Source organism: Novosphingobium sp. KN65.2, from assembly GCF_001368935.1.
GTDB lineage: Bacteria > Pseudomonadota > Alphaproteobacteria > Sphingomonadales > Sphingomonadaceae > Novosphingobium > Novosphingobium mathurense.
In genome coordinates this window covers 1-56706 of sequence record NZ_CCBH010000167.1, presented here as the reverse complement: position 1 = coordinate 56706, position 56706 = coordinate 1, and the positions used below count along the sequence as shown (strand labels likewise).

The 56706-nt window shown below is 65.5% G+C and carries 47 protein-coding genes and 2 tRNA genes (1 of these 49 only partly in view); 28 read left to right on the top strand and 21 right to left on the bottom strand.

What is annotated here, in order from left to right:
* From SPHV1_RS15550 to ddmA, 3 genes are all read left to right on the top strand, one after another.
* Window positions 1–311, top strand: partial view of a tetratricopeptide repeat protein gene (locus tag SPHV1_RS15550; protein WP_054946946.1) — the end only. 565 nt of this gene lie to the left of the window's left edge; the window shows 311 of its 876 coding nt (coding positions 566–876); the start codon falls outside the window, past its left edge; the stop codon is at window positions 309–311.
* On the top strand, window positions 308–1300 hold the full coding sequence (locus tag SPHV1_RS15545) for an LLM class flavin-dependent oxidoreductase (protein ID WP_054946945.1): 993 nt from the start codon (window positions 308–310) through the stop codon (window positions 1298–1300). The genes SPHV1_RS15550 and SPHV1_RS15545 overlap by 4 nt, the downstream gene beginning before the upstream one ends.
* Before the next feature lie 148 nt (window positions 1301–1448).
* Window positions 1449–2675, top strand: a complete 1227-nt coding sequence (gene ddmA / locus SPHV1_RS15540) for a dicamba O-demethylase ferredoxin reductase subunit DdmA (protein WP_054946944.1) — start codon at window positions 1449–1451, stop codon at window positions 2673–2675.
* 49 nt (window positions 2676–2724) lie between these two features.
* On the opposite strand, the gene queG is transcribed toward ddmA, so the two are convergent.
* Window positions 2725–3810, bottom strand: coding sequence for a tRNA epoxyqueuosine(34) reductase QueG (gene queG, locus SPHV1_RS15535; protein ID WP_054946943.1), 1086 nt, complete (start codon window positions 3808–3810; stop codon window positions 2725–2727).
* A 75-nt stretch (window positions 3811–3885) separates the two neighbouring features.
* On the opposite strand from queG, the gene SPHV1_RS15530 reads away from it, so the two are divergent.
* The 3 genes from SPHV1_RS15530 (at window position 3886) to msrB (ending at window position 6750) form a co-directional block, all read left to right on the top strand.
* Window positions 3886–4896: an ABC transporter ATP-binding protein gene (locus SPHV1_RS15530; RefSeq protein WP_054946942.1), complete on the top strand. Its 1011-nt coding sequence runs from the start codon at window positions 3886–3888 to the stop codon at window positions 4894–4896.
* Window positions 4893–6149, top strand: coding sequence for an ABC transporter permease (locus SPHV1_RS15525; protein WP_054946941.1), 1257 nt, complete (start codon window positions 4893–4895; stop codon window positions 6147–6149). Before SPHV1_RS15530 ends, SPHV1_RS15525 begins: the two co-directional genes overlap by 4 nt.
* Before the next feature lie 109 nt (window positions 6150–6258).
* On the top strand, window positions 6259–6750 hold the full coding sequence (gene msrB / locus SPHV1_RS15520) for a peptide-methionine (R)-S-oxide reductase MsrB (RefSeq protein ID WP_054946940.1): 492 nt from the start codon (window positions 6259–6261) through the stop codon (window positions 6748–6750).
* Between the two features lie 19 nt (window positions 6751–6769).
* Here msrB and SPHV1_RS15515 read toward each other — a convergent pair whose 3' ends face one another.
* Complete coding sequence (locus tag SPHV1_RS15515; RefSeq protein WP_054946939.1) at window positions 6770–7399, bottom strand: PilZ domain-containing protein; 630 nt, start codon at window positions 7397–7399, stop codon at window positions 6770–6772.
* Between the two features lie 148 nt (window positions 7400–7547).
* A tRNA-Leu gene (locus SPHV1_RS15510) sits at window positions 7548–7632 on the bottom strand.
* A 219-nt stretch (window positions 7633–7851) separates the two neighbouring features.
* Between SPHV1_RS15510 and SPHV1_RS15505 the strand changes: the two genes are divergently transcribed.
* Entirely contained in the window at window positions 7852–8913 is a 1062-nt protein-coding gene (locus tag SPHV1_RS15505) for a hypothetical protein (protein ID WP_054946938.1), read from the top strand.
* Between the two features lie 127 nt (window positions 8914–9040).
* On the opposite strand, the gene SPHV1_RS15500 is transcribed toward SPHV1_RS15505, so the two are convergent.
* A complete protein-coding gene (locus SPHV1_RS15500) occupies window positions 9041–9322 on the bottom strand; it encodes an integration host factor subunit beta (RefSeq protein ID WP_013831643.1) in 282 nt (93 codons plus the stop codon).
* A 258-nt stretch (window positions 9323–9580) separates the two neighbouring features.
* Here SPHV1_RS15500 and SPHV1_RS15495 point away from each other — a divergent pair, with 258 nt between their 5' ends.
* The 3 genes from SPHV1_RS15495 to SPHV1_RS15485 all read left to right on the top strand — a co-directional run bounded on the left by SPHV1_RS15495 (window position 9581) and on the right by SPHV1_RS15485 (window position 14009).
* Window positions 9581–11236 (top strand): peptide MFS transporter, encoded by a 1656-nt coding sequence (locus SPHV1_RS15495; RefSeq protein ID WP_054946937.1) that lies wholly within the window; start codon window positions 9581–9583, stop codon window positions 11234–11236.
* 68 nt (window positions 11237–11304) lie between these two features.
* A complete protein-coding gene (locus tag SPHV1_RS15490) occupies window positions 11305–12684 on the top strand; it encodes an amidohydrolase (RefSeq protein WP_054946969.1) in 1380 nt (459 codons plus the stop codon).
* Window positions 12681–14009, top strand: coding sequence for an amidohydrolase family protein (locus SPHV1_RS15485; protein WP_054946936.1), 1329 nt, complete (start codon window positions 12681–12683; stop codon window positions 14007–14009). Before SPHV1_RS15490 ends, SPHV1_RS15485 begins: the two co-directional genes overlap by 4 nt.
* Before the next feature lie 106 nt (window positions 14010–14115).
* Here the strand turns inward: SPHV1_RS15485 and dxs are convergent, their stop codons facing one another.
* The 6 genes from dxs to SPHV1_RS15455 form a co-directional block, all read right to left on the bottom strand.
* Window positions 14116–16038: a 1-deoxy-D-xylulose-5-phosphate synthase gene (dxs, locus tag SPHV1_RS15480; protein WP_054946935.1), complete on the bottom strand. Its 1923-nt coding sequence runs from the start codon at window positions 16036–16038 to the stop codon at window positions 14116–14118.
* 113 nt (window positions 16039–16151) lie between these two features.
* Window positions 16152–16613 carry a Fur family transcriptional regulator gene (locus SPHV1_RS15475; protein WP_013831647.1) on the bottom strand — a complete coding sequence of 154 codons (462 nt, stop codon included), beginning with the start codon at window positions 16611–16613 and terminating at the stop codon, window positions 16152–16154.
* Window positions 16614–16693: 80 nt separating this feature from the next.
* Window positions 16694–16885, bottom strand: coding sequence for a hypothetical protein (locus SPHV1_RS15470; RefSeq protein ID WP_054946934.1), 192 nt, complete (start codon window positions 16883–16885; stop codon window positions 16694–16696).
* A 176-nt stretch (window positions 16886–17061) separates the two neighbouring features.
* A complete protein-coding gene (locus tag SPHV1_RS15465; protein ID WP_054946933.1) occupies window positions 17062–17247 on the bottom strand; it encodes a hypothetical protein in 186 nt (61 codons plus the stop codon).
* Window positions 17248–17266: 19 nt separating this feature from the next.
* Complete coding sequence (gene purH / locus SPHV1_RS15460) at window positions 17267–18859, bottom strand: bifunctional phosphoribosylaminoimidazolecarboxamide formyltransferase/IMP cyclohydrolase (RefSeq protein ID WP_054946932.1); 1593 nt, start codon at window positions 18857–18859, stop codon at window positions 17267–17269.
* Between the two features lie 100 nt (window positions 18860–18959).
* On the bottom strand, window positions 18960–20195 hold the full coding sequence (locus tag SPHV1_RS15455; RefSeq protein ID WP_054946931.1) for a dicarboxylate/amino acid:cation symporter: 1236 nt from the start codon (window positions 20193–20195) through the stop codon (window positions 18960–18962).
* 150 nt (window positions 20196–20345) lie between these two features.
* Between SPHV1_RS15455 and glmM the strand changes: the two genes are divergently transcribed.
* The 3 genes from glmM to thiD all read left to right on the top strand — a co-directional run bounded on the left by glmM (window position 20346) and on the right by thiD (window position 22775).
* Entirely contained in the window at window positions 20346–21686 is a 1341-nt protein-coding gene (gene glmM, locus SPHV1_RS15450; protein WP_054946930.1) for a phosphoglucosamine mutase, read from the top strand.
* A complete protein-coding gene (locus SPHV1_RS15445) occupies window positions 21686–21913 on the top strand; it encodes a DUF1272 domain-containing protein (RefSeq protein WP_054946929.1) in 228 nt (75 codons plus the stop codon). The genes glmM and SPHV1_RS15445 overlap by 1 nt, the downstream gene beginning before the upstream one ends.
* Window positions 21914–22028: 115 nt before the next feature.
* Window positions 22029–22775, top strand: coding sequence for a bifunctional hydroxymethylpyrimidine kinase/phosphomethylpyrimidine kinase (gene thiD / locus SPHV1_RS15440; RefSeq protein WP_054946928.1), 747 nt, complete (start codon window positions 22029–22031; stop codon window positions 22773–22775).
* Between the two features lie 24 nt (window positions 22776–22799).
* On the opposite strand, the gene SPHV1_RS15435 is transcribed toward thiD, so the two are convergent.
* Window positions 22800–23675, bottom strand: a complete 876-nt coding sequence (locus SPHV1_RS15435; RefSeq protein WP_054946927.1) for an LOG family protein — start codon at window positions 23673–23675, stop codon at window positions 22800–22802.
* A gap of 114 nt (window positions 23676–23789) precedes the next feature.
* Between SPHV1_RS15435 and SPHV1_RS15430 the strand changes: the two genes are divergently transcribed.
* Window positions 23790–24845, top strand: coding sequence for an LD-carboxypeptidase (locus tag SPHV1_RS15430; RefSeq protein WP_079731716.1), 1056 nt, complete (start codon window positions 23790–23792; stop codon window positions 24843–24845).
* A gap of 37 nt (window positions 24846–24882) precedes the next feature.
* Here SPHV1_RS15430 and SPHV1_RS15425 read toward each other — a convergent pair whose 3' ends face one another.
* Complete coding sequence (locus SPHV1_RS15425; RefSeq protein ID WP_054946926.1) at window positions 24883–25224, bottom strand: hypothetical protein; 342 nt, start codon at window positions 25222–25224, stop codon at window positions 24883–24885.
* Window positions 25225–25568: 344 nt separating this feature from the next.
* On the opposite strand from SPHV1_RS15425, the gene SPHV1_RS15420 reads away from it, so the two are divergent.
* Window positions 25569–27317, top strand: a complete 1749-nt coding sequence (locus tag SPHV1_RS15420; protein WP_231634698.1) for a diguanylate cyclase — start codon at window positions 25569–25571, stop codon at window positions 27315–27317.
* Window positions 27318–27917: 600 nt separating this feature from the next.
* Here the strand turns inward: SPHV1_RS15420 and SPHV1_RS15415 are convergent.
* The 4 genes from SPHV1_RS15415 to SPHV1_RS15400 form a co-directional block, all read right to left on the bottom strand.
* Entirely contained in the window at window positions 27918–29213 is a 1296-nt protein-coding gene (locus SPHV1_RS15415; protein ID WP_231634697.1) for a lipopolysaccharide biosynthesis protein, read from the bottom strand.
* Window positions 29214–29270: 57 nt separating this feature from the next.
* Complete coding sequence (locus SPHV1_RS15410) at window positions 29271–30464, bottom strand: glycosyl transferase (protein ID WP_231634701.1); 1194 nt, start codon at window positions 30462–30464, stop codon at window positions 29271–29273.
* A 438-nt stretch (window positions 30465–30902) separates the two neighbouring features.
* Window positions 30903–30976, bottom strand: a tRNA-Gln gene (locus SPHV1_RS15405).
* A gap of 71 nt (window positions 30977–31047) precedes the next feature.
* Window positions 31048–31851: a crotonase/enoyl-CoA hydratase family protein gene (locus SPHV1_RS15400; RefSeq protein ID WP_054946923.1), complete on the bottom strand. Its 804-nt coding sequence runs from the start codon at window positions 31849–31851 to the stop codon at window positions 31048–31050.
* A 273-nt stretch (window positions 31852–32124) separates the two neighbouring features.
* Here SPHV1_RS15400 and SPHV1_RS15395 point away from each other — a divergent pair, with 273 nt between their 5' ends.
* Both SPHV1_RS15395 and SPHV1_RS15390 read left to right on the top strand, forming a co-directional pair.
* On the top strand, window positions 32125–33438 hold the full coding sequence (locus SPHV1_RS15395; RefSeq protein WP_054946922.1) for a Ppx/GppA phosphatase family protein: 1314 nt from the start codon (window positions 32125–32127) through the stop codon (window positions 33436–33438).
* A complete protein-coding gene (locus SPHV1_RS15390; RefSeq protein ID WP_054946921.1) occupies window positions 33435–34094 on the top strand; it encodes an RlmE family RNA methyltransferase in 660 nt (219 codons plus the stop codon). Before SPHV1_RS15395 ends, SPHV1_RS15390 begins: the two co-directional genes overlap by 4 nt.
* 273 nt (window positions 34095–34367) lie before the next feature.
* Here the strand turns inward: SPHV1_RS15390 and SPHV1_RS15385 are convergent, their stop codons facing one another.
* Window positions 34368–35000: a cytochrome c family protein gene (locus SPHV1_RS15385; RefSeq protein ID WP_054946920.1), complete on the bottom strand. Its 633-nt coding sequence runs from the start codon at window positions 34998–35000 to the stop codon at window positions 34368–34370.
* A 119-nt stretch (window positions 35001–35119) separates the two neighbouring features.
* On the opposite strand from SPHV1_RS15385, the gene SPHV1_RS15380 reads away from it, so the two are divergent.
* From SPHV1_RS15380 to SPHV1_RS15345, 8 genes are all read left to right on the top strand, one after another.
* On the top strand, window positions 35120–36013 hold the full coding sequence (locus SPHV1_RS15380) for a prephenate dehydratase (RefSeq protein WP_054946919.1): 894 nt from the start codon (window positions 35120–35122) through the stop codon (window positions 36011–36013).
* A gap of 99 nt (window positions 36014–36112) precedes the next feature.
* Complete coding sequence (locus tag SPHV1_RS15375) at window positions 36113–36817, top strand: hypothetical protein (protein WP_079731351.1); 705 nt, start codon at window positions 36113–36115, stop codon at window positions 36815–36817.
* On the top strand, window positions 36814–38151 hold the full coding sequence (locus SPHV1_RS15370; RefSeq protein WP_054946918.1) for a hypothetical protein: 1338 nt from the start codon (window positions 36814–36816) through the stop codon (window positions 38149–38151). Before SPHV1_RS15375 ends, SPHV1_RS15370 begins: the two co-directional genes overlap by 4 nt.
* The gene (locus SPHV1_RS15365; protein ID WP_054946917.1) at window positions 38148–39122 is read left to right on the top strand and encodes a MoxR family ATPase; all 975 of its coding nucleotides are present in this window, start codon (window positions 38148–38150) and stop codon (window positions 39120–39122) included. Before SPHV1_RS15370 ends, SPHV1_RS15365 begins: the two co-directional genes overlap by 4 nt.
* A 4-nt stretch (window positions 39123–39126) precedes the next feature.
* Window positions 39127–40455: a DUF58 domain-containing protein gene (locus SPHV1_RS15360; RefSeq protein WP_054946916.1), complete on the top strand. Its 1329-nt coding sequence runs from the start codon at window positions 39127–39129 to the stop codon at window positions 40453–40455.
* Window positions 40452–41492, top strand: coding sequence for a stage II sporulation protein M (locus tag SPHV1_RS15355; RefSeq protein ID WP_054946915.1), 1041 nt, complete (start codon window positions 40452–40454; stop codon window positions 41490–41492). The genes SPHV1_RS15360 and SPHV1_RS15355 overlap by 4 nt, the downstream gene beginning before the upstream one ends.
* Entirely contained in the window at window positions 41489–42412 is a 924-nt protein-coding gene (locus SPHV1_RS15350) for an RDD family protein (protein WP_054946914.1), read from the top strand. The genes SPHV1_RS15355 and SPHV1_RS15350 overlap by 4 nt, the downstream gene beginning before the upstream one ends.
* 193 nt (window positions 42413–42605) lie before the next feature.
* Window positions 42606–43124, top strand: a complete 519-nt coding sequence (locus SPHV1_RS15345) for a GNAT family N-acetyltransferase (RefSeq protein ID WP_054946966.1) — start codon at window positions 42606–42608, stop codon at window positions 43122–43124.
* A 14-nt stretch (window positions 43125–43138) separates the two neighbouring features.
* Here SPHV1_RS15345 and SPHV1_RS15340 read toward each other — a convergent pair whose 3' ends face one another.
* Window positions 43139–44149: a zinc transporter ZntB gene (locus tag SPHV1_RS15340; protein ID WP_054946913.1), complete on the bottom strand. Its 1011-nt coding sequence runs from the start codon at window positions 44147–44149 to the stop codon at window positions 43139–43141.
* A 117-nt stretch (window positions 44150–44266) separates the two neighbouring features.
* On the opposite strand from SPHV1_RS15340, the gene ispG reads away from it, so the two are divergent.
* Both ispG and SPHV1_RS15330 read left to right on the top strand, forming a co-directional pair.
* Window positions 44267–45391: a flavodoxin-dependent (E)-4-hydroxy-3-methylbut-2-enyl-diphosphate synthase gene (ispG, locus tag SPHV1_RS15335; protein WP_054946912.1), complete on the top strand. Its 1125-nt coding sequence runs from the start codon at window positions 44267–44269 to the stop codon at window positions 45389–45391.
* Window positions 45392–45458: 67 nt separating this feature from the next.
* Window positions 45459–45995, top strand: coding sequence for a TIGR02281 family clan AA aspartic protease (locus tag SPHV1_RS15330; protein ID WP_054946911.1), 537 nt, complete (start codon window positions 45459–45461; stop codon window positions 45993–45995).
* 12 nt (window positions 45996–46007) lie between these two features.
* Here SPHV1_RS15330 and SPHV1_RS25995 read toward each other — a convergent pair whose 3' ends face one another.
* From SPHV1_RS25995 to rpoB, 3 genes are all read right to left on the bottom strand, one after another.
* Window positions 46008–46142, bottom strand: a complete 135-nt coding sequence (locus tag SPHV1_RS25995) for a hypothetical protein (RefSeq protein ID WP_255352301.1) — start codon at window positions 46140–46142, stop codon at window positions 46008–46010.
* A 240-nt stretch (window positions 46143–46382) separates the two neighbouring features.
* Window positions 46383–50675 (bottom strand): DNA-directed RNA polymerase subunit beta', encoded by a 4293-nt coding sequence (rpoC, locus tag SPHV1_RS15325; protein ID WP_054946910.1) that lies wholly within the window; start codon window positions 50673–50675, stop codon window positions 46383–46385.
* Between the two features lie 78 nt (window positions 50676–50753).
* Window positions 50754–54908, bottom strand: coding sequence for a DNA-directed RNA polymerase subunit beta (rpoB, locus tag SPHV1_RS15320; protein WP_054946909.1), 4155 nt, complete (start codon window positions 54906–54908; stop codon window positions 50754–50756).
* Between the two features lie 568 nt (window positions 54909–55476).
* Between rpoB and SPHV1_RS15315 the strand changes: the two genes are divergently transcribed.
* Window positions 55477–56640 (top strand): hypothetical protein, encoded by a 1164-nt coding sequence (locus SPHV1_RS15315; protein WP_054946908.1) that lies wholly within the window; start codon window positions 55477–55479, stop codon window positions 56638–56640.
* Window positions 56641–56706: the final 66 nt, after the last annotated feature.

The window sequence follows — 56706 nt, the reverse complement described above, 5'->3', positions numbered from 1 at the left end:
CCGACGCCCTGACCCGGGCGCGCGAAGCCGAGCCCGACAATGCCCAGGCCTGGCTGCTATCGGCCACGCTTTCGCGGCGGCAGAACAAGCTGATCGAGGCACAGACCCAGATCGAGCAGGCCGCCGGGCTGGCCCCGCGCGATGCCGAAATCGGGCTCGAGGCCGGCGTGATCGCCGCGCTTTCGGGCAACGACGGCGCCGCGCGCCGCAGCTTCAACTCCGTCCTTGCGCTGGCCCCCGGCAGCGATCTGGCCACCAAGGCGCAAGGCTATCTCGACCAGCTCGGCCCCGAAGGAGCCAGGACCCCATGATTCCCCTTTCCGTCCTCGATCTCGTCACCGTGCGCGAAGGCAGCACCGTTGCCCAGTCGCTGGCGATCAGCGCCGACTATGCCCGGGCCGCCGAAGCGGCGGGCTACAAGCGTTTCTGGGTGGCCGAGCATCACGGGATGGACGGGATCGCCGGAGGCGCGACTTCGGTGGTGCTCGCCCACATCGGCCAGGCGACCTCGAAGATCCGGATCGGTGCGGGCGGGATCATGTTGCCCAATCACACGCCTTTCGTGATCGCCGAACAGTTCGGTACGCTTGCCGCGCTGTTCCCGGGCCGCGTCGACCTCGGTCTCGGCCGCGCACCGGGCGCGGACGGGCGCCTCGGCAATGCCCTGCGCAAGAACATCATGGCCGCGGCCGAGCAGTTCCCGCAGGACGTGGTCGAACTGCGGGCGCGTTTTGCCGGACAGGCGGTGGGCGGCGTCACCGCGCCGCAGGCCGACGGGGCCGACGTGGAGATGTGGATCCTCGGATCGAGCCTGTTCGGTGCCCAGCTCGCCGCCATGCTCGGCCTGCCCTATGCCTTCGCATCGCACTTCGCGCCTGCGCAGCTCGACGATGCCGCCCGCGTCTATCGCGAACGGTTCCAGCCTTCCGAAGTGCTCGACAAGCCGCATTTCATGGCGGCGATCAACGTGATCGCGGCCGACAGCGACGAGGAGGCCGCCTATCTCGCCTCGTCGACCGACCAGAGCTTCGTCGCCTTGCGCACCGGCAACCCGGGACGTCTCAAGCCGCCCGTTCGCGATTATCGCGCCAGCCTGCCGGGATCGGCGCTGGCCATGCTCGAGCAGGTCCGCTCGGTCAGCGCGATCGGCACGCCGCAGAAAGTGCGCGAAGGCATAGAGGCCTTTATCGCGCGCACCGGGGCGGACGAACTGATCGTGTCGGGCGCCACTTTCGATCCGCAGGCGCAATGCCGGTCGCTGGCCCTGACGATGGAAGCGATGGAACGGGTCACGGGTTGAGGGGATGGCTGCGCTTGGGTTGATGATTGCGTAACCCCAAGGCGGGAAAGGATCTTTCGCCGCTGGGGTGAAATCGGCAAGTATCTAGGCATTGACCCCGCCAGGGAAATTCCTCAAGCGAACGGCGAGTCAGGGAAACAGGAATACCATGAGCAAGGCAGACGTCGTAATCGTGGGAGCCGGGCATGGCGGCGCACAGTGCGCGATCGCCCTTCGCCAGAACGGCTTCGAAGGAACCATCACCGTCATCGGTCGTGAGCCGGAATATCCCTATGAGCGTCCGCCGCTCTCGAAGGAATATTTCGCGCGCGAGAAGACCTTCGACCGCCTCTACATCCGTCCGCCGACGTTCTGGGCCGAGAAGAACATCGAGTTCAAGCTTGGCACCGAAGTCACCAAGGTCGATCCCAAGGCGCACGAACTGACGCTCTCCAACGGCGAGAGCTACGGTTATGGCAAGCTCGTCTGGGCCACCGGCGGCGATCCGCGTCGCCTTTCTTGCCAGGGGGCCGACCTCACCGGCATCCACGCCGTGCGCACCCGCGAGGACTGCGACACGCTGATGGCCGAAGTCGATGCGGGCACGAAGAACATCGTCGTCATCGGCGGCGGCTACATCGGTCTGGAAGCCGCTGCGGTGCTGTCCAAGATGGGCCTCAAGGTCACCCTGCTCGAAGCGCTTCCGCGCGTGCTGGCGCGCGTTGCGGGTGAAGACCTCTCGACCTTCTACCAGAAGGAACATGTCGATCACGGCGTCGACCTGCGCACCGAAGTCATGGTCGACAGCCTCGTCGGCGAAAACGGCAAGGTCACCGGCGTGCAGCTTGCCGGCGGCGAAGTGATCCCGGCCGAAGGCGTCATCGTCGGCATCGGCATCGTGCCTGCCGTCGGTCCGCTGATCGCGGCCGGCGCGGCCGGTGCCAACGGCGTCGACGTGGACGAGTACTGCCGCACCTCGCTGCCCGACATCTATGCGATCGGCGACTGTGCGGCTTTCGCCTGCGACTACGCCGGCGGCAACGTGATGCGCGTGGAATCGGTCCAGAACGCCAACGACATGGGCACCAGCGTGGCCAAGGCGATCTGCGGCGACGAGAAGCCCTACAAGGCGTTCCCGTGGTTCTGGTCCAACCAGTACGACCTCAAGCTGCAGACCGCCGGCATCAACCTGGGCTTCGACAAGACCGTGATCCGCGGCAATCCGGAGGAGCGCAGCTTCTCGGTCGTCTATCTCAAGGACGGCCGCGTCGTCGCGCTGGACTGCGTGAACATGGTCAAGGATTACGTGCAGGGCCGCAAGCTGGTCGAAGCCGGGGCCACCCCCGACCTCGAAGCGCTGGCCGATGTCGGCAAGCCGCTCAAGGAACTGCTCTAGGAATACCGGTCTCCCTGTCCCCGCGATGGCGGGGCAGGGGGGCAAGCTGTCAAACGACGCCCTGAAGCTTGTCTGCGGCCCATTGTGCCGCGTCGGCGACGGCAGGGTCCGGATCGTCCAGCAAAGGCCCGACCTGTTCCAGCAGGTCGGGCCTTTGGCTGTTTCCGGCTGCGTAGAGGCAATTGCGGACGAACCGGTCGCGGCCGATGCGCTTGATCGGCGAGCCTGAGAAGAGCTTGCGAAAGCCTGCATCGTCGAGGGTGAGCAGGTCCGCCAGCGGCGGCGCGGTCAGTTCGCCGCGCGGCAGGAAAGTGCGGTGGACATGCGCGACTTGCGCGAACTTGTTCCAGGGGCATACCGCCAGGCAGTCGTCGCAGCCGTAGATCCGATTGCCCAGCGCCTCCCGGAATTCGAGCGGGATCTCGCCCTTGTGCTCGATCGTCAGGTAGCTGATGCAGCGCCGCGCATCGAGCCGGTAGGGCGCGGGAAAGGCCTGCGTAGGGCAGGCGTCCTGACAGGCGCTGCACGATCCGCAGCGGTCGCGGCCCGGGGATGAGGGGGCAAGGTCCAGCGTCGTGTAGATCTCGCCGAGGAACAGCCAGGAGCCGTGCTCGCGGCTGACCATGTTGGTGTGCTTGCCCTGCCAGCCCAGTCCGGCGGCGGCGCCCAGCGGCTTTTCCATGACCGGCGCGGTATCGGTGAACACTTTCACGCCGACCGAGCCGTCTTCGCCGCCAAGCCCGCGCTTCTCGCCCTCCGAGACGATCCAGCGCGCAAGGTGCTTGAGCGCCTTCTTCACCGTGTCGTGGTAGTCGGCCCCTTGTGCATAGACCGATATGCGCGCAATTTCAGGACGATCCGCATGTGCCAGCGGGTCGGCAGCGGGAGCATAGCTCATACCCAAGGCAATCACGCTGCGCGCTTGCGGCCAGAGCCCCTGCGGCGAGCGCCGGTGGTGGGCCCGTTCCTTCATCCACGCCATCGAGCCGTGCATGCCTTCGTCCAGCCACGTCTCCAGCCGCTGCGCGCGCACCGGGTCTTCGCTTGCCGAAGCGACGCCGAAGGCGCAGAACCCGAGCGATCGGGCCTGGGCCAGCAGGTCCTCAATGAATGTGTCCGGCGCGACGTCGACCAATGCGGAGTTAACCAAGCTTGCGGATGTTCCCGTTTATGGCTCTCCCTCGACGGTATCTACCGCAGGAGAGCGCGCATGAATGTCGCACTAGGAGATTGGCGAGTGGCGGGCAATGACCAGGCTGCCTGTGCCGATGGGCCTGACTTCGGGCCGCTCGCCATCGAGGCGCGGGGACTGGTCAAGCGCTTCGACGGGGTAACGGCCGTCGACGGCGTCGATCTCACCGTGCCGCGCGGCGCGGTCTACGGGATTCTCGGTCCGAACGGTGCCGGCAAGACGACGACGCTGCGCATGCTGCTGGGCATCATCGATCCCGACCAGGGCTATCGCCGCATTCTGGGCGCGGATCGTCCGCATGACGTTGCCCATGCCATCGGCTACCTGCCCGAGGAGCGCGGTCTCTATCCCGCGATGAAGGCGGTGGATGCAATCGCCTTCGTCGGCGCCTTGCGCGGCTTGCCGCTGAAGGAGGGCCGCCGGCGCGGGCGCGAACTGCTCGAACAGCATGGTCTGGGCTATGCTGCCGACCGGCAGATCCGGCAGCTTTCCAAGGGCATGGCGCAGCAGGTGCAGATCCTCGGCACGCTCGTCCACAAGCCGCGGCTGGTGATCTTCGACGAACCGTTTTCCGGGCTCGATGCCCTCAACCAGGGCAAGCTCGAGAGCATGATGCGCGGTCTTGCGCAGGACGGGACGACGGTGATCTTCTCCACCCATGTCATCGCCCATGCAGAGCGACTGTGCGACGAAGTGGCGATCATCGCCGCGGGCAAGGTGCCTTTCGCCGGGCCGGTCGACGTCGCGCGTGATCGCATTCCCGCGCAGGTCCGGCTGGAGACGCGCGCGCAGGACGGGGCGTGGCGCGGGGCACTGCCTGCCGATGCGCGCCATGAAGGCAGCTTCTGGTTCTTCTCGCTGCCCGATACCGGGATCGAGCCGCTGCTGCGCGCCCTGATCGAAGGGGAAGCGGGCATTCACTCTCTTTCGATCGAGCGGGCGGGCCTGCACGATGCCTTCGTGGCGATTGCCGGCGAGGCTGCGGCGCGGGCGCTGGAACAGGAAAAGCCGGAGGAACTGAACCGATGACCCGCCCCCGCGGCAGACTGTCGATCGCCCGCGCCGCATGGGTCGTTGCCCGGCGCGATTTCGTGGCGATCCTGATGAGCCGGACCTTCTTCTTCTTCCTGCTGGGGCCATTGTTCCCGCTGGTCGTCGGCGGACTGGCCGGCAGCGTCGGTCAGCGCGTGCAGCAGACGGCGGACAATCCCCATGTCGCCATCGTCATGCAGGGCGACGATGCAGAGGCGATGCGGGCGGCCCGGGATCGGCTGGCGGCCAATATCGGCGGCCTTCTGCCCGATTTCCTGATCCTGCGGCGACTGGAGCCGGGCGAGCGGTTCGATCCGCGCGCCATCGTCGACGGTGGCAGGGCCAATGTCGCGGCGGTGCTTTCGGGGACGCCGCAGGCGCCGGTTCTCACCGGCCCGGAAGACCAGATCGAACGCTGGCGCGGCCCGGTGGCGCTCATCGCTTCGGAAGCGCTGGCGCCGCGCGAACGGGCGCTGCCCGAAGTGCGGCTGGACCGAACCGTGACGAGCAACGCCAATGAGCGCAAGGGCCAGCTCAGGACCGCGCAATCCGCGCAGATGCTGCTGTTCCTGTTGACGATGATGCTGGCGGGCATGGTCCTGTCCAACCTCGTCGAGGAAAAGGGCAACAAGATCATCGAGGTTCTTGCCGCGGCGATTCCGATGGAAGCGGTGTTCTTCGGCAAGCTTTTCGCGATGCTCGGCGTGTCCTTCGTCGGCATCTCCGTCTGGGGCGCGGTCGGGGCGGCGCTCTATGTCGCGGCGGGATCGGCGGTGCCGCAATTGCCCGATCCGGCGGTCGGCTGGCCGATGCTCCTGGCGCTTGGCGTCGTCTATTTCGCCATGGCCTACCTGCTGCTCGGCTCGGTCTTCCTCGCGATCGGTTCGATGGCCACGACGGTGCGCGAGGTCCAGACCCTGTCGATGCCGGTCACGATGCTGCAGCTTCTGGTCTTCTTCTTCGCCAGCTTTGCGATGACCCAGCCCGGTTCGTTCATGGAGATCGCCGCAGTGTTCTTCCCGTTCAGTTCGCCTTTCGCGATGCTGGCGCGTGCCGCGCAGGACCCGGCGCTGTCGCCGCACCTGTTCGCGGTCATCTGGCAGGTGATCTGGGTCGGTCTGCTGGTACGCTTCGGTTCGGCGCTGTTCAGGCGCAGGGTGATGAAATCGGGGCCGGGTTCATCGGCCGGGCGCGGCGGGCTCACGGCGTTGCTGCGCCGGGCTTCGGGAAAGGCGGCGCAAGGCGCCTGAGCGCGGGCCATTAAGGCTAGGTATTGAATTCGCGAGGTATGTTCCGATCTCGTGCCAGTCTGCGCATAGCCCGCAGGCGCCCTGCCGTGCCCGTAACAGGAGAACCCGGATGCCTCTTGCCACCTCGCGCCGCGAATTGCTTGCCTGGCTGGGAATAGGGGCGGCCCTGCCGGTGCTGACCGCGTGCGGCAGCGGCGAGGCCGAAGCGAAGACCTATCCTGTCAGCTACAGCGAGGCGGAATGGCGCAAGCGCCTGACGCGCGAGCAATTCCAGATCCTTCGCGAAGCGGGCACCGAGCGACCCTATTCCTCACCGCTCAACAAGGAGCACCGCAAGGGTATTTTCGTCTGCGCGGCGGACGGTAACCCGCTGTTCTCCTCAGCGACGAAATTCGACAGCGGGACCGGCTGGCCCAGCTTCTGGAAGCCGTTGTCCGGCGCGGTGGGGACCTCGACCGACTACAAGCTCGGTTATCCACGCACCGAAGTGCATTGCGCCAAGTGCGGTGGGCACCTGGGCCATGTTTTCGACGATGGACCCAAGCCGACCGGCAAGCGCTATTGCATGAACGGGGCGGCGATGAAGTTCCGGCCCGCGTGATTACGCCTGTCTTGCCGGCTCAGGCCGTGCCCGGACCCTGCAACTGCATGCGGTAGACGCGCTGGGCCAGTTCTTCCATGCTCATGAGCTGCCGGAAGACCAGACCATAGGCCGGGTGCTTGCGCCAGCATACGGTGGCTTCGAATTCGGGAAGATGATCCCCGCCGATCCGGATCGTCTGGCCGATCGCCAGATGCTGCGACGTTTCGATGCGCGCGCCCTGGCGCGACAGGTCGCAGACCGTTGCGGAAGCCGTCGTACCGGCGAAGGACAGGGTGACTCCGTGGTTGACCCTGATCCGGACCGGCCGCTTGGGGAACGGACCCGCTTCGGCGATGAAACGCATGATATCGACCGAATCGAGGAACCTGACACCGGCTTCGCCGTCCTTTTCCCAGACCTTCTCGATCCCGAACTGTTCGCCGGTCGCGATTTCGAGCGCCAATGGCTCGTCGTTGACGACCGGATGGAAGATCTTCAGCTTCGCGCCGCTTTCGGAAACGTCCCTGACGATGCAGAGAAATTCGCCACTGGGGCCGACAAGCTTGGCGCTGCGCAGCATGAGCGCAAAGCGCGGCTGAATGCGCTTTTCGTTGTGGTCGTCGATTTGACCTGCCTCGGGCTCGGACAGAATTCCCGGGTATTTCATTGCGAGCGTACCCCCCATGGTACTCGCGCTCTGGCGACACCTGTTGCTACGATCTGCATTGCCGAAGACAACTGCAGTACGGTTTTATCACCTTTGCATGGTTTCGATCCGGTAAACACCCGGATCAGCGCAGGTCCGGGGTGTTTTTTGGTGCGGACGGCGGGACTCGAACCCGCACTGGGATACCCAAGCGGATTTTAAGTCCGCAGCGTCTACCATTCCGCCACGTCCGCACGTCGCAGGAAAACGGCTCCTAGCTGGCTGCGTGCCGCTGCGCAATCCGCATACAGTGCCCGGGCGCGCGGTGTTGCATCTGCAGGGCTATCGCCCGAAGTCCTATGGTTAAATCAGGCTTAAGGTCCAAACTTAAAGAAATATCAATGCGCTGGCCGCAGTCCTGCGGCAACCCCCCGCCCTCTCGTCGACCTGCCGTAACGAAAGGATGGAACTGCATGACTGGACTGCTCACGCGCCGTGGACTCATCGGGACAGCCGCCGCCGGAATAGTGCTGAGGCCATCGCTGATCTGGGCGCAGAATGCCTACCAGACGATCATCGACGGGCGCACGTTCCGGGGCACGCGTTCGCCCGGCGGGTCGGGTACCGATGGCGGCACGGCGATCAAGGCCGAGAGCAACACCCTTATTCGCAACTGCTATTTTCTCGACCTGGGCAATGGCGCGATCCGCTTTTTCCATACGACGACCGAGAATGTCGCCATCGAGGACTGCCAGGTCGCCAACATGTACCGCTTCATCGAGAACTGGTCCTGGAACCATCCCGATGTGCCCGCGCCGGTCAGCGACTTTACCGTCCGGCGCGTCAATGCCGCCCGGCTGGCGCGCAACTTCATGCGGGTCCGCTATGGCTCGACGCGCGGGCTGATCGAGGATGTCGTGGCGCGGGGCAATGGCGAATGCGCGAACTATTGCGTCGGTTTCGCGCTCGACGATGAGGCGCACGACATCGTCTATCGCCGTGTCGAGGCGCACGATTTCTGCGAAACCCAGCGTCCGTCCGACCAGTACTGGAATGGTGACGGCTTCTCCGACGAGCGCGGGAACAGCAAGATTCGCTACTATTCCTGTGTGGCAACCGGATCGAGCGACGGGGGCTTCGACACCAAGTCGCAGGACGTCTACATGGAAAACTGCCTTTCGAGCGGGAACAAGCTCAACTACCGGCTCTGGAATACCGGCACGCTCAAGAACTGCCGCAGCGAAAATCCGGTCAAGCGCGGCGGCACCGGCTGGATCGGGCATTTTTCGTTCTTCGGAGGAAGCGGTCCGAACTACGTGCTCGACAGTCCGGTGGTTCGCGCCGATGCCACCAACAAGGCGCCGGTTCTTTACTTCCAGTCGAGCGTGCCGGCGACGGTCACCATCTACAATGCCGATATCGATGCCCCGGGCGCGGCGCTGATTCAGGTAGACAAGGGGCGACCGGCGCCCACCATCAAGTGGGTTCCCGAACGCAGCCAGCAGAAAATCCGCGTCGCGCGCGATTATGCGTAAGAGTTGATCCCGGCGTGGGCCAGGTCAGGGCATGAGCGGGGAATCTGGCAAAGGGACGCATGCGGGCGCTTCGACGGGCTCGGCCTGCGGGGGATGACAGGCTCGTCGAAGTTTGCCCGCGCGCGGCTTAGCTGACGTTCAGCTTGGCGCGCATTTCCTTGCCGGGCTTGAAATAGGGCACCTTCTTCTCGGGAACTTCCACGGTTTCCCCGGTGCGCGGGTTGCGGCCCTTGCGGCTGTCGCGGTGGCGGGTGGAGAAGGCGCCGAAGCCGCGCAGTTCGACGCGGCCACCATCGGCGAGGCGCTGGGCAATCTCGTCGAAGAAGGTATCGAGCGCACGCTCGACGTCTTCGGTTCGCAGCTCAGGGTTGTCCTTCGCCAGGGCCTGCAGCAGTTCCGATCTGATCATTTCAACGTCCCCCCAAAAAAATCTTCATGGCTTGGGCGAATCACAAAATTTCGTGAACTTTGCCGATTGCGAAAAGAGAAAATGCCATTCCACGGCTTTATGCGCAATGGCTTAGCAGTAATCCCTTAGAATGCACCCTTAAGCACAGGGTGGGGGGGGCCGCGCTGCGGGCCCCCCCCATTTACACCCTCGTTTTGTCCGCTACCTTGCCCCCCTTCATACCTTCTCTGCCGTCAAGGAAAGGCCACAAGAGGTCGCATGAAGGACATAACAAACTGGAACGAGGGTGACTGGATCGCGGCAATCGCTGCGCTTGCCCTGTTCGCTACGCTCGCCATCGGCGGCCTCATCGCCACCCGCAAGAGCGAGGAATTCGTCGGCCACCCCCGGGGCCTGTTCGTGCTGTTCTATGCCGAGATGTGGGAGCGCTTCTCCTACTACGGCATGCGCGCGCTGCTGATCCTTTACCTGACGAAGTTCTGGCTGTTCAACGACGGCGACGCCTCGCTGATCTACGGGGGCTATACCAGCCTCGTCTACATTACCCCGGTGCTGGGCGGCTACCTTGCCGACCGCTGGCTGGGCCAGCGCAAGGCGGTGCTGTTCGGCGGCGTCGTGCTGGCGCTCGGCCACCTGTTCATGGCCTGGGAAGGCATGCAGGGCGTGGCCGATCCGGCCGTCAAGCAGGCGGATCCGGCGATCAACGTGTTCTGGCTGGCGCTCTCGCTGATCATCGTCGGCTCTGGCTTCCTCAAGGCCAATATCTCGGTGATTGTCGGCCAGCTCTACAAGATGACCGATGCCCGCCGCGATTCGGCCTACACGATCTTCTACATGGGCGTGAACGTCGGTGCGGCGCTCGGCACGATCCTCGTCGGTTACCTGGGCGAAACGATCGGCTGGTCCTGGGGCTTCGGCCTCGCCGGCATCGGCATGGTGCTGGGCCTGATCATCTTCGTCGTCGGCAAACCGGCACTGCTGGGGCAGGGCGAGCCGCCCAGGCCGCTGCAGAAGAACAACGAGTTCAAGCTCTACGGCACCGGCATTGCTGCAGTCGCGGTAATCTGGTTCCTGATCCAGTACGTGGACGTGATCCAGAACCTGCTGATCATCACTGGCGTCGCGATGCTCGCCTACACGCTCTACGAAGCCTTCAAGCTTCCCAAGGAGCCGCGTGAACGCATCTTCGCGATCCTCTTCCTGATCGCGCTCAACCCCGTGTTCTGGGGCCTGTTCGAGCAGGCGGGCGGTTCGCTCAGCCTCTACACCGACAAGTACGTCGATCGTGGCGGCGTCCCGACCAGCCTGTTCCAGTCGATCAACCCGATCTACATCGTGCTCTTCGCGCCGCTCTTTGCCGGTCTCTGGCAGATCCTCGCCAAGCGCGGGCTGGAACCTTCGGCGCCGGCCAAGTTCGGCCTTGCGCTGGTCCAGGTCGGCCTTGGCTTCCTCGTCTTCGTCTGGGGCGCGGGCACCGGCGATCCGGCGGTGATGACCTCGGTCGTCTTCGTCTTCCTGATCTACCTGCTGCACACCACCGGTGAACTGTGTCTCTCGCCCGTCGGCCTCTCGGCCATGACGCGGCTGGCCCCGGCGCATCTGGGCAGCTTCATCATGGGCGCTTGGTTCTACATGACCGCGGTGGGCAACTTCGTCGCCGGCAAGATCGGCGAAGCGACCGGCGGTGAAAGCGGCGAGATGTCGAAGGACCTCACGCTGGCAATCTACAGCAAGATCGGCTGGGTCACGATCGGCATTGCCGTCGTCGTCCTGCTGCTCTCGCCGATCGTCAAGCGCTGGATGCATCTCGATTCGCTCGAAGATCGCGATCACGACGATGGCCTGATGGGTCAGGGCGAAGTCGGGCTCGAGGCGCAGGAAGCCGGGATGCACCCGGAAAACCGGCCGACCTGAACGACGCAAATGCGACGGCCCGGGTGGAAACGCCCGGGCCGCTCTTTTTGGTGAACAGGGGTTTTGTCATGAAAGTACCGCCCGCATTGCGGCCATGGACCGGTGTGCTTGCGCTGGGCATCGCCCTCGCGCTGCCGACCGGTGGCGCGCTGGCCAGGAAGAAGGACAAGGAAGCGGCGGTCGAGACGCCCTATCCTTCGACCTATAGGCCCTATCCAGGCAGGCCCACCGCACTGGTCGGCGCGACGGTCTATGACGGTCGCGGCGGGCGCATCGATAACGGCACGGTGCTGTTCGAGAACGGCAGGCTCGTTGCCGTGGGCGGGCCCGACCTTGCGGTGCCCGATGGCTACATCCGCTTCGATGCCGCGGGCAAGTTCGTCACCCCCGGGGTGATCGACGCGCACTCCCACCTGGGCGACTATCCCTCACCCTCCGTCGACGCCCTGGCCGACGGTAACGAGGCGACCAGCCCGACCACGCCTGAAGTCTGGGCCGAGCACTCGGTCTGGCCGCAGGACCCCGGTTTCACCCGCGCCCTTACCAATGGCGGGGTTACCTCGCTGATGGTCCTGCCCGGCTCGGCCAATCTCATGGGCGGACGTTCGGTCACGCTCAAGAACGTGCCGAGCCTGACGGTGCAGGGGATGAAGTTCCCCGGCGCCCCCTATTCGCTGAAGATGGCCTGCGGCGAGAACCCGAAACGCGTCTATGGATCGAAGGGCCAGAAGCCCTCGACCCGCATGGGCAACTTCGCTGTCGACCGGCAGACGTGGCTCGATGCCAAGAAGTACGCCAAGGACGAAGAGCGCGACCGCGACCTCGCGAACGAGACGCTGGTCGGCGTGCTCGACGGCGAGATCCTCGTGCAGAACCACTGCTACCGCGCCGACGAGATGGCGCTGGTGATCGATATGGCCAAGGAGATGGGCTACAAGGTCGCCGCGTTCCACCATGCGGTGGAGGCTTACAAGATCGGCGACCTGCTCAAGCAGAACGACATCTGCGCTGCCGTCTGGGCCGACTGGTACGGCTTCAAGATGGAAGCCTACGATGCCATTCCCGAAAACGCGGCGCTGCTGCAGAAGGAAGGCGTCTGCGTGATCATCCACTCCGATAGCGAAAACGGCATCCAGCGTCTCAACCAGGAAGCGGCCAAGGCGCAGGCGGACGGCCGGCGCATCGGTATCGACATTCCCGACGCACAGGTGGTGAGCTGGTTCACCTATAACCCGGCCAAGGCGATGGGCGTTTCCGATCGGACCGGCAGCCTGGAATCCGGCAAGATGGCTGACGTCGTCCTGTGGAACGGCAATCCGCTCTCGGTCTATACCCGTCCGGAGAAAGTCTGGATCGACGGGGCGCTGATGTATGACGCGCTCGATCCCAAGCGCCGCCCGGTGAGCGACTTCGAATTGGGCCAGCCCGGTGAAGGAGATGTGAAGTGAAGCGCCTCTCCGTCACCATTACCGTCGCGCTTGCCGGTGCCGCGGCGCTCGCAGTGCCCTCGTTCGTCTCCGCGCAGGACTTCGCCATTACCAATGCCACGGTTGCCACCGGCGACGGCAGTGCGCCCATCGAGGGCGGCACTGTCGTCGTTCGCGGCGGCAAGGTCGTTGCCGCCGGGGCGGGTGTGGCCGTGCCTGCAGGCGTCGAGGTGATCGACGGCAGCGGCAAATGGGTCACCCCCGGCATCTTCGCGAACTATACCGACCTGGGCCTCTTCGACGTGCAGGAAGTGAGCGAGAGCGACGACCGCGGATCGGATGGATCGCCGTTCAACGCCGCGCTGGACGTCGCGCCCGCGATCAATCCGGCGAACGAGCACATCGCCATCAGCCGCGAAGGCGGGGTGACGCGTGCCAGCGTGACGCCGTTCAACGGCAATTCGATCTTCGCCGGGCAGGGCGCACTGATCGATCTCGGCGCCGATCCCGACGCGGTGACGAAGGCCCGAGCCTTCCAGGTTGTCGCGCTGGGTGAAGGCGGGGCGAAGCTCGCCGGCGGCAGCCGCGTCGCGGCTTACGTCGCCTTGCGCAATGCCCTGCGCGAGGCAAAGGACGTTGCGGCCATGACACCGGGCGCGGATCGCAAGTCGGACGCGATGCTGACGCGCGCCGATGCCGCTGCGCTGGCACCGGTCATCGCCGGGACGCAGCCGCTCTACGTCGAAGTGGAACGCGCGGCCGACATCCGCTCGGTACTCTCGTTGAAGCGCGATTTTCCCAAGCTCGACCTCGTGCTGGTCGGTGCGAGCGAAGGCTGGCTCGTCGCCGGCGAGATCGCAACGGCAGGCGTGCCGGTGATCGCCATGGCGCTGAATGACCTGCCTGCGCAGTTCGACCGCATCGCTGCCACTCAATCCAATGTCGGCCGGATGAAGCGGGCAGGCGTCAAGGTCGCGATCGGCATGCTCGCGAACGACAACCAACCGCGTTACGCACCGCAGGAGGCCGGCAACCTCGTCGCGCTGAACAGGATCCCCGGCGCGGCAGGCCTGAGCTGGGGAGAGGCACTGGCTGCGATCACCTCGGTCCCTGCCGAGATCAGCGGCATGGACGGTCGCAACGGCCACATGCGCGCCGGCGTCCTGGCGCCCGGCGCGGTGGGCGACGTGGTGGTCTGGGACGGCGATCCGCTGGAACTGTCCTCGGCGCCGCTCCAGGTATGGATCGACGGCGTCAAGCAGCCGCTGGACAATCACCAGAGCCGCCTGAAGGAACGCTACAAGGACCTCGACCGGACCTACCTGCCCAAGGCCTACGACTGGTAACCCGGCTCGCAATCACGAAGAAGCGGCGCGCGACCACCGCGCAAAGTTCACCCTGAATGGGACTTGCGCGCGAGGGGCCGCCGCAGGCGCCCCCTGCGCCTGCCGGTCAGGCGCGCGCTTCGTTCACGCCCGCGCTGTTGTGGCGCAGCGCCTTGAGCACGGTGTCGACGATCTGCGGGGCGTTCAGCCCGGCCTCGTCGTACTGCGCTTCGGGCTTGTCGTGGTCCTGGAACACGTCCGGCAGGCGCATGGTGCGGATCCTGAGGCCGTTGTCGGTCAGGCCTTCGTCGCTCGCCATGGTGAGGACGTGCGCGCCAAGGCCGCCGATCGCGCCTTCCTCGACAGTGACGACCACTTCGTGGCTGAGCATCAGCTTTCGGATCAGTTCGCTGTCGATCGGCTTGGCGAAGCGCAGGTCTGCAACGGTGGTCGAAAGGCCCTTGGCTTCCAGCGCGTCGGCTGCCTTCAGCGCCTCGCCGAGGCGGGTGCCGAGGGAGAGCAGGGCGACCTTGGTGCCTTCCCGAACGATGCGTCCCTTGCCGATTTCCAGCACTTCGGGCTTGTCGGGAAGGGCGACGCCGGTGCCGTTGCCGCGCGGATAGCGAAAGGCGATCGGGCCGCTGTCATGCTGCGTGGCGGTGTGGACCATGTGGACCAGTTCCGCTTCGTCGGCGGCGGCCATGACCACGAAGTTGGGGAGCGTCGCCAGATAGGTCACGTCGAAAGAACCTGCATGGGTTGCCCCGTCGGCACCGACGAGGCCGGCACGGTCGATGGCGAAGCGCACCGGCAGGTTCTGGATCGCGACATCGTGCACGACCTGGTCGAAGGCGCGCTGCAGGAACGTCGAGTAGATTGCGCAGAACGGGCGCATGCCCTGCGCGGCCAGACCGGCAGCGAAGGTCACCGCGTGCTGTTCGGCGATGCCGACGTCGAAGCTGCGGTCCGGGAACTGGCTGGCGAACTTGTCGAGCCCGGTGCCGGACGGCATGGCCGCCGTGATCGCGCAGACCCGCGGATCGTTCTGCGCCTCGGCGATCAGGGCCTTGGCAAATACGCCGGTATAGCTGGGCGGACCGGCAGGGGCCTTGGCCTGCTCGCCGGTGACGACATTAAATTTCTGTACACCGTGATATTTGTCCGCCGCTTCCTCGGCCGGGGCATAGCCCTTGCCCTTCTTGGTCACGACGTGAATCAGGATCGGACCCTCGGCAGCGTCGCGCACGTTCTCGAAAATCGGGATCAACTGGTCGAGGTTGTGGCCGTCGACCGGGCCGACGTAGTAAAAGCCCAGTTCCTCGAACAGGGTGCCGCCCATGGCCATGCCGCGGGCGAATTCGTCGGTCTTCTTCGCCGCGCGGTGCAGCGCTTCGGGCAGGCGGCGCGAAACCTTGCGCGCGAAGTCGCGGATGTTGAGGAACGGGCGTGAGGACACGAGCTGGGCCAGATAGGCGGAAAGCCCGCCTACCGGCGGGGCGATCGACATGTCGTTGTCGTTGAGGATCACGATCAGGCGGTTGCCCGCCTCGCGCGCGTTGTTCATCGCCTCGTAGGCCATGCCCGCGCTCATCGCGCCGTCGCCGATCACGGCGATGCCGCGGCCTGGCTGGCCCTTGATCTTGTTGGCGATGGCAAAGCCCAGCGCTGCCGAGATCGAGGTGGAGCTATGCGCGGTGCCGAAGGGATCGTATTCGCTTTCGCTGCGCTTGGTGAAGCCGGAGAGACCGCCGCCCTGGCGCAGGGTGCGGATGCGATCGCGCCGCCCGGTGAGGATCTTGTGCGGGTAGGCCTGGTGGCCGACGTCCCAGATCAGCCGGTCCTCGGGCGTGTTGAAGACGTAGTGAAGCGCCACTGTCAGCTCGACGACGCCGAGGCCGGAGCCGAGGTGGCCCCCGGTCTGGCCGACGGCGGAGATCATTTCCTCGCGCAGTTCATCGGCGAGCTGGCGCAACTGCGCGGGCTTGAGCCTGCGCAGGTCAACGGGCGTATCGACAGTGTCGAGGAGGGGCGTTGCCGGGTTGGCGGTCATGGATCGTGTCTACACGGATTGCGGGCAGGAGTCGAATACGCTGCCCTGCCGCATGGCGGACAACTTCGCAAGGCCGCGAGGGGCTTGGCGCACGTCGGGGCGTCGGCGCCGGGTCAGCTGCAGGCCGCGCAGGTTCCGCGCAGTTCCACCACCGGGCGCACATCGGCGAAGCCCGCGTCACGGGCCGCGGCGATCAGTGAACCGGTCAGCCGATCATCGTCGATGTGCACGATCTGGCCGCAGGAATCGCAGATCAGGAAGATGCAGTCGTGGCGGCAGCCGGGGTGGCTGTTGGCGACATAGGCATTGGCGCTTTCGACCCGCCGGGCCAGGTTGGTGCGCACGAAGAGGTCGAGGATGCGATAGACGCTGTTGGGCGCGACGCGCTTGCCGCGCAGCGCCGAGACGTTTTCGGCCAGGTCGTAGGCTGAGGCCGGGCGGTCATGTTCCGCCAGCGCGGCAAAGACGTCGGCGCGCATTTCGGTCCACTGCTCGCCGGCCTTGAGAAGCGCGGACTGCGCCGCCTTGACGAGCCCTTCGCCCGAATGTTCGTGATGTACGTGTCGTGTCGCCATGGCCGCAATATGGGGCCGGAACCGGCGGGAAGCAATCGCGGCGGGCCGGCAAGAGGCTCCGGCCTGTCCGGCGTCGCGCCTCAGCGCGTCGTCGCGGCCTCGGCGGGCGGGACGATGTTGTCGGCCAGCGAACTGCTGTGGTGAAGGCCCATCGAACCGAACACCAGCAGTGCGCCCCCGGCGAACCCGAGAGCGAAGAAGCGGTAGAAGTCGGCCTTGAAGAGTCCCATGTCCTGCGTAGCAATCCGTAGTTCGATTTCGATGCGGCCCACATGCCGCCAAAGTGCTTTCGGTCCAGTGAATAAACCCACATTTCGCATGATGCTGCGATCAGTCGCTCGCCGCTTGCGATGAATGGAGGGAACAATGAGGGCCGGAAGAGGCGCACGTGGTTTCGCGCCGGTTTCTGCCGGGATGGCCGGCGGTGCGGTCAGCCGGGGCGGAAGGCCTAGCCTGCGACGGCCAGTATCGACAGGCCGAGCAGCGGGACGGCGAGGCATCCGAAAGGCAGCGCCGCGGTGGCAAGGATCCGCCGTCTGCCGTGCACCTTGCCAAGGCGAAGGAGCACGGCAGCGGAAACCAGACCGGCCAGGAAGGCCAGTCCCAGAAGCGGTCCGAGCCAGTGCAGCCACATGGCCGTCCCGGCTCCGGTATCAGTGCTTGAAGTGGCGCATGCCGGTGAAGACCATTGCCAGGCCCGCCTCGTTGGCAGCCTTGATGACTTCATCGTCGCGGATCGAGCCGCCCGGCTGGATCACGGCGGTAACACCTGCCTCGGCTGCGGCGAGCAGGCCGTCGGCAAACGGGAAGAAGGCGTCCGATGCGACGGCCGAGCCGACCGTGCGCGGCTTGTCCCATCCGAACTTCTCGGCGGCCTCGGCGGCCTTCATCGCGGCAATGCGCGAGGAATCGCGGCGGTTCATCTGGCCTGCGCCGATGCCGGCGGTCACGCCGTCCCTGGCATAGACGATCGCGTTCGACTTGACGTGGCGCGCGACGGTCCAGGCGAAGAGGCAGTCCTTCAGTTCCTGGTCGGTCGGCTCGCGGTCGGTCACCACCTTGAGGTCGTCGAAGCCGATCGCACCGTTGTCGCGGCCCTGCACCAGCAGGCCGCCGGTGATCGGCTTTACGGAAAGGCCGCCGCGGCGCGGATCGGGCAGGTCGCCGGTCAGCAGCAGGCGCAGGTTCTTCTTCTTGGCGAAGAAGGCGCGGGCGTCATCGTCGGCATCGGGAGCGACGACGACTTCGGTGAAGATCTTGCAGATCGCTTCGGCCGTGGGCCCGTCGAGAGTCTGGTTGACCGCGACGATGCCGCCGAAGGCCGAAACGTCGTCACAGGCCAGCGCGCCTTCCCATGCCTCGAGCAGCGACTTGCCCTGGGCGACGCCGCAGGGATTGGCGTGCTTGACGATCACGACGGCCGGGTCCTGGCCCTTGAACTCGGCCGCGAGTTCGAAGGCGGCGTCGGCGTCGTTGTAATTGTTGTAGGACAGTTCCTTTCCCTGCACCTGCTCGCCCTGGGCGAGGCCGCGGGTGTAGGGGCCGACCGGCGTGTAGAGCGCGGCCTTCTGGTGCGGGTTCTCGCCATAGCGCAGTTCGGTCACGAGACGGCCATTGACGGCGAGCATCTCGGGGAAGGTCTGGCCCTGGTCGGAAAAGGCGAACCACTGCGAGATCATCGAATCGTAGGCGGCGGTCTGGGCGAAGGCGCGTGCGGCCATCAGCTTGCGGAAGGCCAGCGTGGTGCAGCCTTCGGTCGCTTCCAGCTCGACGAGCAGGCCTTCATAATCGCTGGGGTCGGTGACGATGGTGACATAGGCGTGGTTCTTCGCCGCCGAACGCACCATCGAGGGGCCGCCGATGTCGATGTTCTCGATGATCGTGTCGCGGTCCGCACCCTTGGCGACGGTAGCCTCGAAGGGGTAGAGGTTGACGACGACGAGGTCGATGGCGCCGATTTCGTGGTCGGCCATGGCCTTGGCGTGCTCGGGATTGTCACGCACCGCCAGCAGGCCGCCGTGGACCTTGGGGTGCAGCGTCTTGACGCGGCCGTCCATCATCTCCGGGAAATTGGTGACTTCCGAGATGTCCTTGACGGCAAGGCCGGCATCGCGAAGCGCCTTGGCGGTGCCGCCGGTCGAAACGAGTTCGACGCCGCGTTCGGCCAGCGCCTTGCCGAGTTCCGCAAGGCCGGTCTTGTCGGACACCGATAAGAGTGCGCGGCGGATCTGGACGGAATCGGTCATGACGGTGGTTTCCTGCAGTGATGGGAGTTTTCGGGCCCTCTAGGTCGAGACTCTCGCGGGGGCAAGATGGGGTGTTGCCCCATGGCCTGTAGCCCCAGATTTAGTCCTCTGTCGCGGCAGGTGCGCTCTGCCGAGAGATATCTACGCTCGCCGTGACCGCAACGTCCATGGTCACGTTCCCGACCGTGCGCATGATGTCGGGCAGCATCTCCACCGCGACCAGCACTACCAGCGGCCAGAGCGGCACGCCCATGGCCGCGGCGATCGGCGCGGTGGAAGCAATGAAGCTGACCGTGCCGGGCAGCGAGACCGAACCGAAGGTGGTGAGGAAGGCGACGAAGGCCCCGGCGGCGATGGCGCCGGGATGCAGCTCTGCCCCGGCCAGGTGCGCGGCATAGATGACGACGCCCACGTTCATCGCCGGGCTCGTCGCGCGAAAGATGGTCACGGCCAGCGGCAGGACGAATTCGGCTGTCGTCGTTGCGACGCCCAGCCGGCGGCACGAGGCGAGCATCGTCGGCAGGCTGGCGAGCGAGGACTGGGTGGAAATGGCGACGACTTGCGCGGGCAGGACCGCCGCCGCGAACCGGCCCGGCGACTTGCGCGCGATCACGGCAGCTAGCGGGTAGGCAAGGACCAGGAACACGGCCCCGCAGGTGCTGACCAGGACCATGTAGTGCGCCAGCGCGCCGATCGCGGCGAGGCCGCTGCGCGCGGCAAGGCCGAGGCCGAGGGCGAAGACGCCGATCGGCGCGACTTTCAGGACCCAGCCGATCAGGACCATCATCGCCCCGGCCAGCCCTTCGAACAGCAGGGCGAGTTGCCGGCGCGGCGCTTCGTCGAGCCGCAAGGAGGCGATGGCGAACAGGGCGACGAAGATGATGACCGGGAGCAGGGCATCGTTCGCAGCCGAGGTCACGACATTGGTCGGCATGATCGAGAGCAGGAAGTCGCCGATGCCGGGCACTTGCGGCGGGGCCTGGGTCCCGGGCACGGCGACGCCTTCGGGGGGCGGGCTGAAAGACAGCAGCAGCGGCATGACCGTCGCGCCGACGAAGGCGCTGAATGCAAGCGAGCCGAAGATGAAGCCCATCGTGCGCTTCGCCATGGCCTCGGCGCGGGCTGCGGCGGCAGTCTCGACGATACCCGTGAACAGCAGCCCGGCGACGAGCGGCAGGATCGTCATCTTGAGGGCCTGCAGCCACAGCGTGCCCACCGGTCCGGCAATCGCGAGCGCAGAGTCCATCTGCGGCGAGCCTGCGAGCAGCGCGCCGCAAACCAGACCCGCGACGAGACCGGCAAGCGTCAGCAGGCCGGGGACGCGGATCTCCGGCATCCGTGACGCGCTGCCTTTTCGGGATGTCTCGTTGCTCAGGATCGCACCAATGACTGGCCTTGTCGGGCAACAGACATTAACGAAGTTGCGCGACATGGCAATTTGCCCGCAAGGGCAAGACCGACAACACAATTGATAGCGATCTTGAGCATGGGCAAGCAGTTCTTCGGCACCGACGGCATTCGCGGGCGCACCAACCAGGGGGCGATGACCGCCGCCACCGCCATGAAAGTGGGGCAGGCCGCAGGCAGCCGCTTTTTGCGCGGCGACCACCGGCACCGCGTGGTGATCGGCAAGGACACGCGCCTGTCCGGCTATATGCTCGAAAATGCGATGGTCGCCGGATTTACCAGCGTGGGCATGGACGTGGTCCTGCTCGGGCCGATGCCGACACCCGCGGTGGCCCTGCTCACGCGCGAACTGCGCGCCGATGTCGGGGTGATGATCTCGGCCAGCCACAACCCCTACCAGGATAACGGCATCAAGCTGTTCGGCCCGGATGGCTACAAGCTCTCCGACGAGGACGAACTGGCGATCGAGGCAATGCTCGGGCAGGACCTTGCGCTTGCCGATGCCGAGGATATCGGGCGGGCCCGCCGCATCGACGACGCGCGCGGGCGCTACATCCACGCAGTCAAGCGCTCGCTGCCCGAGGACATTCGCCTCGACGGGCTGAAGATCGCGATCGATTGCGCCAATGGTGCGGCCTACCAGGTCGCTCCTTCGGCCTTCTGGGAACTGGGCGCGGAAATCGTCGCGGTCGGGGTCAATCCCAATGGCAAGAACATCAACGCACGCTGCGGTTCGACCCATCCGGCGCTGTTGCAGGAAACGGTGGTTTCTTCCGGCGCGGACATCGGCATCGCGCTCGACGGCGATGCCGACCGCCTGATCGTCGTCGATGAGAAGGGCCAGACGGTCGACGGCGACCAGATCATGGCGCTGATCGGCAGCCAGTGGGCGGAACAGGGGCGCCTGACCGGCGGCGGCGTGGTGGCCACGGTCATGTCCAACCTCGGGCTCGAACGCTTCCTTCAGGGGCGCGGGCTGGATCTGGTGCGCACCAAGGTCGGCGACCGCCACGTCCTCGAGAAAATGCGCAGCGCTGACTACAATGTCGGCGGCGAACAGTCCGGACACATGATCCTGCTCGACCATGCGACCACCGGGGACGGCACCGTCGCTGCGCTTCAGGTGCTCGCCGCGCTGGTCAAGTCGGGCAAGCGGGCCAGCGAATTGCTGCACCTGTTCGACCCTGTGCCGCAGCTTTTGCGCAACGTGCGCTTCTCGGGCGGCAAGCCGCTGGAGGTCGACCGGGTCAAGGCCGCGATCGCCGATGCCGAAGCTTCGCTCGCGGGCAAGGGCCGGTTGGTGATTCGCCCATCGGGCACCGAGCCGGTGATCCGCGTGATGGCCGAAGGCGACGATGCCGGCGAAGTCGAGGCGGCAGTCGCCTCGATCTGCTCGGCCGTGGAAGAGGCGACCGTCTGATGACCCTCGAAATGCGCCCCGATTGCGAACGCTGCGGCACCGATCTGCCGGCAGAGGCGCCCGGCGCCTTCATCTGCAGCTTCGAATGCACTTTCTGCGCCGAATGCGCGGACGACCTCGATGACATGTGTCCCAACTGCGGCGGCGAGCTTACCGACCGTCCGACGCGGGCCAAAAAGCATCATGCGGCGCATCCCCCCTCGACGCAGAGGCGGTACAAGGCCTAAGGGAGATATTTCCCCCCGCAGGTGCAGCGACAGGCTCGGCACGCTCCGGGGCCTTGTGCAGACCCCGAACCGTTCGCCCTGAGCCTGCCTGTGGACGTGCGGTAGAGATTATCCGATGAAGCCAGCTCGTATCCTTGCCATTGCCGGTTCCGACAGCTCGGGCGGCGCAGGCATCCAGGCCGACATCAAGACGATCACCGTGCTGGGCGGCTATGGCATGACCGCGATCACCGCGATCACGGCGCAGAACACGCTCGGTGTCCAGGCTATCGAGGCACTTTCGCCCGAACTGGTCGCGGCGCAGATCGATGCGTGCATTACCGACATCGGTGTCGACGCGGTGAAGATCGGCATGCTGGGTTCGGCGAAGATTGCGGAACTGGTCGCAGATCGCCTGGAAGGGCTGGACGTGCCGGTGATCTTCGATCCGGTCATGGTCTCGACGAGCGGATCGACGCTGGCGGACAAGGAAACTGTAGCCGCGTTCGAACGGCTGATCCGCCTTGCTACGCTGACCACGCCGAACATCGGCGAACTGGCGGCACTTGGCGGGCCCGAGTCGATGGCATCGCGCGGCGCGGCCTATCTTGCGAAGGGCGGGGACGCCGAAGGCGAAACGGTCGAAGACCGGTTGATCGTGCCGGGCAGCGAGCCGGTCGTCTGGGAAGGATCGCGGATCGATACGCGCCACAACCACGGTACCGGCTGCACGATGTCCAGCGCCATCGCGACCTTTCTCGCGCAGGGCTCCACGCTTGAGGAAGCCATCGAGGACGCCCGCGACTTCGTGCGCGCGGCCCTGCTCAACGCGCCGGAATTCGGCGCGGGCAACGGACCGTTGGGACATCACGCGGTCCGCTGATCTCCGCTGGCTGCCGGCCGCCTGCTAGCCGCAGTCGAGGTCGTAGAATTCGCGGATCTTGGCCCAGCCGTCCTCTCCGGTTTCGCACCAGTGGAACAGGTCGAGGTCGCTGGCATTGATCGTGCCTTCCTCGGCCAGGGCCTCGAAATTGATGATCCGTTCCCAGAATTCGCGGCCATAGAGCAGGATCGGGATCGGCTTCATCTTGCCTGTCTGGATCAGCGTCAGCAGTTCCAGGAACTCGTCGAGCGTACCGAACCCGCCCGGGAACACCGCGACGGCGCGGGCGCGCAGCAGGAAGTGCATCTTGCGCAGCGCGAAATAGTGGAACTGGAAGGACAGGCGCGGCGTCACGTAGGGGTTGGGCGCCTGCTCGTGCGGCAGGACGATGTTCAGGCCCAGCGATTCGGCGCCGACGTCTGCTGCACCCCGGTTGGCCGCTTCCATGATCGACGGCCCGCCGCCCGAGCAGACGACGAACTGGCGCATGCCTTTTTCGACCACTGCGCACTTGCTGGCGAGCTGGGCGAGCTTGCGGGCCTCGTCATAGTACTTCGACTTGGCGACCAGCCGCTCGGCAATTTTCTTTTCCTGCTCGTTCCTCGCCTTCGCCAGCAGGGCGTCGCACTCGTCGGGCGCGGGGATGCGGGCCGATCCGTACATGACGAGAGTCGAGCCGATGTTCGCTTCTTCGAGCAACATTTCCGGCTTGAGCAGTTCCAGCTGGAAACGCACCGGCCGCAGCTCGTCGCGCAGCAGGAATTCGGTGTCCTGGAATGCCAGCCGATAGGCCGGGTTCTGAGTCTGCAGGGTGCCTTCCTGCTGGTCGGCGAAGGAGGCTTCCTGCTCCGCCTTGTAAAAGCGGCGGTCGGCTATCTTCTTTTCTTCTTCTTCGGTCATATGCCCTAGATGGAGGTTCGATCGGCTTCCGTCGAGAGAATAGCCGCATCATATTAAACTCTTGCGAACGGACGGGGACTCGCCTGCCCGGGCTGGTGCGGCTAGGCTTGCGCCATGACGATCACCGACCTTTCGCGGCGCGGCGCGCTGATGGGCCTAGGCGTTGCCGCCGCCACGCTCGCCGCCCCTGCCATGTCGGCAAGACCGGACAGGACGTCAGGCCCGCAAAAGCCGCCGCGTCTGCGTCAGGGGGACGTGCTGGGCCTCGTCGCTCCGGCCGGCTTCATCGGCGACCGCTTCGGGTTGGAGGAGATCGAGGAGGCCGTGCGGGCCATGGGGCTGGAGCCCAGGGCCGCGCCGCACATGCTGGATCGCGAAGGCTATCTCGCCGGATCGGACAAGAACCGCGCCAGTGACCTCATGGCGATGTTCGCCGACGACGGGGTGCGCGCGATCATGGCCGTGCGCGGCGGCTGGGGCTCTGCGCGGATCCTGCCCTGGCTCGATTTCGGCGCAATTGCCCGCACGCCCAAGCTGTTCGCCGGGTTCAGCGACAATACCGCGCTACACCTCGCCTTCGCCGCGCGGACCGGGGTGCCCGGCATTCATGGGCCGAACGCTTCGGCATCCTGGCCCCCGGCGGCGTGGGAGTCGTTCCGCGCGCTGGCTTTCGACGGGGCGACGCCGACATATGCCGTGCCGGGGCATGTCGGGCCCTACCTCGGCCGCCGCGGCGAGCGGGTGCGGACCTTCCGGGGCGGAAAGGCGCGCGGCCGGTTGATCGGTGGCAATCTTACCGTCCTCGCGGCTCTGGTGGGTACGCCCTACCTGCCCGACTTTGACGGTGCGATCCTGTTTCTGGAGGATACCAACGAGGCGGAGTACCGCATCGACCGGATGCTGACGCAGCTCGCCCTATCGGGCATTCTGGCAAAGGTCGCGGGCGTCGTCTTCGGGCAGTGCACCGGCTGCAGCAATCCCGATGGCGGCTATTCGAACTTCACGATCTACGAGGTGCTCGATCGCCAGTTCTCCGCACTGGGAGTGCCGGCTTTCCAGGGCGCTGCCATCGGTCATATCGCCGGGCAGGTGAGCGTGCCGGTCGGCGTCATGGCCGAGATCGACGCCGATGCAGGGACGATCGCGATCCTCGAACCGGCGGTGAGCTGAAAGCGTGCCGGGCAGCGCCGCGCGCTGTCTCCGGCGATCAGGCCGGCGCCGCCGCGCTGCGACCGAGGCCGAAACGTGCGACGAGATCGGAGAAGATCTGGCTGTCCAGCGGATCGGCGAATTCCAGACCGGCGCTGTGTTCGTTGGCCCAGGCGACGAAGGCCATCGCCGGACGGCATCCCGGCAGCGCGAGGCTTACGGCTTCATCGGCGCTGAGGCGGCCGATGCCTTCGACTTTCGCGCCGAAGCGCGTCAGGTCCTTGAGCAGCACCGTGCTGCTTACGAAGTCGCGACGGAACTTGGCCAGCATCTCGACCTGCTCGCGCGGTTCGCGGCGGTGGATCGGCGGTGATCCGAATTCAGGGTCGAGATAGGCCATTTCGATGCTCCGGCGTTCATGTTTCCGGCCATTAACTACGGTATCGCAGGGCGGAATTTCAGTCCGGAGGGGCCGAAAGAACGAATTTTCATCGCGATTAAGCATATCGCCTGGAGCGCGCCCTCACGATCTGCGGGCGCTCGGCAAGGAGGATGCGGTCTTGCAAAATTTTCACAATCGATTGCAAAATAAGTGAAATTTCGGCGGGCATTCCCATGTGTGACAAGTAAACACATCACGAATTCAGCGACTTACCATGTCGGCTTAACCCGCTGATAACCCTGTCCCGCCTATTTCTTCGACTCATGGGATGGGTGGCAAACACAATCGGGGCAGTCTTGTCGATGCGTGCGGCAGGCAGGGCGCTTGCGTCGGCCTGTCTCTATTTCGCACTGGCCGCGGTGACGATCCATCTCACCAGTCACGAGGGCAGCATCGCTACGGTCTGGCCCGCGAATGCCGTCGTGGTCGCCATGATGCTGCAGCGGCCGCGTTCGGAATGGTCGCTCTACCTGTTGGCCGCATTGCTGGGTAACGGTGCGGCGAACATGGCCATACGCGGGGCCGGGATCGGCTCGCTTATGCTCGGCATGTCCAACCTGCCGGAGATCCTGATAGCGGCATGGATGTTTCGCCGCATCGTCAGCGCGGACAATGCGTTGCTGCACGACAAGGGCTCGGTATACCGCTTCATCCTCGCGGCGGGCCTGATCGCGCCTGCTGCCAGCACCGGTTTCGGCGCGCTGACAGCCTACCTGATGTTCGACCAGCCGATCGGCGAATCGCTCGGTATCTGGTTTGCAGCCGATGCTCTTGGCCTGCTGATTTTCACGCCGTTCTTCCATTCCCTGATTGCGGGCCATTACGTCCAGTGCTTCCGTTCCAAGTCCGGGATCGAGCGACTCAAGACGGCGGCCCTGCAGGGATTGGTGGTCGCAGTCGCGGCGGGTGTCTTCGCACAGAGCACGTATCCGCTGCTGTTCGTGCCGGTTCTGCCTCTGATTCTCGTTACATTCCGGCTCGGCTGGCTGGGCACCAATCTGGCTGTCATGCTGATCGCCGCGATCGGCGCCTTGGCAACGATGCATGGCGTCGGACCGGTGTCTCTTGCCTCGGTTCACGGGTTCTGGGCCCAAGCAGGCTTCTTCCAGCTCTATCTCGCCTTTCTCCTGCTCACCAACATGCCCATCGCGGCCTCGCTCAATGAGCGCCGCATCCTGCTCGACAAGCTGGCAGAGCGTGAACGCGCGATCCACCTGCTGGCGGAGCGTTCCTCGGTCCTGCTCGTGAACTTCTCCCCGGCAGGGCGCTGTACCCAGGTCGCGGGCGATGCCTCCTCGATCTTCGGTCGTCCTGCGGCCGACCTTGTCGGCGAGGATATCCTCGACTTGCGGGAGGACTGCGCCGATGCGCTGATGAGCGCCCACGTCGAGGCGATCGACAACCCGCAGGGCAAGGCAGTCGCCGAAATTCCGCTGGGCAACGGGCGCTGGATCGAGGCGACCTTCACCGCATCCTATGACAGCGAGGGCCAGTTCGCAGGGTCCATCGCCACGATATTCGATGCCACGCGGCGCAAGCAGCGCGAGCGCGAACTGGCCGACGCAGCCCAGACCGATGAACTGACCGGCGTGCTCAACCGGGCCGGTTTCATGGAGCGCTTTCAGGCTGCCATTGCCGACAGGCCGGAAACCGGCCTCAGCCTTGCCCTGATCGACGTCGACCGGTTCAAGTCGATCAACGACGAACTTGGCCACCTGGTCGGCGACGCCGTTCTCAGGGAAATCGCCGCGCGCCTCGTCAGCGAAGTGCGCGAGACAGACGTGGTCGGGCGCCTCGGCGGTGACGAGTTCGTGCTGCTCCTGCGCACCGACAACAGCGAGGTGGCGCAAGGCATCTGCAAGCGTATCGTCGACCGGGTAGCGAGTGAAGCGGTGGACATGCGCTTCGGGCAGGAAGTCCGGACGCAGATCAGTTGCGGCCTCGTCTACCATATCGCCGGGCTGGGGGTGGAGGACATGATCCATAACGCCGACATGGCGCTCTACGCTGCCAAGCGCGCAGGCCGTAACCAGCTTCGGGTCGCGGCCTGACCCTCCCTGTAAACGGCTGAATTGTTCAGGAATGCGATCAGGTGACAGGTTCGTCTGACGAGCCGAAGTTGTGTCTCCGGAGCGCGCAGGATAGTGGGAAGTCGCTGCTCACGTTTCGGACGTTGCGCCTCGGGCCGTCCCCCCTTGGACTCCAATCCCGGCATGCAGGCAGGCAGCACCTTCCCCTTCCGACATCGCAGAATGCGTCTGGCAGAACGAAGGCCGCAACAGGCGTTCGCGCCCTTGCAGGCCGCGCAAAATCGAGGGGCAGCTGCGCAACTTGCGAAGGGTCCCGGCCCGGAATCAGAAAGGGCCGCTCCTTTCGGAGCGGCCCCCTGACCGGCCCTTTTGTTCCCGAACCTGTCCATGGACTTTGCCCTTACGGTGCATGTCGTGGTCTGGTTCGCGATCCTGGCAAGGGATGCCTTTCGCGGTCGATTTATAAATACGCCTCGCGAGTGAGTCGGGCAAGCCCCCATGCAGGGTAAGACATCATGAGTAGGTATCATCGCCAGGCTCCTCCCATGGAGCCGTGCGCGTTTGCCAAACTTCGGGGCGGTGGCCACCTGCATGATTTGGCGAAGACATGGATCGGCCGGACTATGCCGGTTTCGTCGCTTCTGCCGTGTTGGAATTCTTCGTTCGAAGAACACGATGATAGGCAAGCGCGGCCAACGCCATGTAGCTCGCAGCACTGCCCATGGCCACCGACCACGCGATGCGCTCCGCACCGAACCCCGGCAAGAGGAGTATCCCCGCGGCGAGGACCGCGACGCCCCCGATCCGCGCCGACAGGGCACGGCCCGCGCCTTCGCTAGAATGGAGGACTGGCTCGAAGGCTACGCTGGCCAGCTCGAAACTGCCTGCCACAGCCAGTGGAATGAGAATCCCGGCGCCTCTTGCGAAGGTCTCGCCGCCGATGAGCCTGAGAAGGTCGGCACCCAGAAAATACGCCAGCAGGGTCGTGGCTAGGCCAGCCACTGCCGCGATGGAGCTTGTCTGAAGCGCAAGGCGTCTGAAGACTTCGGTGCTGGCCGCAACTTTCACATGCGCGACCTCGGCATAGACCGAGCGGGTCAGCAGGGCAGACAGTTTCGCCATTGCCTGGGTCAGTTGATTGGCCAGACGATAAAGGCCCGCTGCGCTCGTTCCTACCAGGCCGCCGACCAGAAGCAGCGGCCCTTGGCGAAGCAGGGCATCGATCGTTCCGCCTGCGTGGGTCATCACGGAAAAGCGGACCAGTCCCGGATTGTCGGCGAGGGTCTGTCTCCAACTGCGCATGTGGCTCCATCTTACCGCTTCCGGGCACAGGTGGCGGGCCATCGCCCAGTACAGGGCGGCTTCGAGGAGATCGATGAATGCCCACGCGAAGAGGTATCGCGCTACCGTCGGGCCCAGCCACCAGATCAGCAATGCGGCGGTCAGTCTGCCGATCGGCACAACAGCTTCGACGTAAACCGCCTTGTCAAACCGGTTGAGGGCCCTGACGATCCCGGTCGGCGTGGAAACGAGCGCCCACAACATGGCGCAGGAAAACCAGAATGCCGTGTCGATGTAGGCAGGATTGAGCGCCAGCGTCGTAGCAAAGCCGTATATGGTGATGAAGGCGATGACACAGCCAAGCATTGCGCCTGCGGCGTCCATGAGCCCGCAAGCCATGGCAAGCCGTCCGAACCGGTTCCAGTCCTTGCGGTGAACGAACTCGGCGCCGTACCTGATCACCACACGCCATGTCTCGAAACCGGCCAGGGCAATCAATGCCTGAGCCGTGCCGAAAATCAGCGAAAAATGGCCGAAATCCTTCAGTCCCAAGGAACGGGTCAGGATTGCGAGATAGGCAATTCCGCAAACCGCGCTGAAGCCCTTGCCGCCCAGAAGCCAAGCCGTGTTGGCCAAGATTCGACTGAGAGGACTCCTAGTTCGAACCTCGGCGGTACTTGCTGTCATGGACGCTCATCTGAACGATAAGTCGCCATTCTGCAACTGGATCGCCGCTCCATCTGCCGCTCGGGGCGCCCGATCGGATTGGACACTTTGCTCGATGATGTCCGCCGCCCGTACGATCGGATCGACGGATGACAGGCTCGGTCTTCCGCGTTCATCCCACGCCAGGCCTTCCAGAGTGGCCTGCGCGCGTTTCATCTGTGCAGCCTTGAACCGGGCATGATCCCGAAAGGCCCGTGCGATCGCCCCGGGGATGTCGCATTCAGGCGCAACGACCTCGCCGAATTGCCACATCGCGAAATCGGCGCTGCCTTGCCATGCCACGTCGTGCGCGTTCACGAACAGGCACGGGCGGGGCTGGACGAGGAATTCATAAACCTGGCTGCTCACGTCTCCCAGGTACAGATCGGCCCCCAAGGTATACGTCATGTCTATCGACTGGCGCGAACCAAGATCGACGATGACCCGGCCCGGTTCTGCCAAGGCTTCCCAGTGTTTGCGTCGCGTCTCATCCCAGTGTGCTGCCAGGCGAACGTGCGGTGCAACGACAAGGTTGTAGCGATCGTCGCGCAGGATGGCCTCGACCAGACGATGAACGAAATCCCCTGCCGACGATAACCTGGTATTGAAATGCGGGTTATACAGAACGACCGGCCTGTCATCATGGAACAGCCGGGATCGTCTCGCCTGCATCTGGAGGCTTGCAGACACTTTGATTGGGCCTACGGCGTCGCAATTGTCCGGGCGGACCAGCCCCTCCGCCAGCAGCCTTTCCCTGTCCTTCTCGCCCGCCACCAGGACGCGATCGAAGTATCGGAAGCGCTTCTCAAATCCGACGGCGCGATCGCCGGCGCCGTGCGGGATATGGATGATGCTCGGGCATCGGCCAGGCAAGCGTTTCAAAAGGGTGGACGTGCGCTCGGCGCAGAGGATGGCGTCTCCGGCCCGAATTCGGTTCGCCCAGATCAGCAGGCGCGTGATCTTGTCCATACTCTGGGGCACGCGCCAACCGAATGGAGCGGGCAGGTCCATGCTCACGATTCTGGGCGGGGGAAACCCCAGGCTGGACGCGAGGTGCTCGATTTCGTCAGCTTCGTCAGCTTGTGGAACGAAGACCGAAACTTCGAAGGTTCCGCGGCGCTGCAGTTCGAATACCACAGGCAGGAAATGGGCGAATTGGTGTCGCCCGCCGATGGCCGGCACGTTCAAGCGCGGTTTCACTTCGATAAGACCTGGCGGTGCTGGAATTGAGGCGAAGATGCGATCGAACTGGCGAGGATCTTCCGGGGCCCGCGAATGTTCACGTGTCCATAGGCGCGGCATATGCGTCTTGATGCGAGTTCAGAGTCGCCTGCCATATTTCCCCTGATCAGTCGCATGCCTTGGCCAGAAACCTCTACCGCTTAAGCAGTTGGAGTCGCCGTTGTCCACTAATCCAGCCTGCGGTAGGCGGACGATTGGCGGAAATTTCCCGCTGACGGTGACAGCGAAGTGGGGCGCTACCTCCACAATATCATAAGCGTCGCGCGGATCGTCTGCCATGACGGTCGACCAAGTGCAGGTGCCACGGTGGGGCGCCGCGAAAGTCTTACCGCCGAGCCGGGCGGGAACATCGCGAATTAGCCAAAATGTCAGGAAAAGTGGATGCCCCGCGAGGATTCGAACCTCGATAGACGGAATCAGAATCCGTAGTCTTACCATTAGACGACGGGGCAACGAGGGGGCGCCTCTAGCTTGCAGGTCCGGAAGGGTCAAGACCTCAATTCAAGGAAATTTTCGGTCGGGCCTATTTGCCGGTGAACTGCGGCGGGCGCTTTTCGAGGAAAGCATCGATGGCTTCCTCGTAGTCGGCCGTTTCATGGGCGAGCGCCTGCATCGCTGCGGACATTTCCAGTACTTCGTTGAGGCGCATGTTCTGTGCATCGGTAAGCAGGCGCTTGGCCAGACGCAGCGATCGGGCCGGGTTTGCCGCGATCTTCCCGGCCAGCGCCATGGCCTCATCCATCAGGGATTCATGCGGGACGACGCGCGAAACGAGGCCCATCGCCTTGGCACTGTGCGCATCGAGCGTCTCGCCGGTGAAAAGCAGTTCGGCGGCATTGGCGAAGCCGACCGCGCGGGGCAGTGCCCAGGCACCGCCATCGCCCGGGATCAGGCCCATCTTGATGAACCCGGCAGAAAATCGCGCCTTTTCCGAGGCAATGCGCATATCGCAAAAGCACGCAAGGTCGTTGCCGAGGCCAATGGCGAAGCCGTTGACCGCGGCGATCATCGGGACCTCGCAGTCCTGGAAGGCGCGCGGAATGCGCTGCACGCCGCGGCGGTAATTGACGCGGGTGGCGGTGGGCGAATCGAGCCGGCCGATGCCCTTGCGGTCCTTCATTGCCTGCAGGTTGCCACCGGCCGAGAAGGCCTTGCCCGCGCCAGTGAGGATGCCGACGCTGATGTTATCGTCGGATCCCAGGTCCTCCAGCGCGGCGACGAAATCTGCGCAGTCCTCCAGCTCGCCGATCGCATTGAGCCTGTCGGGACGGTTCAAGGTCAGTACGGCAATGCGTCCTTTCTTCTCGATCTTGACGAAATCGCCCATGTTCAATCCTCTGCTCGTCGAATGCGGCACCCGAGCCCCATCGTCCGGTCGCGATGTTGGCAGAAGCGCGTGCTGCGCGCGATACCCCTTCTCGAAGCGCATCGCCTGTCGGAAGCATCCCTGGACAGGCCGGTCAGCGTGCCGGAGGCTGGCCCAGATCTGCCCGCGGCGACTGCCTCGGGGAAGCTCTCTTGCCCCTTTGGTTACGGCACGTTAGCATTGGCGTCAGGTGCCCGCCGGTTTGGCGGGAAGATATGAACGAGATTTGATACCATGGCGGAGCAAGATCCGCCGGCCGCGAAAGTCAAAGTGTCGGGTCGCCCGGGAAGGCGGCGAAAGGGACGTAAGGGCAAGTCACGCCCGAAAGTCGCCGGCACGGCCAAGGGGAAGGTGCGCCCACCGAGCGCACGCCAGCCCGAGGCAGGCGCAGCGCCGCGCGAAGAGAACGACAAGAACGAGCAGGCGTCATTGCGTCGGCAAACGGTGCGGCAGGTTTCCCAAAAGCCTCATCTCCAGCGTGCGTCCGGTCCCCGACCGGGCGGCGGGCGCCAGTCCTATGCCGCCATCGATCTGGGGACGAACAACTGCCGCCTGCTGATCGCCCGTCCTTCGGGCGAGAACTTCACCGTGATCGATGCCTTCAGCCGCGTCGTTCGCCTCGGTGAGGGGCTGGCCCAGTCCGGCCGGCTCTCCGACGAGGCGATGGACCGGACTCTGGCGGCCCTGCGCGTCTGTGCCGACAAGCTCATGCGGCGCAACGTCTATCTCGCGCGTTCGGTCGCCACCGAGGCCTGCCGCCGTGCCGAGAACGGGCCGGAATTCATCGAGCGGGTGCGTGAGGAGACCGGCATCGCCCTCGACATCATCAGCGCGCGCGAGGAAGCGCGGCTGGCGGTGCTGGGCTGCCATGTCCTGCTTGAATCGGGGCTGGGCCCGGCGATGATCTTTGACATCGGCGGCGGCTCGACCGAGCTTGTCCTGATCGAGAGCACCGGCACCGTGCCGCGCATTCTGGACTGGCAGAGCGTGCCCTGGGGCGTTGTCTCGCTGAGCGAGAGCTGTGGCCCGGAAGGCACGAGCGAGGCCGATCGGCTCAACCGCTATCGGCATATGCACGGCCTTGTGGCCGAGAGCTTCGCCGGATTTTCCGAGCGCATCTCGGGCGCGCGCAAGTCGGTTGCGGGTAGCGGAGAACTGCGCCTGCTGGGTACCAGCGGTACCGTGACGACGCTGGCGAGCGTGCACCTGCAACTGCCGCAGTACGACCGGCGAATGGTCGATGGCCTGATCGTCCCGGCCGAATCGATGCGCGAGATCAGCACGCGCCTTTCGACCATGGCCGTCGAGGATCGCCGCGAGCTTAACTGCATTGGCCGTGAGCGTGCCGATCTCGTCGTTGCGGGCTGCGCCATTCTCGAGGCTATCCTCGATCTCTGGCCGGCGGCACGCCTGGGCGTCGCCGATCGCGGCATTCGCGAAGGCATCCTGCGCAGCCTGATTGCATCCAATGGTCATGGCGGCCCCCACGCGGGGCAGGTCATTGCCGCAAGTGAAGGAAACGTACAGCAAGTGGAAACCGGTCGATGAGCCGTTCGGGACGCGATCCGGGCGAAAAGCTGCGTACGGCGAAGAAGCGCTCGACGAGTTCGGCACGCTGGCTGCAGCGCCAGATCAACGATCCGTACGTCAAGAAGGCGAAGGCCGACGGCTATCGCAGCCGTGCGGCCTACAAGCTGATCGAGCTCGACGAGAAGTTCGGCCTGTTCAAGGGGGTGACCCGCGCGGTCGACCTCGGCATCGCGCCGGGCGGATGGAGCCAGGTGCTGCGGCTCAAGTGCCCCAAGGCCAAGGTCGTGGGCATCGACCTCCTGCCCACCGATCCGATCGAGGGCGTGACGATCTTCCAGATGGACTTCATGGCCGACGAGGCCCCGGCGGCGCTGGAAGGTGCGCTGGACGGCGCGCCGGAACTGGTCCTGTCCGACATGGCGGCCAACACTGTCGGTCACAAGCAGACCGATCACCTGCGCACGATGGGGCTGGTCGAGACGGCAGCCGACTTCGCGATCCAGACGCTGGCGCCCGGCGGCACTTTCGTCGCCAAGGTCCTCGCAGGCGGTACCGATACTGAGTTGCTCAACCTGCTCAAGCGCCACTTCACCAGCGTCAAGCATGCCAAGCCGCCGGCAAGCCGCAAGGATTCGTCCGAGTGGTACGTCATCGCCAAGGGCTTCAAGGGCTAAGGCGGCCCCCTCTCGTCATCCCCGCGACCGCGGATACCCTGCCGTTCTGCGGGAGCCCGGCAAGGCAGCGAGCCTCCGGATCAGGTCCGGGGGGCGACGGTTGTGAGGATGAGGGGCAGTCTCACCGCAATCACTGCGAGGCGCGCCCGGTTAGGCGCTGCCGTGTTCGTTAGCTGATTTTCCGGAGTCCAAAGACGGAAACGGCCCGAAGGCGACTCGGTGACGCCTGCGGACCGCTTCCTGCCGGCAATGCCGGATTCGTCAAATTTGGGATTATTCGGCTGCTGCTGCTTCGCCTTCCGCGGGAGCAGCGGCTTCCGCGCCTTCTGCCGGAGCGGCAGCGGCGTCACCCGCGGCCGGAGCTGCCTCGGCGGCGGGGGCTGCGGGCAGCGGCAGGTTCGAGCCCTGCGTGTTCAGATAGGCGATGAGGTTCGCGCGGTCTTCCGGCTTGGAAAGGCCCGCGAAGGTCATCTTGGTGCCCGGCGCGAAGGCCTTGGGGCTCTTCAGCCAGTCGTTGAGCTTGTCGAAGTCCCACTCGCCGCCCACGCTCTTGAGCGCATCGGAGAATGCGAAACCGCCGACGCCTTTGCCGATGGCTTCGCCTACCACGCCGTGAAGGTTCGGGCCGATGCCGTTGGCACCGCCGGCATTGACCGTGTGGCACGAAGCGCACTTGGCGAAAGTCGCTTCACCCTTGGCGACATCGGCGCTGGCCAGAAGCGTTGCGATCGGCACTTCGCCGCCGCCTTCGCCTTCTTCCTGCACGCCCTCGATGGCGTATCCCATCGTCTCGGGACGATGCGGTTTGTCAGCCTTGAAATAGTGCGAGCTGATGGTCGTCAGGCCGAGCCCAACGATGCCTGCGAACAGCGTCCAGCCTGCAATGGTATTGAAACGATCGTCCATTCGAAGTTGCCCCGCCGGTGAATCTAGCCCATTCGGTTGCGCTGCGCTCTAGTGGCGGGCGTTGCTTAGTGCAAGAGCCATTGCGGATATCGCAGTTGCAGCCTAATCGCGCAGGCACCATGCATTCCTATCCCAAACCCGCCCTCGCCCTCGTGGCAGAGATGGAAGCCGCAGCGGCTTCGGACCCTTCGCGCGCCATGGCCCTGCAGGGCGCACCGGGCTGCAACGGACATCGTGCCGCCCTCGAATTCGACCCCGATTGCCTGCCGCTGCCCTGCTTTTCCTTCGAGGATGCGCTCGATGCGGTGAAGGAAGGAAAGGCCGAGCGGGCGATCATCCCGATCGAGAATTCGCAGCACGGGCGCGTCGCGGATATCCACTTCCTGCTGCCGGAAAGCGGGCTTTCTATCGTCGGCGAGTACTTCATGCCGATCCATCATGCGCTGATGGCGCTGGGCGACGGGCCCTTCAAGGCGGCCTACAGCCACCCGCAGGCGCTTGGGCAGTCGCGGCATTACCTGCGCGAGCGCGGGATCGTGCCGATGTCCTATGCCGATACGGCCGGTGCGGCCGCCTTCGTGCGCGAGCAGGGCGATGTGACCGCTTGCGCCGTGGCGCCCAAGCTGGCCGCCGAGCTCTATGGCCTCAAGATCATCGAGCAGAACGTCGAGGACGCTGAGGACAACACCACGCGATTCGTCGTGCTGGCGAAGGAACCGCTCGATCCGTTCTACCTCCAGGGCGAAACGGCGATGACGACCTTCATCTTCGAGGTGAAGAACATTCCTGCCGCGCTCTACAAGGCGCTGGGCGGCTTCGCCACGAACGGCGTCAACATGACCAAGCTGGAAAGCTACCAGATCGGGGCAAGCTTCGCCGCCACCACGTTCTATGCGGACATCGAAGGCGTACCGGGCGATCCGCGCGTCGACATGGCACTGCAGGAACTCGCCTTCCACTGCAAGTACGTGCGCCCGCTCGGCAGCTACCGGCAGGCCCGCGCGCGCGGCTGATCCTGCGCCGGTTGCGCCTGCGGCCAGTCGGATCGCGGTGCGGACTGAAAAATCGGGAATTTTCAGGTCCGCTTGCAGCATTATCACGAGGGCTACCGCTTGCGCGGCAGGGCGGCCCATGCCAATCAGGCCGACGTGACGGTTGGTGGGCCTCAGATTGCCGGTGCGGCCGCTGCCCGGGACGCCGCGAGCGACTGGGAGGCCGTGCGCGCCGCGTCCGACATCCAGTTCGCGCCGCTTCCCCCGATGCAGCAACCTCCCGTTTCCGAAGTGCCGGGCTGGCTGCGCGCCCTTTCCAGGCTGATGGAAGCCATCTTTGAACCCATCGGGCGCCTGCTGGGCATGTCCTGGCCGGTGTTCCAGTACGTCCTGATTGCACTGGCGGCGGCGATGGCGCTGTTGCTGCTCTGGCGGATTTTCGGTCCGGCCATGGCGGCCTGGCGCAATCGGCGCGGGCAGGAGGACGAAGCGGTCTGGGCGCCGAGCAGGGCCGAGGCGACTGCCCTGCTCGAGGATGCCGACCGGCTCGCCGCGCAAGGGCGCTTCGGTGAAGCCGCGCACCTCCTGCTCCAGCGCAGCGTCCACCAGATCAACCAGGCCCGGCCCGACTGGCTGATCCCGGCCAGCACCGCGCGCGAGATTTCCGTCCTGCCGATGTTGCCCGAGAGCGGTCGCCGCGCCTTCGCGACCATTGCCGACCGGGTGGAGCGCAGTCTGTTCGCCCTGCGCGACCTCGATGCGCAGGACTGGACGGCAGCCCGCGCCGCCTATGCCGATTTCGCCCGGCTGGAGCTGCGCGCATGAGCGGGGTCGCATTCGGTACGGGCCCGGTGGCCGGCACTGCCATACCCGTTGGCGCCAATCCGTTTTCCCGCCGCGCCGTCGTGGGCATCGTGCTCATCGGCTCGGCCCTGTTCATCGCGCTGCTGTGGATGATCGGGACCGGCAACGGCATGGGCACCGGCAACGACGGGCAGGCCCATGCGGCGGGCAAGGGCCTGAATGGCTATGCGGCCGTGGCCGACTTCCTCGACCGGCGTGGGTTTGCCGTGCGCAAGGTGAAGAACGAGGGCGCGCTTGCGAAGAAGGGGCTGCTGGTCCTGACCCCGCCGGCATTTGCCGAGGGTGAGGAGATCGACCGCATCGTCAGTGCCCGGCGCTACATCGGGCCGACGCTGGTGATCACGCCCAAGTGGATGGCAGGCCCCGTGGATCGCCAGCAGAAGGGCGCCCGGCGCGGCTGGGTTCGGATCATGGGAGCCTCGGGCCCCAATTGGCAGGGCTTTCTCGACGATGTCGGCGTCACCCTGTCGCCGATGGGCAAGGCCGGCGCGCCGGCGCGCTGGCATGGCATGGGCCTCGGCGGCGTGCTGCCCGAAGGCAAGCAGGTGCTTTCCGGGCAGGGTGAGCGGCTGGTCCCGCTGGTGGAAGGGCAGGATGGCCGGATCCTCGCGGCCATGCTCGACGACGGCGGCTACTATCCGGAGCTGGAAGACCACGCGCTTGCGCCGATGAAGACCGAGGTAGAGGACGACGACCTCTATCCGTTGGTGCTGGTGTTCGAACCGGACCTGCTCGACAATTACGGCATGGCGCGCCTGGAAAATGCGCGCCTTGCCGAGGCGCTGGTCCGGGCCGGCGGGATTTCGCCGGGCGATCCGGTGATCTTCGACATGACACTCAATGGCTTTGGCCAGTCGCGCAACCTGCTCACGCTCGCTTTCACGCCGCCGTTTCTTGCCGCCACCCTGTGCCTGCTGCTGGCCGCGACCATGATCGGCTGGCGCGCCTTCCTGCGCTTCGGGCCGCCAGCGAGCACGGAGCGGGCGATCGCTTTCGGCAAGCGGGCCCTCGTCAGCAATTCTGCCGGCCTTGTGCGCCGCGCCCGGCGCCTGCACCTGCTCGGCGGCCCCTATGCCGACCGTATCCGCGAGCGTCTCGTGCGTGGGCTTGGCCTGCCGCGCTACCTCGATACCGTTCACGCCGAAGAGGCCATCGACCGCGCCCTTGCCGCGCGCGATCCCGAGGCCGAACCCTTTTCCGTTCTTGCCGCGCGCCTCAAGCGGGCGCGCAAGGCCCCTGACCTCCTGAAAGCCGCGCGCGAACTCCATGCGCTCGAAAGGAAGCTGATCCGATGAGTGAGACCGAAACCCTCAGCCTGTCCGAAGTCGCGCATATCGCCGATGCGATACGCGAACAGGTCGGCAAGGCCATCGTCGGCCAGGTCGGGACCGTCGACCATATGCTGATCGCGCTGATGGCGCGTGGCCACGTCCTGCTCGAGGGCCCGCCGGGAACGGCGAAGACGTTCCTCGCCCAGTGCTTCGCGGCGACGCTGGGGCTGGACTTCGGACGGATACAGTTCACGCCGGACCTGATGCCGGGCGACATCCTCGGCTCCAACCTGTTCAACTTCCAGACCAGCCAGTTCACCCTCACCCACGGGCCGATCTTCTGCGACCTGCTGCTGGCCGACGAAATCAATCGCACTCCGCCCAAGACGCAGGCGGCCCTGCTCGAGGCGATGCAGGAGCGCCGCGTCACGCTGGACGGTGCCGCCCATGCCCTGCCGCCGCATTTCATGGTTGTCGCCACGCAGAACCCGATCGAGAGCCAGGGCGTCTATCCGCTGCCCGAGGCCCAGCTCGACCGCTTCCTGTTCAAGCTGTTGGTCGACTATCCCAGTGCCGAGGAGGAAATCCGCATCGTCGCGCGCTATGGCGAGAATCGCGGCGCGCTTTCGCCCGCGGAATTGGGCATCGAGGCCGTCGCATCGCCGCAGGTGCTTTCCGCCGCGACCCGCGCCGTGGCAGGTGTGACCCTCGCCGATAGCGTGACCGACTACATCGTGCGGCTCGTGCGCGCCACGCGTGACAGCGCCGACCTTGCCTGCGGGGCGAGCCCGCGTGCGGCAGTGCTGCTGGCCGGTGCGGCCCGCGCCCGCGCCGCGCTGGACGGCCGCGACTACGTGGTGCCGGACGACGTGAAGGCACTGGCGACCGGCGTGCTGCGCCACCGCCTGCTGCTCAGCCCCGCAGCGGAGATCGAGGGCAAGCAGGTCGAGGCGCTTGTCGCCCAGCTCGTCGAACAGACCGAGGCGCCGCGCTGAACCGATGAGCACGCGGCTCGCCCCGATCGTTCCGACCGCGCGCGCCGTGGTGCTGCTGGCGCTTGGCGCGCCGGTGGCGCTTGTCATCGGTGCAACGCAGCCCGGCGCGTGGGTCATCGCGCCGCTGTTCGGGCTTGTGGTGCTGGTGCTGATCGTTGTCGACGGACTGTTGGGCGGGCGCCTCGAAGACTTGCAGGTGACCGTGCCCGGCGATGCCGAAGTTGGCGCCGAGACGCGGTTTTCAGCCCGGGCCTTGCTCCATGCCGGAAGGCCCTCGGCGGTCGAGATCGCGCTGGAATGCGATCCCCGGCTGTCGCCCGGCGGACGTTGCCAGTTTGCACTGCACCGCCGGGACGAAGACTGGCAAGGGCAGGTGCAGGTCAGCCCTTCGCGTCGGGGTACCGGCCGGGTCACGCGGTGCTGGCTGCGTTGGACCGGGCCACTGGGACTGGGTGCGCGGCAATTGCTGGGCGATCTCGATGAACAGGTCCGCGTCTGGCCGAACATCGCCGCCGTGCGTTCACCGGCCCTGCAGACCTTCCTCAAGGATGCGCAATACGGCCTCATTGCGCGGCGCATTCGCGGTGAGGGCACGCAGTTCGAATCGCTGGCCGAGTACGAGCCTGGAATGGATCGCCGCCGCATCGACTGGAAGGCCTCGGCCCGCCACGTCCATCTCTACGCCAAGGAATTCGAGACAGAGCGCAACAACCAGATCGTCTTCGCCTTCGATTGCGGGCAGGCGATGTGCGAGCCGATCGCCGGGATGCCCCGGCTCGACCGGGCTGTCTCCGCCGCGCTGGCGACTGCCTACGTCGCGCTCAAGGGTGGGGACCGGGTATCGCTGTTCGGCTTTGCCTCCCGCCCCGAAGTCTCGACACCCTTCATCACTGCCTCGCGCGACTTTCACCGGCTGCAGCGGGCCGCCGCCGGACTTGAGTACCGCGCCGAGGAGCCCAATTTCACGCTGGCGCTGGCGACCCTTGCCAACCGGTTGCAGCGGCGCTCGCTCATCGTCGTGTTCAGCGACTTTTCCGACCCGACCAGTGCCGAACTCATGATCGAGAGCATCGGCCGCCTCGTTTCGCGGCACGTCGTCCTCTTCGTGACGATGGAGGACGAGGAGCTAGAGGAAATGTCCGCCGCGCCGCCCGAGGATCTCGAGGTGCTCTCGATGGCCGTTTCCGCCGACCTGCTGTTGCGCCAGCGCGCGCTCGTCACCCGCCGCCTGCAGCAGATCGGCGTCGACGTCATCGAGGCGCGCTACGACCGGATCGGCACCCGCCTGCTCGACGCCTACCTTGCCATCAAGCGTTCCGGAGCGATCGGATGACCGCGACCCTCGATGCCATCGAAAGCGCCGCCCTGCGTTCGGACCGCTTCCGGCTTGAACGCGAGGCGGACTGGCAGCGGCTCGAGGCCATCGTCACACGCATGGAAAAGGGGCGGATCAGGGGTATTCCCGACGAGGACCTGCTGGCGCTTCCGGGCCTCTACCGCACCGTCGCTTCCAGCCTGTCGATCGCGCGTGAGACCTCGCTCGATGCGGCGACGCTCGCCTATCTCGAAGCGCTGGTCCAGCGCGCGTGGTTCGTCGTTTACGGGCCACGCACGAGCCTGTGGGAATGGTTCAGCGGGTTCCTCGGCGGCGGCTGGAGTGCGGCGGTGCGGGCGATCTGGGTCGATATTCTCATCGCCCTTACGGTGATGGTCGCAGGCACGGCGGTCGGCTGGCTGCTCGTCTCGCACGATCCGGAATGGTATTTCGCGCTGGTGCCCAAGCAGTTCGGCGACACGCGCGTGCCCGGGGCCAGTGCCGAAGTGCTCAAGGCCACGATCTTCGGCAATTCCGGGCAAAGCGGGATGAGCGTGTTCGCCGCCCAGCTTTTCAGCAACAATGCGCAGGTCTCCATCCTTGCCTTCGCGCTCGGCTTTGCTTTCGGCGTACCCTCGCTGCTGCTGCTGGTGCACAACATGGCCGTGCTGGGTGCGATGCTCTGGCTCTACAGCGGGGCGGGGCTGACCCTCGATTTCGCCGGGTGGATCGCGGTCCACGGCACGACCGAGATCTTCGCGATCCTGCTGGCCGGGGCGGCGGGGCTGCACATCGGACGTTCGCTGGCATTCCCGGGCCGCAAGCCGGTGTTGCAGGCCACCGCGCAGGCCGGACGCCGCGCCGCGCTGGTCATGACCGGCGTCGTGCTCATGCTCGTCGTGGCAGCCCTGCTCGAAGGCTTTGCGCGCCAGCTTGTCGATGAGACGGCAGGGCGCTTCGCCATCGGCGGATCGATGCTGGCGATCTGGCTCGGTTATTTCTTCGCCTTTCGCGGCAATGACGGCCACGCGGCGAGCCGGGACGCTTCGCGATGAGCGCGATACCGACCCGTCTGCGCCGATCCTCGCGCGACCGTGTGCTGGTCACGCCCGAGGGGATCGCCTTGCCGGTTACCGTGGCCAGCCGCGGGGCGCGGGCCGGGGCGCTGATGCTCGACCTCGTTCTCATCTTCCTGCTGATCCTGGGTTCGACGATGGCGCTGTTCTCGATCGCCGGCGGGGCATCGGCGTTCATGCGCGAGATCGAGAGCGACACGGCTGCAGGGCATGTCCTGCAGTTCATCTTCATCGTCTGGATCGTGGTCCTGTTCCTGTTCCGCAACGCCTACTTCCTGTTCTTCGAACTCGGCCCGCGCGGCGCGACGCCGGGCAAGCGCATGGCGGGTATCCGTATTGCCGCGCGCGATGGCGGGCGGCTTTCGGCGGAAATGGTCATCGCCCGCAATCTCCTGCGCGATGTCGAGCTGTTCCTGCCGCTGGTCTTTCTCGCGTCCGCGGGCGTGGACAGCGGGGCGGCGTGGCTGGCCGCGACCGGCTGGTTCCTGATCTTCATGCTGTTTCCGATGTTCAACCGCGACGGCCTGCGCGCCGGGGACATCATCGCCGGAAGCTGGGTGCTCGAACGGCCGCGGCGGAAACTGGAGGCGGCCATGACGGTCGCCCGCGGCGCGGAGCCTGCCGTCGCAGCGGCGCAGCGCAAGTACCACTTCGAGGAGGCGGAGCTGTCGGTCTACGGAGAGTACGAGCTTCAGGCGCTGGAACGCGTGCTGCGCGACAAGCGGCATCAGTCCGTCGAATCGGTCTACCAGACGATCGCCGCGAAGATCGGCCGCAATGACGGCTGGAACGACGAACGCCGGTTCCTTGAGGCCTATTACACCCAGTTGCGTGCGCGGCTGGAGGCCGGCATGCGCATGGGGCGGCGCAAGGCCGACAAGTTCTCGGACGAAGGCTGAGGATCGAAACCCTGAGGATCGAGCCGGATGACCGTCGGGCGATCGGGTTCTGGCCCTGCTCGCAGTGGCGCACGAGCGCGGCTACATCCGCGTCAGCCCGGAGACCGGCAAACCAGAAGCCTTTCGCGTCGCAAAGACTTGCGCCCAATTGGGTACAATTGACGGGCGCGGGCAAGTGAACCAGGGAATGGCGATGGACTTGAGACTCGCCACGCCGGCCGATGCCGCAGCCCTTGCCGATCTTGGCGCGCGCAGCTTCGTGGAGAAGTTCGGGTACCTCTACCGGCCAGAGGATCTCTCTGCTTTTCTGGCTGAATCCCATTCCGAGGATGTCGTTGCGGCGCAGATTGCCGATCCGAAAATGCGGATCATGCTGGCGGTCGACGGGGCCCGTCTGCTGGGGTTCTGCAAGATTGTCATGGCCTGCGCCTGGCCGGACCATGCCCGTGGCAGCAAGGCGATCGAGCTCAAGCAGCTTTACACCGATCCCGAAGCGACAGGGCAGGGCATCGGCGCAAGGCTGATGGCCTGGGCGATGGACGAGGCGCGCGATTTCGGCGCGGACGAAGTCCAGCTATCGGTGTGGAGCGAGAACTTCGGCGCGCACAGGTTCTATGCGCGACAAGGCTTCGAAAAGGTCGCCGACATTCATTTCATGGTCGGGGAACAGCGCGACGAGGAGTTTCTCTACGCGCGCCTGCTGCAGGGCTGACCCTCAAAGGCGCTCTACCCGAACCATTTCCAGCGCCAGAACATCAGCAATTGCATCAGCAGGATCGCCACGCACATGGCGACGACCAGCCAGAAGGCGTGCGGGTCCGATGCACCGGGCATCCCGCCGACGTTGATGCCGAGCAGCCCGGTCACGAAGCCGAGCGGCAGGAAGATCGCCGCGACGATGGTCAGCAGGTAGCTGGTGCGGTTGGACTGGGCGACGGCGCGGGCGCGCAGGTCATCCTGCAGGACTACCGCGCTTTCCTTGCTGATGTCGAGATCGTCGATGTACCTGCGCATGCGGTCGATCGTCTCGGCGATCTCGCGGCGGTCGTGATCCTCGAACCAGGCCGGGGCATCGCGCGAGATGCGCTCCAGCGCGACGTGCTGCGGCGACATGTGGCGCTTGAGGGCAAGGCAATTGCGCCGGATCGTCGAGATCTTGTCGAGCATGCTTTCCGGATCGTCGTCGGGATCGGTGTCCTCGAGCTGGTCGATCACCTCGTTCATGTCGACGATGGAGCGGTTCATGCGGGCAATCATGTGCTCGACCAGCGAAGTGATGGCAGCGCCGGCATCGACCGGGCCGTGCCCGTCGTCGAGGTCGTGCATGATCGAATGCGGCGTCTGCAGCGGCCGCCGACGCAGCGTGATCAGCCGCTGCCCATCGCACCAGACCTGCATCGAGACCATGTCTTCCGGTTCCGCGCCGGGGTTGAAGTTGATCCCGCGCAGCGTCGCCACCAGCGCGCCGCGTTCGCTGAAGGCGCGCGGACGGGTGTCCTCGCTGGTCAGCAGTTCGGCGGTCGGCTCGGGCAGGCCCAGCGAATGCTCCAGCCAATCGGCCACGCCCGGACGGTCGCGCCGCAAGTGCATCCACAGGACCTCGCCGGGCATGCCCGGCTGCCATGCGTTCGCCTCTTCCCAGGTGACGGGACGGGCGCCGCCGCGACCGTCGAGGACGCGTCCGAACAGCAGGGGCGTTTCGGCTTCGAGGTCGTCGGTCATGGTGTCGTCGAGCATCTGCGGTGCATGCCCGAAAATCCGCACGGGCAAAAGAGCGCCCTCGAATCCGCGGCTTGGGCCGGCAGAATGCAAACGTGCTTCAAACCGTCACGCCAAGCGCCTATAGGAGCGGCCATGTCTTCCATTCGACCCTGGCGCGATATCGAGCGCCGCAAGAGCCGCCAGATCATGGTCGGCAGCGTTCCCGTCGGCGGCGATGCCCCGATCACCGTGCAAACCATGACCAATACCCCGACCTCGGACGCGCGCGCGACGATCGACCAGATCCGCCGCTGCGAGGACGCGGGCGCCGATCTCATCCGGGTCTCGTGTCCCGATGTCGAGAGCACCGCGGCTTTCCGCGAAATCGCCCGCGTAGCGCAGGTTCCGCTGATCGCGGACATCCATTTCCACTACAAGCGTGCGCTCGAGGCGGCGGATGCCGGCGCGGCCTGCCTGCGCATCAATCCGGGCAACATCGGTTCGGACGAGCGCGTTGCCGAAGTCGTGCGTGCGGCCAAGGCGAACGGCTGCGCCATCCGCATCGGCGTGAACGCGGGCAGCCTCGAGAAAGACCTGCTCGAAAAGTACGGTGAGCCGTGTCCCGAAGCGCTCGTCGAATCGGCGCTCGATCACATCAAGTTGCTGCAGGACCACGACTTCCACGACTACAAGGTGGCGGTGAAGGCTTCCGACGTGTTCCTTGCGGTCGCCGCCTACCAGGGACTGGCCGATGCAGTGGACTGTCCGCTGCACCTCGGCATTACCGAGGCCGGTGGCCTGATCGGCGGTACCGTGAAGTCGGCCATCGGCATCGGCAACCTGCTCTGGGCCGGTATCGGTGACACCTTGCGCGTCTCCCTCTCGGCCGAGCCGGAAGAGGAAGTGCGCGTCGGCTTCGAGATCCTCAAGGCACTCGGCCTGCGCACCCGCGGCGTACGCGTCGTTTCGTGCCCGTCCTGTGCGCGGCAGGGCTTCGACGTGATCCGCACGGTCGAAGCGCTCGAAGCGCGCCTGCAACACATCAAGACGCCGCTCTCGCTTTCCGTGCTGGGCTGCGTGGTCAACGGCCCGGGCGAAGCGCGCGAGACCGACATCGGCATTACCGGCGGCGGCAACGGCAAGCACATGGTCTATCTCTCCGGGGTGACCGACCATCACGTGCAGAGCGACGACATGCTCGACCACATCGTTTCGCTGGTGGAAGCCAAGGCGGCAGAGATCGAGGCTGCCGAGGCGCAGGCCCAGGCCGCCGAGTAGTAGCTGCCGCTTCGCTTCGCCGCGCGCTTTACGCCGGTTTAAGCCTTTGACGCATAGCCTGCGGGCCATGCGCAAGGGACCGATCATCCTACTCGTCGGGACGGCAGCCGTCGTCGGCTGGATCGCGCCTGGACTGGAGGCCGGCAATGGCCGGCGTCCTGCCGCCAGCGTGGACCCGGTCGAGGCGGCTACACGGCAGGTCCGGCAGGATCGCCGCGAGGCATGGCTGGCCGGAGAGACCGTGCTGCCCAGAGAAGCTGACGGTCATTTCTACGCCGATGCCATGGTCGGCAATGCGCGTATGCACTTTCTCGTCGATACCGGTGCCAGCATCGTCGCTCTGACCGGCGCCGATGCGCAGGCGATTGGGCTCGAATGGAACGATTCGGATATCGTCGGTGTCGGGCGCGGCGCCGGCGGTCCGGTCTATGGCGTGCCGGTCCGGCTGGAACGCCTCGAACTGGGCGGGTTCGAAGCCAGGGACGTAGAGGCGGCGATCATTCCCGAGGGGCTCGACGTTTCCCTTCTGGGGCAGTCGTTCCTGTCCAAACTGAGCGGGGTGCGGATCGAGGATGACCGGATGGTCATCGGACCGGGAAGCTGATCCCGGACGCGATCAGGTGCCCAGCAGCGCTGCGGCGCCGCTGAACTGGGCGCTGAACTCCGCAAGGCCGGACCACACCGCGAAAGCCAGCATGGCAATCACCGAGGCGGCTGCCGCGCTGCTGACAGGGGACTCGTGGCGTTTCATCGGTTCCGGCCTTGCGAGAGCGGGGGGTAGCGCCTCTATGCCGCCGCGCCGGTCCGAAGGCCATGTCACCGGTCGAACCGGATATGTCGCCCGTCGAACCCGGGGCGGTTCCCGGCCGGACCCGGCTCGCGCGCCACTGGGTGGACAGGCGTGGAATTATGGTAGCCGATAAAGCAAAGGCCCCGCCGGATTGCTCCGGCGGGGCCCTGCTTGTCGCCTGTCAGGCTGGAGGGGTGAGGCTCAGGCCTCGCCTTCCTCGTCGCCCTTGATCAGGTATTCGCCCGCATCGGCGTCGGTGCCGTGGGTTTCGCCCTCGACTGCCGCCAGCGGATCGTCGCCGAGATCGTCAAGCGGGTCGCGCTTGAGCTCTGCTGCACGTTCTTCCTCGGCCGTGTTGGCAGCGATGAGCGCTTCCTGCATCTTGCGATAGGAAGCGCGCAGGGCTGCGTCGCGGCTCGACGCGGCAACGCGCACGCGGTTCATGCCCGCGCCGGTGCCCGCCGGGATGAGGCGGCCGACGATGACGTTTTCCTTGAGACCGATGAGCGAGTCCTTCTTGCCCTCGACCGCAGCCTGGGTGAGGACGCGCGTGGTCTCCTGGAACGACGCCGCCGAGATGAACGAACGGGTCTGCAGCGAGGCCTTGGTGATGCCCAGCAGCACCGGCTTGCCCTCGGCAGGCTTCTTGTCGCCCGTGAGCTTGCTGTTGACCTCGAGCATTTCCTCGAAGTCGACCTGCTCGCCCGGCAGCAGTGTGGTGTCGCCGCCGTCGGTGATCTCGACCTTCTGCAGCATCTGGCGAACGATCACCTCGATGTGCTTGTCGTTGATCTTCACGCCCTGGAGTCGATAGACTTCCTGGATTTCCGACACGAGGTATTCCGCCAGGGCCTCGACGCCGAGGACCTCGAGGATGTCGTGCGGATCCGGCGAGCCGGAGATCAGGTTGTCGCCCTTCTTGACGAAGTCGCCTTCCTGAACGTCGATCACCTTGCTCTTGGGGATCAGGTACTCGACGGGTTCGCCTTCCTCGGGAATGATCGCGATCTTGCGCTTGGCCTTGTAGTCGCGAACGAATTCGACGCGGCCCGAGACCTTGGCGATGACCGCGTTGTCCTTCGGCTTGCGGGCCTCGAACAGCTCGGCAACACGCGGCAGACCGCCGGTGATGTCGCGGGTCTTGGCAGCTTCGCGCGAAGCACGGGCGATGATGTCGCCGGCTTCGACCATCTGGCCGTCCTCGACCGAGAGCGTCGCGCCCGGCGCCAGCATGTAGCGCGCGGCCTCTCCCGATGCGTCGTCGAGAAGGGTGATGCGCGGACGCAGGTCTTCCTTCTTCTTCGAACGGCTGGACGAACGGTCTTCGGTGACGACGCGGCTGGTCATGCCGGTCGCATCGTCGACCTGCTCGGTCAGCGTGCGGGAGTCGATCAGGTCCTGATACTTCACCACACCTGCGGTTTCGGTGATGATCGGCAGGGTGAACGGGTCCCACTCGGCCAGGCGTTCGCCTTCCTTCACGGTTGCCCCGTCGGTGTGCAGCAGCACGGTACCGTAAGGCACGCGGTGCATTGCGCGCTCGCGGCCTTCGGTGTCGATCACCACGACTTCGCCGTTGCGGGCCAGCGACAGGCGACGACCGCGCTTGTCGAGGATCGTCGGGATGTCGCGATACTGCACGGTACCGTCGCAGATCGATTCCAGGTGGCTGGTTTCGTTGAGCTGCGCGGCGCCGCCGATGTGGAAGGTACGCATGGTCAGCTGCGTACCCGGTTCACCGATCGACTGGGCGGCGATGACGCCGACCGCTTCGCCGATGTTCACCGGCGTACCGCGGGCGAGGTCGCGACCGTAGCACTTGCCGCAGACGCCCTGGGTCGCTTCGCAGACCAGCGGCGAGCGAATGCGGGCCGCCTGTACGCCAGCGCCTTCGATCGCCTTGACGCCCGCTTCGTCGAGCAGGGTGCCGTTGGCGACGACGACGTTGCCTTCCTTGTCGACGATGTCCTCGGCCAGGGTACGGCCCAGGATGCGCTCGGCCAGCGAGGCGATGACCGAACCGCCCTGAACGATCGCGCGCATTTCCAGCGCACGCTCGGTGCCGCAGTCCTCGACGACGACGACGCAGTCCTGCGACACGTCGACCAGACGGCGGGTCAGGTAACCCGAGTTCGCCGTCTTGAGCGCGGTGTCGGCCAGACCCTTGCGGGCGCCGTGGGTGGAGTTGAAGTATTCAAGGACGGTCAGGCCTTCCTTGAAGTTCGAGATGATCGGCGTTTCGATGATCTCGCCCGACGGCTTGGCCATGAGGCCGCGCATACCGCCAAGCTGCTTCATCTGCGCCGGGCTACCGCGCGCACCCGAGTGGCTCATCATGTAGATCGAGTTGATCTGTGCCTGACGGCCGGTTTCGGGGTCGACCGGAAGGGCCTTGAGCTCTTCCATCATGGCGTTCGCGACCTGGTCGCCGCAACGGCTCCAGGCGTCGATCACCTTGTTGTACTTTTCCTGCTGGGTGATGAGACCGTCCTGGTACTGCTGCTCGTAGTCGGCAACCAGTTCCTTGGTCTCGTTGACCAGCGCGACCTTCGATTCCGGAATGATCATGTCATCCTTGCCGAAGGAGATGCCCGCCTTGAACGCGTTGCGGAAGCCGAGCGTCATGATGGCGTCGGCGAACAGCACCGTGTCCTTCTGGCCGGTGTGGCGGTAGACCTGATCGATGACGTCGCCGATTTCCTTCTTGGTGAGAAGGCGGTTGACGACTTCGAAGGGCACCTTGTGGCTCTTGGGCAGGCATTCGCCGATGAGCATGCGGCCCGGCGTGGTCTCGAACCGCTTCATGTACTGGTTGCCCTGCTCGTCGGTCTGCGGCACGCGGGCCTCGATCTTGGAGTGGAGGGTCACGGCGCCGGTGAACAGCGCCTGGTGCACTTCGGCCATGTCGCCGAACTTCATGCCTTCGCCCGGGTCGCCGGTGCGATCCATCGACAGGTAGTACAGGCCGAGGACCATGTCCTGCGAAGGAACGATGATCGGCTTGCCGTTCGCGGGCGAAAGGATGTTGTTGGTGGACATCATCAGCACGCGCGCTTCCAGCTGGGCTTCCAGCGAGAGCGGAACGTGGACGGCCATCTGGTCACCGTCGAAGTCGGCGTTGAAGGCCGAGCAGACGAGCGGGTGCAGCTGGATCGCCTTGCCCTCGATGAGGACCGGTTCGAAGGCCTGGATGCCCAGACGGTGCAGCGTCGGCGCGCGGTTCAGGAGAACCGGATGCTCGCGGATCACCTCGTCGAGGATGTCCCAGACTTCCTTGCGTTCCTTCTCGACCCACTTCTTGGCCTGCTTCAGGGTCATCGAAAGACCCTTGGCATCGAGGCGGGCGTAGATGAACGGCTTGAACAGCTCGAGCGCCATCTTCTTGGGCAGGCCGCACTGGTGCAGCTTGAGTTCCGGACCGGTCACGATGACCGAACGGCCCGAATAGTCGACGCGCTTGCCGAGCAGGTTCTGACGGAAGCGGCCCTGCTTGCCCTTGAGCATGTCGGACAGCGACTTGAGCGGACGCTTGTTCGCGCCGGTGATGACGCGGCCGCGGCGGCCGTTGTCGAACAGCGCGTCGACGGCTTCCTGCAGCATGCGCTTTTCGTTGCGCACGATGATGTCCGGCGCGCGCAGCTCGATCAGGCGCTTGAGGCGGTTGTTGCGGTTGATGACGCGACGGTAGAGGTCGTTGAGGTCCGAAGTCGCGAAGCGGCCGCCGTCCAGCGGGACCAGCGGGCGCAGTTCCGGCGGAATGACCGGCACGACTTCAAGGATCATCCACTCGGGACGGTTGCCCGAATCGATGAACGATTCGACGACCTTGAGGCGCTTGATGATCTTCTTGGGCTTGAGTTCCGACTTGGTCGTCTCAAGCTCCTGGAGAAGGTCGGCACGCTCCTGTTCGAGGTCGAGCTCCATGAGCATCTGCTTGACCGCTTCGGCGCCGATGCCGGCGGAGAAGGCGTCTTCGCCGTACTCGTCCTGGGCGTCGAGCATCTCGTCTTCGGTCAGGAGCTGGTACTTCTCGAGCGGGGTCAGGCCCGGCTCGATGACGATGTAGCTCTCGAAGTAGAGGACGCGCTCAAGCTGCTTGAGCTGCATGTCGAGCAGCAGGCCGATGCGCGAAGGCAGCGACTTGAGGAACCAGATGTGCGCGACCGGCGCGGCCAGTTCGATGTGGCCCATGCGCTCGCGGCGCACCTTGGTGACGGTGACTTCGACGCCGCACTTTTCGCAGACGACGCCCTTGTACTTCATGCGCTTGTACTTGCCGCAAAGGCACTCGTAGTCCTTCACGGGGCCGAAGATGCGCGCGCAGAAGAGGCCGTCACGCTCGGGCTTGAACGTGCGGTAGTTGATGGTTTCCGGCTTCTTGATCTCGCCGAAGGACCAGGAGCGGATGCGCTCGGGGGAGGCGAGACCGATCTGGATCTGATCGAAGGTCTCGGGCTTCGCCATCTGGTTGGTGAATTTGGTCAGGTCGTTCATAGTTCAGTCCCCAACAGGGTGAATTCTCTTGGCGGGTGGAGAGGGGAGGGCGGAGCGCGATGGCCCCGCCCGATCCCGTTACTCCGCCGCTTCGGCCAGGCCGTCGTCGTCCTCGTCGTCGTGGCTCTTGAGCTCGACGTTGAGGCCCAGCGAGCGCATTTCCTTGACGAGAACGTTGAAGCTCTCGGGGATGCCCGCCTCGAAGGTGTCGTCGCCCTTGACGATCGCTTCGTAGACCTTGGTGCGGCCGACCACGTCGTCCGACTTCACGGTGAGCATTTCCTGCAGCGTGTAGGCTGCACCGTAGGCCTGGAGTGCCCAGACCTCCATCTCACCGAAGCGCTGGCCGCCGAACTGCGCCTTACCGCCCAGCGGCTGCTGGGTGACGAGCGAGTAGGGGCCGATCGAACGGGCGTGGATCTTGTCGTCGACAAGGTGGTGCAGCTTGAGCACGTACTTGTAGCCGACAGTGACCTTGCGGTCGAACGCCTCGCCGGTGCGGCCGTCGAGGAGCGTGACCTGGCCCGATTCATCGAGCCCGGCGAGCTTCAGCATGGCCGAGACGTCGGCTTCCACCGCGCCGTCGAACACCGGGGTACCCATCGGCACGCCGGCACGCACGTTCTGCGCCAGTTCCACGATCTGCTCGGGAGTGCGCGCTTCGATCTCGTCGGCGTAGTTCTCGCCGTAGATCTCCTTGAGCACTTCCTTCACGGCTTCGGGCGGCTGTCCGGCAACCGGATCGGGGTTGGCGGCACGCCATGCGTCCAGCGCCTCGCCGACCTTGCTGCCCAGGCCGCGCGCGGCCCAGCCCAGGTGCGTTTCGAAGATCTGCCCGACGTTCATGCGCGAAGGCACGCCCAGCGGGTTGAGCACGAAGTCGACCGGGGTGCCGTCCTCGAGGAACGGCATGTCTTCCTGCGGCAGGATGCGGCTGATGATACCCTTGTTACCGTGACGGCCGGCCATCTTGTCGCCCGGCTGGAGCTTGCGCTTCACCGCAACGAAGACCTTGACCATCTTGAGCACGCCCGGAGCCAGTTCGTCACCGCGCTCGAGCTTCTCCTTGCGATCCTCGAACTTCTCCTGGATCGCCTTGACGGTCGCGTCGTACTGGGCCTTCACCGCTTCGAGCTGCGACTGCATGTGGTCGTCGGCAACCGCGAACTTCCACCATTCGTGCTTCTCGACTTCGCCGAGCACGGCTTCGTCGATCTCCATGCCCTTCTTCACGCCCTTGGGAGCGGAAGCGGCCACCTGGCCGATCAGCATTTCCTGCAGGCGGTTGTAGGTCGCACGGTTGAGGATGGCGCGTTCGTCCTCGCGGTCCTTGGCGAGGCGTTCGATTTCCTCGTTCTGGATTGCGCGGGTACGGTCGTCGATCTCGATGCCGTGGCGGTTGAAGACGCGCACATCGACGATGGTGCCCGAAACGCCCGGCGGCAGGCGCAGCGAGGTGTCGCGAACGTCGGAGGCCTTTTCACCGAAGATGGCGCGCAGGAGCTTTTCTTCCGGCGTCATCGGGCTTTCGCCCTTCGGCGTGATCTTGCCGACGAGGATGTCACCCGGGTGCACTTCGGCGCCGATGTAGACGATGCCCGCCTCGTCGAGGTTGCGCAGGGCTTCCTCGCCGACGTTCGGGATGTCGCGGGTGATGTCTTCCGGACCCAGCTTGGTGTCGCGGGCCATGACCTCGAACTCGTCGATGTGGATCGAGGTGAAGACGTCGTCCTTCACGATCCGCTCGGAGATGAGGATGGAGTCCTCGTAGTTGTAGCCGTTCCAGGGCATGAACGCGACGAGCACGTTGCGGCCCAGGGCCAGTTCGCCCAGTTCGGTCGAAGGGCCGTCGGCGATGATGTCGCCGGCCTCGACGACGTCGCCCACCTTCACCAGCGGACGCTGGTTGATGCAGGTCGACTGGTTCGAGCGCTCGAACTTCTGCAGGCGGTAGATGTCGACGCCCGACTTGCCGGCCTCGATGTCACCCGCGGCGCGGATGACGATACGGGTGGCGTCGACCTGGTCGATCACGCCGCCGCGCTGGGCGGAGATCGCGGCGCCGGAGTCGCGGGCGACGGTTTCTTCCATGCCGGTGCCGACGTAAGGCGCATCGGCCTTGACCAGCGGCACGGCCTGACGCTGCATGTTCGAGCCCATCAGTGCGCGGTTGGCGTCGTCGTTTTCCAGGAACGGAATGAGCGAGGCGGCAACCGAGACGAGCTGCTTGGGCGAAACGTCCATCAGCGTGACCTGGTCGCGCGGGCTCATCACGAATTCGCCGTTCTGGCGAGCCGAGACGAGTTCCTCGACGAACGAACCGTCGGTGTTCAGTTCGGCCGAAGCCTGCGCAACGGTGTGCTTCTGTTCTTCCATCGCCGAGAGGTACACGACCTCTCCGGAGACCTTGCCGTCCACGACCTTGCGGTACGGGGTTTCGATGAAGCCGTACTTGTTGACGCGGGCGAAGGTCGACAGCGAGTTGATCAGACCGATGTTCGGGCCTTCCGGCGTTTCGATCGGGCAGATGCGGCCGTAGTGGGTCGGGTGAACGTCGCGGACTTCGAAGCCGGCGCGCTCACGGGTCAGACCGCCCGGGCCAAGCGCCGAGACGCGGCGCTTGTGGGTGACTTCCGAAAGCGGGTTGGTCTGGTCCATGAACTGCGAGAGCTGCGAGGAACCGAAGAACTCGCGAACGGCAGCCACGGCGGGCTTGGCGTTGATGAGATCGTTCGGCATCACGGTCGATACGTCGACCGAGCTCATGCGCTCCTTGACGGCGCGCTCCATGCGCAGCAGGCCGACGCGGTACTGGTTTTCCAGCAGCTCGCCCACCGAACGCACGCGGCGGTTGCCGAGATTGTCGATGTCGTCGATCTCGCCCTTGCCGTCCTTGAGGTTCACCAGTTCCTTGACCACGGCGAGGATGTCCTCGGTGCGCAGGGTGGTGACGGTGTCCTCGACCTCGAGGCCGAGGCGCATGTTCAGCTTGACGCGGCCGACGGCCGAAAGGTCATAGCGGTCGCCGTCGAAGAACAGGCCTTCGAAGAGGGCTTCGGCGGTTTCCTTCGTCGGCGGTTCGCCCGGACGCATGACCTTGTAGATGGCCTCGAGACCCATGTCGCGGTTCTCGGCCTTGTCCACCTTCATGGTGTTGCGGATCCACGGACCGGTGTTGACGTCGTCGATGTCCAGCAGGTTGAGCTGGTCGATGCCGGCAGCGTCGATCACCTCGAGGTTTTCCGGCGTCACTTCGTCGCCGGCCTCGATGTAGATGCGGCCGGTGGACTCGTCGATCATGTCCTCGGCGATGTAGCGACCGAAGATTTCCTCGGTCGGGATGAGGAGTTCCTCAAGACCGTCCTTCTGCGCCTTGTTGGCGGCACGCGGGCTGATCTTGTGACCGGCGCCGAACACGACTTCGCCCGACTTGGCGTCGACGATGTCGAAGGCCGGCTTCAGGCCGCGCCAGTGCTCGGGGGTGAAGGGCAGGCGCCAGCCGCCTTCGCCGCGCTTCCAGGTCACGGTGTTGTAGAAGTGGTCGAGGATCTGCTCGCTGTCGAGGCCCAGGGCATAGAGCAGCGAGGTGACCGGCAGCTTGCGCTTGCGGTCGATACGCACGTTGACGTTGTCCTTGGCGTCGAACTCGAAGTCGAGCCACGAACCACGGTACGGGATCACGCGGGCAGCGAAGAGGAACTTGCCCGAGGAGTGCGTCTTGCCGCGGTCATGGTCGAACAGCACGCCCGGGGAACGGTGCATCTGCGAAACGATGACGCGCTCGGTGCCGTTGATGAAGAAGGTGCCGTTCTCGGTCATGAGCGGCATGTCGCCCATGTAGACGTCCTGCTCCTTGATATCGAGCACGGAGCGGGTCTCGGTTTCCTGGTCGACCTCGAACACGATCAGGCGCAGCGTGACCTTCATCGGGGCCGCATAGGTGATGCCGCGCTGGCGGCACTCGGTCACGTCGTACTTCGGCTCTTCCAGTTCGTAGTGCACGAAGTCGAGTTCGCTGGTGCCGGCGAAGTCGCGGATCGGGAACACCGAACGCAGCGTCTTTTCCAGGCCCGAAACGTAGCCGACCGAAGGATCGGAACGCAGAAACTGTTCGTAGCTCTCGCGCTGGACCTCGATGAGGTTGGGCATCTGGACGACTTCGTGGATGTCGCCGAAGATCTTGCGGATCCGCTTCTTCGCGGAGCGGCGGTGTTCGAGGGGCTTGGTCGCCATGTGGGGTTCTTGCCTCTTCGCTTCTCAAAAGGGACCGATTCGCAGTGAACGGTCCGGAAAAATTTCGTCTTCGCGAGGACGATTTCCGCCTGTTGGACGGATCACCTGAAACACCAAAAGGCCGCTCGGCATGCCCGGAATCCCTTGGATCGGGGTCCGAAGCGGCCTGCAGCCTCTGCGTCAGATGAATACCCGGATCGCTTCCTTCCTGGACGTGTCCCCGCGCATGGACCCGCCTTGCTCGAAGCGCCGAGCGAGCGGTGCATATAGGAGTGGGGTCCCGCGCTGTCAAACGTTCCCACGCCCGCCGCGCGCACCGGTCGCGAGGGTCGAAATGGGGCGGCGCGCTTGCGGCCAGAGGATCGCTCAGGGCGTTGATCCTGCGGTATATTCATGGGTCCCGGGACGATTTTCGGTGAACGCCAAATGAACGCGCTGTTGTGCGCCGACAAGGCAAATACAGCGCCGGGATGCCCAAGTATCGGTTCGTCGCATCCGGGCTGTCGTCTTGTCCTGTATTGGCGGTCGCGGCGGTAACTCTTTCGGGTCGACGCGCATTATACCGGGCATGACACAAGCACTCACACGTTCGACTCGCGCCCTGACGGCGATTGCTGCCGTCCTGGCGATTGGTTCCACGCCGGTCCTGGCACAGGACAGTGGGGCGTCCGCGCCTGCGCTGACCTTGCCGCAGGACGTGAACAGCGGCTCGCCCGTCGAAGCTTTGAGGTCGGCGGCCCCGGTCACGAACTCCGCCGAGCAGTCGACCGCGGTCAAGCCGAGCATCGTGCCCCCGCAGGCGCAGCCGACACAGGATGCAACTGTTTCGCAGCCGGTCGTCATGCCGGTGGCGCCCGTGGTTCAGTCCGAAACCTCGGCCGCTACATCCAGTTCCGCCTCCCCTTCCGCGAGCAATCCGACGGGGTCCGCCCCCGCAGAGCGCAGTCGGAGCGAGCGCTCGCCCGCACGTGCAAAGCCTGCACGTGAAGCGCCTGCACCTGGAGCGACCAGCCGCCGTGCTGCAGAGCCTGTCGTCGTACCCAACGAATCCCGGGCCGGTACGGCCGCCGATGGCGCGCTTGCGCAGGGCGATGTCGCGGACCCGGTGCCAGCCTCGCCGCTCAGCACGGTTCCGCCTGCCGATGCGGGCGCCGACGTTGCGGCCGACGCGCCTCCGGCCGATGATGGCAGCGACCTGCCCATCGAGGGCATCCTCGGTCTGCTTGCCGCTGCAGGCATAGCCGGGGCGGGGATCATGGCCATGCGCTCGCGCCGCAAGCGGGTGCGTCAGCCGCGTTCGCGTCAGCCGCTGCCCGGCACCTACAAGCCCGCTGCCACCTATAGTCCGGTTCGGGCGTCCGCTGACGCTTCGGCTTCGCGTGCCCCAGCGGCTGCGCCCATGCCGGCAGGTGGCTCGGCGGCCATGGCAAGCACTGCCGCGCAGGCGCCGGCACGTCGCGCGCCGGAGCGCAAGGTTCGCGCGCCGGTCACCGACAGCGGGCCGGTACCGACCGGAGAGGAGCGCCATGCACTGCTGGAGCGAATGGTCGCCGCACCGCCCGATCCCGGCAATCCCTTCACCTCGCGCAAGGCCCGCATGCGCCGGGCGCGGATCCAGCTCCAGCATCGCGAACACCTGCAGAAACAGGGCATGGCCCAGTCCTTCGACTGGCGCAGCTACCGGCCTGCGACCAAACCCTCCACCCCTACGCCCCCATTGGTCGAGGCCTGATCGCCAGCCGCCACCCCCTCGGGCGGCAGGTGACGACGGGGGGGGGGGCCCCCGGGGCGCCCCCCC

Coding starts and splice junctions, on each gene's coding strand:
- SPHV1_RS15545 (WP_054946945.1), top strand. CDS start 308: ATGATTCCCCTTTCCGTCCTCGATCTCGTCACCGTGCGCGAAGGCAGC.
- SPHV1_RS15400 (WP_054946923.1), bottom strand. CDS start 31,851: ATGGGCGATTTCGTCAAGATCGAGAAGAAAGGACGCATTGCCGTACTG.
- rpoB (WP_054946909.1), bottom strand. CDS start 54,908: ATGGCGACCAAGCCCCTCGAACACCGCCGCTCCGCGAAGAAGCGGATC.
- SPHV1_RS15330 (WP_054946911.1), top strand. CDS start 45,459: ATGCGCAAGGGACCGATCATCCTACTCGTCGGGACGGCAGCCGTCGTC.
- glmM (WP_054946930.1), top strand. CDS start 20,346: ATGGGCAAGCAGTTCTTCGGCACCGACGGCATTCGCGGGCGCACCAAC.
- SPHV1_RS15370 (WP_054946918.1), top strand. CDS start 36,814: ATGAGCGGGGTCGCATTCGGTACGGGCCCGGTGGCCGGCACTGCCATA.
- purH (WP_054946932.1), bottom strand. CDS start 18,859: ATGACCGATTCCGTCCAGATCCGCCGCGCACTCTTATCGGTGTCCGAC.
- SPHV1_RS25995 (WP_255352301.1), bottom strand. CDS start 46,142: ATGAAACGCCACGAGTCCCCTGTCAGCAGCGCGGCAGCCGCCTCGGTG.
- SPHV1_RS15360 (WP_054946916.1), top strand. CDS start 39,127: ATGAGCACGCGGCTCGCCCCGATCGTTCCGACCGCGCGCGCCGTGGTG.
- SPHV1_RS15425 (WP_054946926.1), bottom strand. CDS start 25,224: ATGGCCTATCTCGACCCTGAATTCGGATCACCGCCGATCCACCGCCGC.
- SPHV1_RS15515 (WP_054946939.1), bottom strand. CDS start 7,399: ATGAAATACCCGGGAATTCTGTCCGAGCCCGAGGCAGGTCAAATCGAC.
- ispG (WP_054946912.1), top strand. CDS start 44,267: ATGTCTTCCATTCGACCCTGGCGCGATATCGAGCGCCGCAAGAGCCGC.
- thiD (WP_054946928.1), top strand. CDS start 22,029: ATGAAGCCAGCTCGTATCCTTGCCATTGCCGGTTCCGACAGCTCGGGC.
- msrB (WP_054946940.1), top strand. CDS start 6,259: ATGCCTCTTGCCACCTCGCGCCGCGAATTGCTTGCCTGGCTGGGAATA.
- SPHV1_RS15395 (WP_054946922.1), top strand. CDS start 32,125: ATGGCGGAGCAAGATCCGCCGGCCGCGAAAGTCAAAGTGTCGGGTCGC.
- SPHV1_RS15505 (WP_054946938.1), top strand. CDS start 7,852: ATGACTGGACTGCTCACGCGCCGTGGACTCATCGGGACAGCCGCCGCC.
- SPHV1_RS15385 (WP_054946920.1), bottom strand. CDS start 35,000: ATGGACGATCGTTTCAATACCATTGCAGGCTGGACGCTGTTCGCAGGC.
- SPHV1_RS15525 (WP_054946941.1), top strand. CDS start 4,893: ATGACCCGCCCCCGCGGCAGACTGTCGATCGCCCGCGCCGCATGGGTC.
- SPHV1_RS15380 (WP_054946919.1), top strand. CDS start 35,120: ATGCATTCCTATCCCAAACCCGCCCTCGCCCTCGTGGCAGAGATGGAA.
- SPHV1_RS15340 (WP_054946913.1), bottom strand. CDS start 44,149: ATGCTCGACGACACCATGACCGACGACCTCGAAGCCGAAACGCCCCTG.
- dxs (WP_054946935.1), bottom strand. CDS start 16,038: ATGACCGCCAACCCGGCAACGCCCCTCCTCGACACTGTCGATACGCCC.
- SPHV1_RS15495 (WP_054946937.1), top strand. CDS start 9,581: ATGAAGGACATAACAAACTGGAACGAGGGTGACTGGATCGCGGCAATC.
- ddmA (WP_054946944.1), top strand. CDS start 1,449: ATGAGCAAGGCAGACGTCGTAATCGTGGGAGCCGGGCATGGCGGCGCA.
- SPHV1_RS15365 (WP_054946917.1), top strand. CDS start 38,148: ATGAGTGAGACCGAAACCCTCAGCCTGTCCGAAGTCGCGCATATCGCC.
- SPHV1_RS15455 (WP_054946931.1), bottom strand. CDS start 20,195: ATGCCGGAGATCCGCGTCCCCGGCCTGCTGACGCTTGCCGGTCTCGTC.
- SPHV1_RS15350 (WP_054946914.1), top strand. CDS start 41,489: ATGAGCGCGATACCGACCCGTCTGCGCCGATCCTCGCGCGACCGTGTG.
- SPHV1_RS15465 (WP_054946933.1), bottom strand. CDS start 17,247: ATGTGGCTGCACTGGCTCGGACCGCTTCTGGGACTGGCCTTCCTGGCC.
- SPHV1_RS15420 (WP_231634698.1), top strand. CDS start 25,569: ATGCGTGCGGCAGGCAGGGCGCTTGCGTCGGCCTGTCTCTATTTCGCA.
- SPHV1_RS15475 (WP_013831647.1), bottom strand. CDS start 16,613: ATGGCGACACGACACGTACATCACGAACATTCGGGCGAAGGGCTCGTC.
- SPHV1_RS15500 (WP_013831643.1), bottom strand. CDS start 9,322: ATGATCAGATCGGAACTGCTGCAGGCCCTGGCGAAGGACAACCCTGAG.
- SPHV1_RS15430 (WP_079731716.1), top strand. CDS start 23,790: ATGACGATCACCGACCTTTCGCGGCGCGGCGCGCTGATGGGCCTAGGC.
- SPHV1_RS15315 (WP_054946908.1), top strand. CDS start 55,477: ATGACACAAGCACTCACACGTTCGACTCGCGCCCTGACGGCGATTGCT.
- rpoC (WP_054946910.1), bottom strand. CDS start 50,675: ATGAACGACCTGACCAAATTCACCAACCAGATGGCGAAGCCCGAGACC.
- SPHV1_RS15390 (WP_054946921.1), top strand. CDS start 33,435: ATGAGCCGTTCGGGACGCGATCCGGGCGAAAAGCTGCGTACGGCGAAG.
- SPHV1_RS15345 (WP_054946966.1), top strand. CDS start 42,606: ATGGACTTGAGACTCGCCACGCCGGCCGATGCCGCAGCCCTTGCCGAT.
- SPHV1_RS15435 (WP_054946927.1), bottom strand. CDS start 23,675: ATGACCGAAGAAGAAGAAAAGAAGATAGCCGACCGCCGCTTTTACAAG.
- SPHV1_RS15490 (WP_054946969.1), top strand. CDS start 11,305: ATGAAAGTACCGCCCGCATTGCGGCCATGGACCGGTGTGCTTGCGCTG.
- SPHV1_RS15355 (WP_054946915.1), top strand. CDS start 40,452: ATGACCGCGACCCTCGATGCCATCGAAAGCGCCGCCCTGCGTTCGGAC.
- SPHV1_RS15445 (WP_054946929.1), top strand. CDS start 21,686: ATGACCCTCGAAATGCGCCCCGATTGCGAACGCTGCGGCACCGATCTG.
- SPHV1_RS15530 (WP_054946942.1), top strand. CDS start 3,886: ATGAATGTCGCACTAGGAGATTGGCGAGTGGCGGGCAATGACCAGGCT.